This is a genomic window from Desulfonatronum zhilinae, from assembly GCF_900182865.1.
GTDB lineage: Bacteria > Desulfobacterota > Desulfovibrionia > Desulfovibrionales > Desulfonatronaceae > Desulfonatronum > Desulfonatronum lacustre.
Window position 1 is genome coordinate 110,768 of sequence record NZ_FXUJ01000004.1, and the last position, 55,196, is coordinate 165,963.

Sequence of the window (55,196 nt, forward strand, 5' to 3'; positions counted from 1 at the left end):
CCGACGGGAGCGGGTGGTTCTCTTTCATCAAGTGTAGACAGGTTTGAACCATCCCGGAGAAAGCATGCAGGAATTTCACGAACTGATGAATGATTTTTTGGAGATCGATTGGTGGGGGTTGGGAACGTCCGTGACCGTGGTCGTGGTGGCCCTGGCGTTCGGTTTGATGCTGCACGCGGTGCTGTTTCACGTCTTGCGCCGGGCCGCGCCCGACCAGTCGGATCAGTCAGGCCAGTCGGGCCAGCCGGACAGGGTGCTGGCCCTGATTCCCCGGCACATGGCCGCGCCCTCCCGACTGCTTTTCCCGCTGCTGATCCTAACGGTGGTCGCGCCGACCCTGGTCATGTCCGAGGAACTGCTGGAGACCTTTCGGCACTTCCTGAGCATGGCCTTTATCATGGCCGTGGCCTGGTCCCTGATCCGTTTCACGGCCTTGCTTCAGGACTTGGTGCTACGCCGGTTTCAGATCAACATCCGGGACAACCTGAAAGCCCGCAAGATGCACACGCAGCTGGGGATTTTGCGGCGGATTTTGATTTTCGTCATTTCCGTGATCGCCGTCTCCTCCATGCTGATGACCCTGGAAAACGTCCGCCAGATCGGGGTCAGCCTGCTGGCCTCGGCCGGGGTGATCGGCATCATCGCCGGTTTCGCGGCCCAGCGCAGCATAGCCACCCTGTTCGCCGGAATCCAGGTGGCCCTGACCCAACCCATCAGGCTGGACGACGTGGTCATCGTGGAAGGGGAATGGGGGCGAATCGAGGAGATCACCCTGACCTACGTGGTGATTCGGATCTGGGATCAGCGCCGGTTGATTGTGCCCATCACCTATTTCATGGAGCGGCCCTTCCAGAACTGGACACGGGTTTCAGCGGACATCCTGGGCACGGTGTTCCTGTATGTGGATTACACCGTGCCGGTGCAGGAGGTGCGCCGGGAGCTGCAACGGATTCTGGAGGACAGTCCGGGCTGGGACGGACGGGTGGCCGGACTGCAGGTCACCGACGCCAAGGAGCGCACCGTGGAACTGCGCGCCCTGATGAGCGCCGAGGACGCCGGCGTGGCCTGGGACCTGCGCTGCCATGTCCGGGAGAAACTGCTGGAGTTCATCCAGCGCGAATATCCTCAGGCCTTGCCGAAGGTCCGGGCTGAAGTCGAAACAGAGGGCAAAGCATGAACTTTTTTGACGTGCCGGGAATCACCTGCCTCGTGGCCTCACCCGGAGGCGATCTGTCCGTGACCCCGGCAGCGATGAACATCGTTCTGGATGGATGCGACCAGGGCACGACCTACGGCGACTATTTCGCGGCCATCACCCGGATGCTTGCCCGCGACGACAGGGCGGTACCACGGTTGTTGGCCGGGAGCCTGGATCGCCCGACCCCGCCGGACGAGATGGTGATCCGCGCGGAAAAGCATGGCGCGTTGTACCACCCCGCGAGTCTGGAGCTGGTTTGGCCCCAAGGGGCAGAGGGCAAGGCCGGGGACGGCTTCAGGGCCAGGTTCGCGGTGCTGACCGCGATGTCCCCGCGAGGACGAGACGCCCTGCGCCGGGAAGCCCTGGTTCTGGAAAGCCTGCAATGGACTCCTGGCGGGGCGTTCCTGCCCCGGCCCCTGGCCTTCCGGGATGACGAGGCGGTGACCTTTCTCACTGTTCCCTGGTTTGCGGGGTTTCACGAGTTTCATGTCGCCGGGGACGGTGGTTTTTCGCTCTGGGATCATGACCAGGGAATCCGGCGGCTGGGTGCCGAGCAGGCCCGTGAGGTGTTTTTCCAGGCCGGTCGGATTCTAACCCTGTGTCTCGACCCGGCCACCGGAGCCTGCGTCCACCCATGGAGCCATGCCGCCGGCGATTTCATCGTCCGCTGGGATGATAACGGCGTGCAGGTCCGGCTGACCACGGCCAGGAGCCATGATCCGTTGATCGAGACGGAAAATTCGCTTTCGGCTTTGCTGGCCTTTGTCCTGGATCTGGCCCTGCGAATGCGCCTGGACCGGGTGGAGGGCGTCGGGGAGTGGGCCTGGCTGGATCAGGAACTGATGCAGGCCGCGCTCTGCGGGTTTTATGCCGCGGTGGGAGATCGTGGAACGGACGCAGGGGCCTTGCGCGGCTTGGCCGATCTGCTGCCGTCGTTTTCCGCCGAGGAACTCTGGGAAGGACACGAGCCGCTGCTGGGCCTGTTCTCCCGCGCCGAACTGGAAATTATTCTGCCCCGGCTGGAGGCGCATTGCCGTGAGCTGGCAACGGCAATGCGTTTCGCCGACACATCTACACGTCCAGCAGCATCTCCAGATCATTGCGGGTGATGTTCTTCCAGACGTCCTGGCCGGGGATGATGGATTCGGCCACGTTGCGTTTCTGGTCCTGCAGTTTGAGGATCTTTTCCTCCACCGTGTTTTCGCAGATCATCTTGTAGGCAAAGACCTGCTTGGTCTGGCCGATGCGGTGGGTGCGGTCGATGGCCTGGCTTTCCACGGCCGGGTTCCACCACGGGTCGTAGTGGATGACGTAGTCCGCGGAGGTCAGGTTCAGGCCCGTGCCGCCGGCCTTGAGGGAGATCAGGAACAGGCGGATGGATTCGTCGTTGTTGAACTTATCCACCTGCTCGAAGCGGTCCTTGCTGGAGCCGTCCAGATAGGTGAAGGGGATGTCCGTGGTTTGCAGCCAGCCGCGAATGATGTGCAGCATTTGTACGAACTGGGAAAAGACCAGTACCTTGTGTCCGTCCTCCACGATGCCCGTGGTCAGATCCTTGAAGGCTTCGAACTTGCCGGAGCTGATGTTCGTGCTCACTCCGGGCATGTCCAGGCGCAGCAGCCGCGGATGGCAGCAGATCTGGCGCAGTTTGAGCAGGGCGTCCAGGATGGACATCTGGCTCTTGGCCATGCCCTGTTCGTCGATGTTTTTGAGCACCTGGTCCTTGAGCTTCCTGGCCACGGCCGAGTACAGTTCCATCTGTTCGTCTTCCAGGGCGCAGTAGTAGACGTTCTCCACCTTGGGCGGCAGATCCTTGGCCACGTCGGCCTTCTTGCGGCGCAGGATGAAGGGTTTGACCCGCATCCTGAGCTGTTCCAGGGACTCCTCGTCCCCGTCCTTGATCGGTCGGACGAATCCGCTGTGAAAGGCGTGCTGGGACCCAAGAAATCCGGGCATCAGGAATTCGAACAGGGACCACAGTTCCAGCAGGTTGTTCTCAATGGGCGTGCCGGAGAGACAGAGCCGGAACCGGGCGTTGAGCCGGCGCACGGACCGGGCGGTGATGGTGTTCGGGTTTTTGATGTTTTGGGCTTCATCCAGGATGACGCTGTTGAATTCGTGCTTCATCAACTCGTCCATGTCCCGGCGCAGCAGGGCGTAGGTGGTGATGACCAGGTCGGCTTCCGGGATCTGTTTGAACAAGGGTTCCCGGTTGATGCCGTAGATCAGCAGCCGTCGCAGATTAGGCAGGAACTTCTGGGCCTCCCGGTCCCAGTTGGGCAGCACCGAGGTGGGCACGACGATCAGGTTCGGGCCGTCGTGCTTATTGGAGATCATGTGCTGGATGAAGGCCAGGGTCTGCACGGTCTTGCCCAGCCCCATCTCGTCGGCCAGGATTCCGCCGAAGCCGTACTTGCGCAGAAAGTTCAGGTAGCTCAGTCCCTGGAGCTGGTAAGGCCGCAAGTCGGCCTGAAGTTCCTTGGGGGCCTCGATTTGTTCCACGGATTCGAAATCGTGGATCTTCAGCCGCAGATCCTGCCAGAAATCGTCCGTAGAGGCCCCCGGGATATCTTCCAGGATTTTGTCCAGGACCGGGGCCTCGAACTGCTTGAACTTGCGCTTGAGCGGCTTGTCCGGATCAATGCCCAGGGTTTCCAGGCGATGACCCAGGCTTTTCAGCCAGGACTCGGGCAGGCGGGTGTAGGAGCCGTCCTTGAGCTGAACATAGCGTTTGCCCTGGGTCCAGGCCTTCCAGATCTTCTCGATGGGCACCCGTTCGCCGTCGTAATCCACGGAGATGTCCAGGTTGAACCACTTGTCCTCGGCCTTGTCGTCCTGGGTTTCCAGAATGGCGACCACCTCCGGATCGGCCAGCCGGACTTTGTAGCGGTTCAGGCTCTGCTCTCCGAACATCCGGTATTCCTGAACCATTCCGGGATAGGCGTCCAGGAGAAAGGTGATGGCCTCTTCCGGCTCCAGAAACCAGATATCCGGACTGCGGGCCTGGAAATTCATGGAGGTCAGCTTGCTGATCAGCGCGGCTTCCTTTTCCTGGTCCCGACGCATGAGGTAGGCCTTGCCTCCGTGTTGGTAGCTTCCGGTCTGCAAGTCCGGGTTCGGGGCGTCCAGGGTGATTTCGCCGTGCTCCGTCATGTAGGTGTTCTGGATTTGTAAGGTCAGGAAGCTGCCCTCTTCGTCCAGGAAAAGCTTCGGGTCGTGGGTGGCCGGGACGAAGATCGGCTGCATCCGTTCCAAAAAGTCTTCCTGCCCGATGAGGTCCGAGGAAGGGATTTTGGTCCAGACCCGGTCCAGGAATTCGGCGATATCCCCATGCGGGACGATGGGCTGCTGTTCCACGAGATCCTGGACCAGTTGCGGGTCCAGGCCGGTCTGGACGGGCAAAAACTGCTGCCGCCAGCAGACCCAGAGGGGAAACTGACCGTAAAAGTAGAGTTCCTGACCGGTGATGGAGAACGGGATTTTTCCTTCCCGGCCCAGCAGGAGGTCGAAGTTCAGGCCGTCCTCGGAAAGTTGGGGCCGGACTTGCAGGCGCAGGGTCTTGCTTTCCACGCGCACCGGCTGGTCCGTGTCCTCCCAGCGCAGGTAGTATTCGTTTTTAATCCCCCAGAGAAACCAGGTCAGCAGGCCTTGGGGAATGTCGACCCGATGGCCGAAGTATTCCAGATGCTGTCCGATGCGTTCCGCGATTTGAGGCAGTTCCGGAGAGAGTTCGGACCATTCCGGGTTGCGGATCAGCTGTTCCAGGGTGACCGGGACAGTGACCTGGGAGATGCCGGATTTGTTTTGTCTGGCCCGGAAAAAGGCCACCTGCAGGCGCTTGGGTTCCGGATAGAAGCGCATGATGAAGTACTGCTTGCCCGGTTCGGGCTCCACCTCCATGGCGAAAAACTGGCGAAACGTCTTGCGCCACTCGGTCCGGGGCTTGGGCATGTCCTCTTGATTGTCGCTTTGCAAAGAGGCTACAAGATGCAAGGCCGTGGCGGCCACATGCCGACAAACGCCGGAAAACGAGTCCGGGCAGTTGCAGAAAAAACTGGCGTTGGGGTCGTTGAGGTTGATGCCCAGTTCCGCGTTGTAGACCTGGAAGTCGTCCGTCTGGAACTGACCGGAGACGTCCCAGTGGTCGTCGATTTTTTTCAAGGAAACCTTGTAGTCCCCTTCCTCCGCGATCAACGCCTGTGCGCCGGAGGCAATGTACTCAGGGACGTTTTCCTGGATAAACCGTTTCGCGGCTTGCAGCACCTCGGCTTCTTCTCCTTTAACCATATCAGATCCAAGCTCCTTCATGATCATACTTGAATAATTGATCAAGATCCTCGCCATTGAACGATGATCTGATCAGGGTTGGTCCATTTAATCAAAATGAGGGAATGTCGCAAGGGCGGCGAGAGAATTCCCTCCCAATGTGCATGGAGATACAGCGTCGCGACGCTGAACGAGCAGGAGGCTGCTCGGCTATTTTAACGAATCATCCATTCGGAATGAGGCAGTAGAATATTCTGCTTCTTTTTTCCGGGGCAGGCAGTCCATAATGATCCGTATTCACGAAATTCTGGATAAAGTCTCCGGGTACATGTCCCCGGAAGACATGAACCTGATCCAAAAAGCCTATGTCTTTTCCGCCGCGGCCCATGCCGGGCAGACCCGGCTCTCCGGCGAGCCGTATCTTTTCCATCCCCTGGAAGTGGCCAATTCCCTGGCCGAAATGAAGCTGGACAAGGCGTCCATCGCCGCCGGCCTGCTCCACGACACCGTGGAGGACACCAAAGTCACCATCAAGGAGGTCGCCGCGGAGTTCGGCAACGACGTGGCCAAAATCGTCGCCGGGACCACCAAGATCAGCAAGATGAGCTTTCATTCCAAGGAGGAGGCCCAGGCCGAGAATATTCGCAAGATGATCCTGGCCATGGCCGACGACATCCGGGTGCTGATGGTCAAGCTGGCGGACCGTCTGCACAACATGCGCACCCTGGAGTTTCAGAAAAACATCAAGCAGCGCCTAATCGCCAAAGAGACGTTGGACATTTACGCCCCTCTGGCCAATCGACTCGGGCTGTATCGGGTCAAGGTCCAGTTGGAGGATTTGAGTCTGCGCTATCTGAAGCCGGACATATACCAACAAATAGCCAGCGGCGTCCAGCAGCATCAAAGCGTCGGTCAGGAGTACATCGGCAAGGTCATCTCCATGATCGACGAATTGCTTACGGCCAACAAGATTTCCGGGCGGGTCAGGGGGCGGATCAAGCACATCTACAGCATCTATCATAAAATGCTGCAACAGGGACTGAACCTGGACCAGGTTTACGACCTGATCGCGTTTCGGACCATCGTCGGCTCCATCAAGGACTGCTACGCCGTGCTGGGGCTGGTCCACTCCTTGTGGAAGCCCGTGCCCGGACGGTTCAAAGACTACATCTCCATGCCCAAGAAGAACATGTACCAGAGCCTGCACACCACGGTGTTCGGGCCGGATGGAGAGCGCATCGAGATCCAGATCCGCACCGAGGACATGAATCGGCTGGCCGAGTACGGGGTAGCGGCTCATTGGCAGTATAAGGAGGGGGGAAAAGGCAAGGACAAGGACGCGGATCGTTTTTCCTGGCTGCGTCAAATCCTGGACTGGCAGCAGGATCTGGAAAATCCGCGTGAGTTCATGGCCTCCTTGCGTATCGACCTGTTCCAGGACGAGGTCTACGTGTTCACGCCCCGGGGTGATGTCAAGGAGCTTCCGGAAGGCGCGACACCGGTGGATTTCGCCTATCTGGTGCATACCGAAGTCGGCAATCACTGTACCGGGGCCCGGGTCAACGGGCGGCTGGTCCCGCTCTCCACTCCGCTGCACAACGGCGATACCGTGGAGATCATTACCGATCCCGGACGCCATCCCAGCAAGGATTGGTTGAAATTCGTCAAGACCGCCAAGGCCAAGGCCCGGATCAAGCATTGGGTGCGCACCGAGGAGCGGGACCGGAGCATCGCCTTTGCCCGCGAGGTTCTGGAGAAGGAAGGCCGCAAGGTCGGCGTGAACATGGCCAAGGCCATGAAGGACGGTCGGTTCGACAAGGTCATGGAGGAACTGTCCTTCAAGACCCCGGAAGACCTGCTGACGGCGGTGGGCTATGCCCGGATCACGCCCAGACAGGTGCTCAACCGGATGCTGCCCGCGGAGCAGAAAACGACCGAAGCGCTGGAGGAACGTCCCGCCTCGCGGGCGGAATCCGCCAAGTCGACCAAGTCCAGGGGGATCAGCATCAAGGGCGTGGACGACATCCTGGTCCAGTTCGCCAAGTGCTGCAACCCGTTGCCCGGCGATCCCATCGTGGGTTTCATCAGTCGGGGACGGGGCGCCATCGTACATACGATGGACTGTCCCAACGTGGGGCTCCTGGAGCCGGAGCGGATGCTGGACGTGTATTGGGAAGGGGACCAGAGCAAACCCTTCCCGGCCAAGATCCGGATCATCTGCAAGAACGTCCCCGGCGTCCTGGGCGAGATCAGCACCCTTATGGCCGGAGAGGGCGTGAACATTGATTCCGGCTCCTTCCATTCCAGGCCGGACGGCAAGACGGAGATGCTGTTCCAGGTCGAAGTGCGCGACTCTGCCCAGCTTTACGGCGTCATCGAGACGATCAGCAAGCTGGATTCCGTGGTCGAGGTGGTTCGCCTCACGGAAAAATGAGCCCGCTCATACGCTCATCCTTCCAGCTGATGGACGGCCACCCGCCCTTGGGGCAGGCTTTGTTTGGCGATGTCCACCAAATGTCCGTGATGCGTGAAGAAGATCACCTGGGTGGACGCGGCGATGTCGTGGAGGAGGTTGAGGGTGGCGGCGCAGCGGTGGTCGTCGAAGTTGACCAGGATGTCGTCGGCGATCAGGGGCAGGGGCGGATTGGTTTGCAGGTAACGGGTCAGGGCGCCCAGCCGCAGGGCCAGAAAGAGCTGGTCCCGCGTGCCTTCGCTGAGTTGGATCATCTCCAATAACTGCGCATCGTCCGCCGCGGAGCCGCGGGCGGCCTTGACCACCGGCTCCCCCTTTTCGTCGTAGTCGGCCAGGAGGCCGCTGAAGGATCCCAGGGTCATGTCCCGGAAAAAGCGGGCCGCGGCTTCCAGCACCGGCCCCTGGTTGGCCTCCCGATAGCGCTCGATTTCCGTGGACAGCACCCGTGAGGCCAGACGCAGTCGGACGTACTCCTGAACGTCGCCTTGGAGCCGGGCCTTTACGTAACACATCTGCTGATGCACGTCCGCGGCCTGAGAGGAGCCGTCCAGTCCGCGCAACTCGGCGTTGACCCGGCCGATCTCGGCCATGCACGCATCTCGCCGGGCGCCCAACTCCTCTTTGCGGGTTCGGATGCCTTCCAGTTCCGCGCTCAGTTCGTCGAATCGGTGCTCCCGGGCCGCTGCGATGAATTCGTCCAGGGAATCGCCTCCGGCCAATTCCGACAACCGCTCCTCGATTTTTCGCTCCTCGTCGATCATCCGGGCCTTGGTTCGAGAGGCGCTTTCCCGGGCTTGCAGGTCCTGGGGCGAAGCGATGCCGGCCTCGGCGCAGAGCGCGTCGAGTTCACGTTCGCTCTCCTGGATGGTCCTGGCGGCGTCGTGCAGCTCCTGCTCCAGGCGACGTTCCTCGTCCCGCAGGGCCTTTTGACGGTGGGCCTGATCCAGCTCTTGTTCCAGCCGTGCATGCAGCTGACCGATGATTTCCAGGGCTGACGGTTGATCGTCGTCGGGCGAAGCCGTGGCGAAACTCTCGTCGCCGACGCGTTCCGACAAGGGCGAGAGGGGCGCGACATGACGCAGAGCCAGGACCTGTCCCGCGAACAGGCGGTGGTCGTCGCGGATGTTTTGGATGCGTTGGCGGATGTCCGCGAGTCGGATTTGGGCCTGGGCGATTTCTTCCAGGGTCAGGGTCAGGGCCGTTGCCGCTTCCGGGTCGATCCCCTCCGGCAGGCCGGCGGCGCGAATTGTCTTCGTCCATTGCGCGGTCCACGCCTCCATGGCCAGGACCGCCTTTTCCCGAAGGCGGGCCGCCGTATCCAGGGAGCGATTCAGCTCCTGGAGGCGATCCTCCATCTCAGCGCGTTCCGTAATCTGTTTTTGCAGGTTTTTCAGCGTGTTTCGGGCTCTGGCCAGGACGGCGGCATAGTCCGTTTCGGCCGAAGTCGGATGGCCGAGGTGCTGGAGAGCGTGGACCAGTCCAGCGGTCACGGAGTTCATTTCCGCTTCCATGGCCGCATGGGCGGCCCGGCGTTCCCCAAGTTCCTCAAGCTGTCGGCGCAAACCGAGGACCTTGATCGACCAGGCCTGCATCTCCCGGGGGGAGAGAGGGGCGATGTTCAGAGGGCGCCACAGCTCGACCCACTGTTCCTGAAGATGCGCCCAGTCTTTTTGGAAATCTTCCAGCCGTTCAGCATTGACGCGCAGTTCCTCGTCCAAGCGGGCGGTTTCTCGGCGGAGTCCCATGGCCTGAGCCACGCCGGAGGCGTTGGCGTACAGTTTGTCCGCCAGGTCGTCGGCCATGTCCATGGCGGTTTCAAAACCTTGGGCCAGCGAGGCCGCCGAAGGAACCTGGTCGATGAACGCGGCTTCCCGATCCGGGTCAACGTCGCCCTGAAGCCAGGCGTTTTGGATCAGTTCCCAGCCAAAATCACGCGTTGTCCTGGCCTGGGTCAGGGCCGCGGGGGCCGGCAGCTCTCCGTGCAGCTCCAGACGCTCCAGCGCGGAGGTCTTTTCCCGGCGGGCCTTTTCCAGGCGGGAGCGGTCCTGTTGAAAAGTTTCGATCCGTTCACGCAGGGACTGGAACTGGTCCGCGAAGCGTTCCAAGGTTTCCGGCATGGGCAGGGTCAAATGTTCCAGATCGGTCAAAGGGCCTTGCCACGGTCCCAGGGACTTCGCTTCCTGGTCCACGCGGCGGGCCAGCTTTTCGACCTCGGACCAGGCTTCGCGCAGACGTTTGGTCGGGTTGCCCACTTCCGCGGCCCGATCCTGGGCCGCTTCCAGGGCCAAAAGGTCGGGTCGGGGCGGCAGGTTTTCCAGCCGCTGCCGCAGATCGGCCGCCGCGGCCTGGGCGTCCTGCTCACCCCGGGCCGTGGAGGCCATGTCCGCCCGCAGGGCCCCGTGTTCCCGGCTCAGAGCATCCATCCGAACCTTCAGTTGTCTGGAAATCGGGGCCGTCTGCTCCCCAGTCGTTGCCTCCGGCCCCAGGGAGTGAATTTTTTCCTGGGTCTGGGCGTGCAGGACGGCTTGGTCGGCTTCCAGTTGACGGGCCTCTTTCAAGGCTTTGCGCAGGGCCGTGGTTTCGCCGTACAGTCGCCGTACGTCCTCGGCCGCGCCCAGCAGTTCCCGGTTGACGTTCCGTTCTCCCAATTCTCGTCGCGCTTGCTGGAGACGAAAGTCCAGGGCGTCTCGGTCATGGCGGGCCTTGGTCAGGGTTTGCTGGACCCGGGTTCGGCGCTCGGTGAAGTCCTCGGCCAGTAAAGGCACGTCCGCGATCTCTCCCAGACGGCGGATCAGGGCTTCACGGGGATCAATATGGCGCAGGGCCTCCCGGTACCGTTCCAGGCGAGCCTTGGTCGTGTCCAGGCCAAAGAGTTCGGCTTGCAGTTCCCGTTGCTCGGCCTGGAGCTTTTTGAACTCGCTCTGGAGTTTTTTCCACTGCGACGGACGAACGGAGAGTTCCCGGAGGCGTTTGGTCAAAGCGGACAGTTCCCCGACCTGCTGGTGAATGGCGGAGGTCGGGGCGCGGGGCCGAAACAGCTTGTCCCGGCGGGCCTCCAATTCGGCCAGGATTCCTCGCAGGTCGGCGATTCCCGAGGCCGCGGCGAACAGGGCCTGGCCCAGGTTGCCCTCGGCCCGCAGCAGACCTTCGGCGCCGAGGCGCAGTTTATCCTGATCCAGCCCGAACATCCGGCCGAACATGTCCTGGGAGACCCCGCCCAGCAGCCGGGTCAGCCGGGCCTGGTCCACCGCCTGCCCCGCGGCGTCCAGCAGGTCGTTCTTGCGGCGCTTGAAGCGTGTCAGGTCCAGAATTTCGCCGTTGTCCAGCCGCAGGGTCGCGCCCACGCACAGGTTTTTGTTCGGATGCAGATGCGCGTCCGGACTCTGATGCGGAAAACCGAACAGCAGGCAGGTGATGGCCCGCAGGATGGTGCTCTTGCCCGCCTCGTTGGGACCATGGACCAGGTGCAGTCGGTGCTCCGGCCCGTCGAAGCGCAGTTCCTTGTCCGTGAACCCGCCAAAAGCCTTCAGTTTTAAGGTTTCAATGCGCATGAGGAATATCCGCTCGAGATGGGGAGGCGGAAATCGTCGTGAGCATGGGCAGGAGCAGATCCCGGGCATCCCGGATCAGGGTCGCGCGGACCCGAGGGTCGTCCATATCCGGCGGCTCCACGCCCGTGGTGACGAGTTTGGCCGTCAGATCGCGCAGATCGGCTTTGAAGTCGTCCAGCCCGGCGGGGTCCTCTTCCAGGTCTTTCAAGGCTTGAAGCAGGGCGGCTTGAGGGGTGTCGCCCTCGGCGATGTCCTCGATGTTCACGTCCGGAGTCGTGTCCAGAATCACCTTTTCAACCCAGACTCCGCGGCGGGAGACGTCGGTGGCGGTCAGTCGGATCTGGGCGACGAGCCGGTCCGGGTCGCGCACGGCCTGGGCGTGCAGCGGGGTTTGGCCGTAAAGGCGCAACCGGATGGCGGTCAGGCGGTCGTCCGGTCGGGCCGTGAGCGCGTCGCGCAGCCCGCTGGTCACGGCCAGGCGGAGGTCGTCCAGGTCGCGGGCCCCGGTCAGGTCCAGGTCCAGAAGCATCCAGCGCAGCACATCCAGGATCACTCGTTCGGTCCGGACCGAGCCGTCCGGATGGACGTCCACCCGGACGCAGCCTTTGGCCCCGGCTTCCCGAATGTGCCGACCCTGGATGCAGCCGCTGTAGACCACGTGCGGATCGCGGTGGACGATTTCGTGGTCGTGGACGTGGCCCAGAGCCCAATACTGGTAGCCTTTGGCCGTCAGGTCGTTCAGGGAGCAGGGGGCGTACCTGGCGTGACCGGCTCGTCCGGTCATGGCCGTGTGCAAGAGTCCGATATTGAACAGGTCGGGCAAGGGGGCGGGGTAGGTCGCGGCCAGGTTGTCCAGGATTTCCCGCCCGGCGTAGGAGCGGCCGTGCACGGCCACGGGGAGATACGGAGAACGCCAGGTGTCGGCTTTGGTCGAGGACAGAACGTGGACGTTTTCGGGCAGGCGCAAGGAAGCCGTCATGGGGTTGTCCGCGTCGTGGTTGCCCCGGATCATGACCACTTGAATGCCGTGCCCGCCCAGCCGGGACATCTGCTCGGCGAAATGGAGCAGGGTCTGGTAGTCCGGGCAATCGGCGTCGTACACGTCTCCGGCCAGGACGACCAAAGGAACGGCGTTGTCCACGGCGTAGTCCACCAGGTTGGCCAGGGCCTGACGGGTCGCTCCCCGGATTTCGTCCACGGGCGCGCCTTCATATCTGGACAATCCGTGCAACGGGCTGTCCAGATGGATGTCGGCGACGTGGAGGAAGGAAAACATGCGGCAGGGATATGGGTGAAGCTGCGAGTAAAGCGTCTCCGGAGCGGTAAAAACTCACCCCTTGACGCCGGGATCCGTCTTGGCTCTGGCCCACCAGGTCAGCAGGCCCAGGGTGAAGAAGGCTCCGGGGGGCATGATCATGATGGTCCAGGAGTGCCACCAGAGATCCCTGGCCGGGAGGGGAAAGCCGAGGATGGTTCCGAAGCCGAAGGGCTCGCGGATCAGGGCGATGGCGATGAGTACGAAGGAGTAGCCCAGGCCGGTGGCCAGGCCGTCCAGGAGCGAGGGCCAGGGGCGGTTCTGGCTGGCAAAGGCCTCGGCCCGGCCCATGATGATGCAGTTGGTGATGATCAGACCCACGTAGGGGCCGATGAAGCGGTGAATGTCCGGGGCCCCGGCCCGGATCATGATGTCCACCATCATCACGAAGCTGGCGATGATCAGCACCTGGACCATCATCCGGATGCGCTTGGGAATGTAGTTGCGCAGGATGGAGACGGTCAGGTTGGACATGGCGGTGGTGAAGATCACCCCGGCGCACATCAGCAGGGTGTTGGTCAGCAGGTTGGTCACGGCCAGGGCCGAGCAGATGCCCAGGACCTGGCGATAGACCGGATTTTCGGACCAGATGCCTTTCTCGAAAATGGTTTTGGATGTCTCGGCCATGGCTTAGCCCTCGGGGTCGGCGGCGTGGGAAGCGTCCTGGTAGGCCTGCCGAAACCGGTGCAGGTCGTTGTTCAGCATGTCCATCAGCGCCTGGGAAGTCCCCGTGGCGCCGGTGATGGCGTCAACACGGTTGGGAGCGTCGGGATCCAGGGCCTGGCCGATGATCACCCGACGGTCCCGGGGGCGGTCCCAGGCAATGCTCAGGCCCTGAAATTGTTCGAGAAACCAGTCCTCCTCAATCCGTCCTCCCAGTCCAGGCGTTTCCGCGTGCTGGAGAAAACGGATGTTGCGCACGGTGGTCAGGTCCGGGCTGAGCACGATAATGCCGCGAATCAGGTCCCAGACGCCCTGGCCCTGGAAGATGAAGCCCACGTCCGCGTCGTGGTCGCCCGCTTGGTCGCCCGCTTGGTCTCCGGTGTCCGTGATCCGTTCGAAAACCGTCCAGGTGCGTTGATCCGCGGGCAGGGTCTTTTCCCGGATATGTTCCTGTACAGCGGCGGCATAGGCTTCCGCGTCCCGTCCCTCGACGTTCAGGTCAAAGGCCTGGGCGATGGTCCGGTTGCGGTGGAGCTGTTCATTGCGGGCCAGCATGTCCTTGGTGCCGTGATGGACCAGGGATACTCCGGCACCGAAAAAGACGCTGATGGCCAACATGAAACCAAGCACATAGGGGAGGGAGTCCTTTTTCATGCCTTTCCCCCTCCTGACGCGACTTTCGGCTTGGGAGCGGGCGTCGTGAAGCGCTTGATCCACAGGTCCAGGGAAGGAGCGATCATGTTCCCCAGAAGGATGGAAAAGGCCACGGCCCCGTAAAATATGCCGTAGGAGCGGAAAAAGACGATCATCATCCCGATGAACAGGCCGTAGATCCACTGCGACTTGGGCAGCTTCGGGGCGCTGACCGGCTCGGTGACCATGAAGACGGCGGCAAAGAGCAGGGCCCCGGAGAACAGTGTGAAATGCAGGGGCGGGACAGTTTCCACGCCGAGCCCGTAGCGGAGGAAAAGGCACAACGCGCTCGCGCCAAGGATCGGCGGGATCATCAACCGCCACTGGGCCGTCTTGGTGTACAGCAGGTAGGCCGCGCCGAGCAAAATGGCCGCAGCGCTGACCTCGCCCATGGAGCCGGCCCCCAGGAGCAGGGTCTGCTCCCCGGCCTCGAAGAATCCGCCGATGGCGCCGGTGAACAGATCCAGGAAACCGACCTCGTAATCAAAACTCTTGCTTGCGACCATGGGCGTGGCCGAGGTCATGGCGTCCACGACATCTTGTCCGCTTTGGCGCAGATATTCCGGCAATTCGCCCGCCGCGGTCATGCTCCAGTGGACGAACCCGCCGGGAAAGTCCCGGAACACGGGAACGAACTGGTTGGTCATCTGCAGGGGAAAGCTCAGCCAGACAAAGGCCCGGCCGACAATGGCCGGATTGAAGACGTTCTTGCCGAACCCGCCGAACAACTCCTTGCCGAACAGGATGCCCACGACAATGCCCACGGCCGTGATCCAGAAGGGAATGCTCGGGGGCAGGGACAAGGCGTACAGCGCCCCGGTGACGAAACAGGCCTGGGTGACCTTGCCGCCCCGGCGCGAAGCCATGAACCATTCGGTGAGAAAGGCGAAAAGCATGGAAACGGCCAACACGGCCAACACGCGCAGACCGAAAAAATAGGTCGCGGTCACGATCACGGGCAAGAGCGCGTAGAGCACTTTGACCATGATTTTTTGTTTCTGGATATCAGGGAGTTTGATGGGCATTGGAGTAGCGGTTGGGGATCAGGGAAGGCGTCCGGGTTGGAAGGAATATCCGGAATGGCGCATCATCACATGTTGCTTCCCTTTGAGGGGTTTGCCTATCAAATCCACCCGGAAAAGAAAACCGTGAACAGCACGGCGAAGACCAGGGAGGGGAGCATGTTGGTGACGTTGATGGTCTTCAGTTCCAGCAGGTTGATGCCGATGCCCATGATCAGCAGGCCGCCGGTGGAGGTGAGCTGGGCGATGATCGGCTCGGTGAACAGGCCTTGGGCCTGCCCGGCCAGAAGGGTGATGGAGCCCTGGTAGAGTAGGATGGACAGAAAGGAGAACAGGACGCCGATGCCGTAGGTGGAGGCCAGGGGGATGCAGATGAAGCCGTCCAGGATGGATTTGGTCAGCAGGATGGTCCGGTCGCCGCGGATGCCTTCGTCGATGGAGCCGAGAATGGCCATGGACCCGATGCAGAAGAGCAGGGAGGCGGTGACGAAGCCGTCCGTGAACCGGGCGTCCTTGGAGCCGAGGCGGCGTTTCAGGGCGTTGCCCGCCGCGGTCAGGCGGTCGTCCAGGCGGATGAGCTGGCCGCAGAGCGCGCCGCAGAGCATGGAAAAGACCAGGATCAGGATATTGGTGAAGCTCAAAGCCATGTGCAGGCCGATGACCAGCACGCAGAGCCCGATGGAATGATAGACCAGGGTCCGATAGCGGTCCGAAAATCGGCCGCCGAGCATCAGGCCGAGCAGGCTGCCGAGGATGATGGCCCCGGCATTGATCAGGGTTCCGATGGGCATGGCCGCGTTGTCTACCGCGAAGGGCCGCGGAAAACAATCGGGAACTCTCCCGGATCACGCGAGGGTCGCTCCGGGTGAAAGCTATTTGTCGTCGGGTTGTTCAACGTTCTGGCCGATGGAGAATGCCGGTCCGAGATACTCGCCGAGCCCATGATAGGTGCGGATTACCGGGCCGAAGGCCACGGGGCGGAGCTTGTCCAGGTCCGGCAGACCGTCCGGGCCGAGGATCGCTTCGTCGGCCTTGATGTCCAGAATTTCGCCGATGAACATGGTGTGCAGCCCCAGTTCCACGGTCTGGAGCAGCCGACACTCGGCCGCCAGGGCGAATTCTTGGATGTACGGCGCGTCCACCAGGGTGCTTTTGACCGGGGTCAGGCCGGTGGCGGCGAACTTGTCCGCGGTTTTGCCCGAAGCGATGCCGCAGTAGTCGGCGAGCATGACGTCCTGTTCCGTGGAGACGTTAACAGTGAAGGCCTTGCGGGCGGTGATGCAACCGTAGGTATAGGTGGCCTTGCGCAACGAGATGGTCAGGCACGGCGGCTTGGAGCAGCAGACGCCCCCCCAGGCGATGGTCATGATGTTTGGTTTGTCCTGCTGATCATAGGACCCGACAACCCATACCGGGGTCGGGAAAACAAGGGGCTTTGCTCCGAGTGACTGCTTCATGGGGACCTCCAGGAAACGAATGTTGGCGAACGTTTCAGATAGCATGCTTACGTGCGTGATCGCACTTGATTAACGCATTCCGGCTGATCTGGAAAGGGCGCGAGGATTGACCCTTTGTGCGTATTTGTGGGAACATCCCGCTTTTGCTTCACTGGAGGATATTGGTGGAAAGGGTGGATGGCTCGATTCCTTCATCCTGCGCAGAGAAGCGCTTGAACGCTCTCATCACAAGGGTTGGATCATGGAAAAACACCTGCTTCTGGCTGTCGGCGATGATCAGAGTTCCTTGCAGGCCGTTCGGTTCGTGAATCATTTCTTTGGCCAAAAGCACGCCGTTCGATTGACCTTGTTGTATGTGGCACCTCAGCCGCCGGCGGTGTATCTGGACGACCGCGACGTCTATCACCGGAAACGATGGACCGAAGACTGGAAGCGGGGACACGAGCATCGCGCCGAGGAATTGCTTGCTCAGGGAAAGACCGCGCTGGTGGATTCCGGTTTTTCCGCCGACCGTGTCTCGACGAATTTTTTTTTCAGCCAGTACGGTTCGGCCAAGGACTTGATCCAGGAATCCGCCAAAGGTCATTTTGACGCCTTGGTCCTTGGACGTCGCGGGCTTTCCCGTTTCGAGGAGCTGTTCGTGGACAGCGTCACTAAGCGGATCATGAACGAGGAATTATCCTTTCCGATCTGGGTCTGCCAGCGCCCGGAACGGAGGCGGAAAAACGTGCTCGTAGCGGTGGACGGCTCCGAGCCCTGCGTCCAGATCGCCGACCATGTCGGCTTCATCGTGGCCGATCAACCCGAGCAGAACGTCGTTCTCGCGCACATCCCCAACAGCCAGATTCCGGAGTCCGAATACCAGGGCTTTTTTGAGCACGCCCTTGCTTCCCTCTTGGAGAACGGTGTTTCCAGGGAAAGAATTCAGACCAAGGTGCTGAGTGGGGCAAGCCCTGCTTTTGCCTTGCAGCAGGAAGCCGATACAGGACGATATGCGGTTGTCGCCGTGGGCCGCACGGGGGCTTCGGGGCCGGGTTATTTTTCCATGGGTTCGGTCAGCAGGACCCTTTTGGCCAAGCTTGAAGGGGCCGCTTTGTGGGTCAGTCCCTCGTTGTGTCGCCTCAAAAGCTGAATAGGTGATTCCGATAATTTTTAAGGGTCTTGAGAAATACTTCATGGCATCAGAAAAAGGCACGGTTAAGCAATCCTGGCACTCCTTGGATGTTTCGGAAGTGCTCCGGCGGCTGGAAAGCGACGAAAAAGGACTGAAAGGCTCTGAAGCAACCCAGCGGCTGGAGCGGTACGGGCCGAACGAACTGCCCATGGTCAAGGGGCGCGGCGCGCTGATGCGGTTTCTGGCCCAGTTCAACAACGTGCTGATCTATCTCCTGCTCGCCGCCGCGGTGATCACCGGTCTGCTCGGCGAGTGGCTGGATATGGGCGTGATCCTCGGCGTCGTCCTGATCAACGCCCTGATCGGGTTCGTTCAGGAGGGCAAGGCGGAAAAATCCCTGGACAGCATCCGCAACATGCTCGCCCCGTCGGCCGTGGTCTTGCGAGACGGCAAGAAGCAGGACATTCCGGCCACGAACTTGGTCCCTGGAGACGTGATCCTGCTCAGAGCCGGGGACAAGCTGCCGGCCGACGTCCGGCTTTTCAACGTCCGGGATCTGCAGATCGAAGAAGCGGCTTTGACCGGGGAATCTGTTCCAGTGGACAAGATCGCGGACCCGGTGGAGCAGGACAGCTCTCTGGGGGACCGTTCCGGGATGGGCTTCTCCGGAACCATGGTCACCTACGGTCAGGGACGAGGCGTGGTGGTCGGCACGGGCAAGGATACGGAGATCGGACGGATCAGCGAAATGCTCTCGGGCGTCCAGTCCTTGACCACTCCGCTGATCAAGCAATTGGCCCGCTTCGGTAACCTGCTCAGCGTGGCCATTATCGGCATGGCCGCGGTGACCTTCGCATTCGGCTACCTGTTTCAAGGGTTTGCTCCGGGCGAGATGTTCATGGCCGCCGTGGGTCTGGCCGTGGCGGCTATTCCCGAGGGGCTGCCGGCCATCGTGACCATCACCCTGGCCATCGGGGTGCAGCGCATGGCCCGGCGCAACGCCATCATCCGCAGCTTGCCCGCGGTGGAGACCTTGGGCTCGGTGACCGTGATCTGTACGGACAAGACCGGTACCCTGACCCGCAACGAAATGACCGTGCAGACCGTGCGCACAGCGGATCGCACCCTGACGGTTTCCGGTGTGGGGTATGCGCCGAAAGGTCATTTTCAGCAGGACGACGCCGAGATCGATCCGCACAAGGACGATCAGGACGTGTTGGCACTGCTGCGCTACGGGTTGCTCTGCAACGAGGCCGAGGTGGCGGAGGTCGAAGGGCAGTGGAAGGCCCAGGGCGCACCCACCGAAGCGGCTCTGGTAACCGCGGCGATGAAGGCCGGGCTTATCCAGAAGGAGGAAAACGACCGCTCCCCTCGCGTGGACGTGATCCCGTTCAGCTCGGAGCATAAGTTCATGGCCACCCTGCACCGTGATCCGGAGGGCGGGGGGCTGATCATTCTCAAGGGGGCTCCGGAAAAAGTCCTGGAAGTGTGCGACACCCAATGGACCGGGAGAGATCAGGCCAAGCTGGACCCCGAGTTTTGGGCGCAGGAAGAGGAACGGATCGCGTCCCGGGGGCAGCGTCTGCTGGCCCTGGCGGTGCGTCGGGTGGACGACGGCAAGGACCGATTGACCATGGACGACGTCCAGGACGGGTTCACCATGCTGGGGGTCTTCGGCATCATCGACCCACCGCGGGATGAGGCAGTGGAAGCCGCGGGCAAGCTGATCGGCGACTGTGAAACCAGGGTGAACTGCTACAGCGCAGGGATCAACGTAAAGATGATCACCGGCGACCACGTGGTCACTGCCAAGGCCATCGGTCTCAAGCTGGGCATCGGGGACGGCGAGACGGCCCTGACCGGCAAGGACCTCGACGCCATGAGCGGCGACGAGCTGCGTCAAAGGGTTACGGACGTGGACGTGTTCGCCCGGGTCACTCCGGAGCACAAGCTGCGCATCGTTACGGCGCTGCAGGCCAGAAACAAGATCGTGTCCATGACCGGCGACGGGGTCAACGACGCTCCGGCCCTGAAACGGGCGGACGTGGGCGTGGCCATGGGCCGGAGCGGCACGGAGGCGGCCAAAGAAGCTTCGGACATGGTCCTGGCGGACGACAATTTCGCCTCCATCGCCAATGCCGTGGAAGAGGGCCGTACGGTCTACGACAATATCAAGAAGGCGATTCTGTTCATCCTGCCCACCAACGGCGGCCAAGCCCTGGTGGTCATTGCCGCGATTTTTCTGGGCCTGGGCATGGCCGACACGGTGAACGGGTTCAGTCTGCCCATTTCGCCGCCCCAGATCCTCTGGATCAACATGGTCACCGCCGTTTCCCTGGCCCTGGCCCTGGCCTTCGAACCGGCGGAACGCAACGTGATGCGCCGACCGCCGCGCCAGCCGGATGAACCCCTGGTCTCCAGGTTCTTGCTGTGGCGGATCTCCTTCGTGTCCGTACTGTTGACCATCGGCGCCCTGGGCCACTATCTGTACATGCTGGACAGCGGCTCCTCCCAGGCACTCGCCGCCACCGCGGCCATCAACACCCTGGTTTTCGGGCAGATCTGCTACCTCTTCAACAGTCGGTTCATCCATGAAAGTTCCCTGAACTGGACTGCGTTTTTGGGCAGTTCCGCGGTGTTGTGGTCCATCCTGGTGCTGGTGATGTTGCAACTTGCCTTTACCTACGCCCCTCCGATGCAGTTTCTCTTCCGTACCGAGGGACTGGGTTTCGGGACATGGCTGCGAATTTTCGTATTCGGCAGCATTCTTTTTTTGCTGGTCGAGGGGGAGAAGTTCCTGTGGCGACGCTCCGGGGCCGTCCATTGACCGCATCAATTGGAACAGTCGTCCGGCTTTTTGAAGACATTTTTTGTTTCAAGGCGGAAGCTGCGCGTGTACGGCCCACAGGCACGTCTTTCTTCCGCTCGCCATATCAACCCAAGGAGTACGCATTATGACTCGCTACCTGCTTACGTTGGCAACGGCTGTCGTTCTCGGCGCGGCCTCTCCCGCCTGGGCCGCCGATCCCATCAAGATCGGCGCGATCCTTTCCGCCACCGGCCCCGCTTCCTTTCTCGGCGAACCGGAGCGCAACACCCTGCACATGCTTCAGGATCAAATCAACGAGCAGGGAGGGCTGCTGGGTCGGCCCCTGGAAGTGATCATCTATGACGATGAAACCGAGGTGAACAAGGCCGTGTCCGCGGCCAACAGACTGCTCAGCCGGGACCGGGTCGTGGCGGCCATCGGCGCGACCACCTCCGGCAACACCCTGGCCGTCATGCCCCGATTCTCCTCGGCCCGGATTCCGCTGGTCTCCATGGCCGCGGCGGAGCGGATCGTCAAACCCATCAACCCCTGGGTCTTCAAAACACCCCAGTCCGACCGCCATGCCGTGATCAAGATTCTTGAGCACGCCAAGCTCGAAGAGTTCGGCAATATCGCCATCCTCACGGTCTCGGACGGCTTTGGTCAGGCCGGGCGGGAGGTCTTGCAGGAACTGCTGCCCGCGTACGGAATGAATCTGGTGGCCGATGAGATTTACGGCCCTCGGGATACGGACATGACCCCGCAGCTGACCAAGGTTCGCGGCCTGAATCCGGACGCGATCATTGTCTGGGGCACGAATCCCGGTCCGGCGGTCATCGCCCGCAATCGCGTCCAACTGGGCATGCAGACGCCCATGTACATGAGCCACGGCGTGGCTTCCAAGCGGTTCATCGAGCTGGCCGGAGAGGCGGCGGAAGGGTTGATCCTGCCCGCGGGACGGCTGGCCGTGGCGGATCAACTGCCCGAGGACCATCCCCAGAAGGCCTTGCTCCTGGAGTACATCCAGGCCTATGAGGCCCGGTTCAACGCCGAGGTTTCCACCTTCGGCGGCTACGCCTACGACGCGTTGATGCTCATCGTCGAGGCCGTCAACCGAGCCGGGGAGGCCACACCGCAGGCCATTCGGGACAATCTGGAACAGGTCAGCGGGTTCGTCGGCACCGGCGGCATTTTTGAAATGTCCCCCGAAGATCATAACGGTCTGGACGAACGGGCCTTCGTGATGGTCCGGATCACGAACGGAGACTGGGAGCTGCTGGTCGAATAATGGATCTGGGAACGTTTCTTCAATTCTTGGCGGCGGGCCTGACCGTGGGCAGCACCTACGGTCTGGCCGCCCTGGGATTCACGATTATCTTCAACACCACGGGCATCATCAATTTCGCCCAGGGCGAGTTCGTGATGCTGGGCGGTCTGTTGGCCGTGGTCTTCATGCACTGGCTGGACCCCGGCCTACCCGCGGCGGTGGTTTTGGCCGTGCTGGCCACTACCCTGGTCGGGCTGGTCATGGAGCGCCTGACCATCCGGCCGGTCCAGCACACCTCGGTGATCAACCTGATCATCGTGACCATCGGCGTGTCCATCACCATCCGCGGGCTGATGATGCTGCTCTGGGGCAAGGACACCTACGTGCTCCCGGCCTTTTCCGGCACCACGCCCATTCCACTCCTGGGCGCGACCATCGCGCCGCAGAGCCTGTGGATCCTGGGCATCACCCTGCTGGTTCTGGCCGCAATGCGCTACTTTTTCAGTCAAACCATTTTCGGCCGGGCCATGCTGGCCTGCTCCTTCGAGCCCAAGGCGGCCCGGCTGATGGGCATCAGCGTGGAGCGGATGGTCATGGCCTCGTTCATGCTTTCGGCCTTCGTGGGCGCGGTGGGCGGGGTCATCCTCACCCCCCTGACCATGACCTCCTACGACGTGGGCGTGCTCCTGGGGCTGAAGGGCTTTGCCGCCTGCATCCTGGGCGGCCTGGGCAACCCCTTCGGCGCCGCGGCGGGCGGACTGCTCCTGGGCGTGCTGGAAGCCTTCGGCGCGGGCCTGATCTCCTCGGCCTACAAGGACGCCATCGCCTTCGTGGTCATCCTGGCCATCCTGCTCTGGCGGCCTTCCGGGTTGTTCGGGGCCCCGGACACGGAGCGGGTGTAGGGCCATGAAGTCTTCAACCCTTCGCCAACTGGCCCCGGTGGCCGCGTTCTACGTCCTGGTTCTAGCCACGCCGACCCTTTTGTCCCATGATTATTACTATCTGAGCATCCTGAACATGGCCGGGATCATCGCGATCATCGTCATGGGGCTGAATCTGCTGTTGGGCTTTGCCGGGCAGATTTCCCTGGGCCATGCGGCCTTGTTCGGGATTTCCGCCTATACCTCGGCGGTGATGACCGCCACCTACGGATTGCCCCTGGCCGTGGGCATGCTCTCCGGGGTGGGGCTGGCCGCCGTGGTGGCCCTGGTGGTGGGCATGCCCGTGCTCAAGCTCAAGGGCTACTATCTGGCCATGGCCACCCTGGGCTTCGGGCTGATCGTCTACATCTTCTTCAACGAAGCCATTGCCCTGACCGGCGGGCCCTCGGGTTTCGTGGGCATTCCCCAGCTTCAGGTCGGCTCGTTCGTCTTTGATTCGGATTTGTCCTACTTTTTTCTGGTCTGGACCACGGTCACCCTGGTGCTGCTGATCTCCCTGAACCTGATCCACTCCCGGGTCGGTCGGGCCCTGATGGCCCTGCACGCCAGCGACAAGGCGGCCCAGTCCATGGGCATCAACGTGGCCCGCTACAAGCTGTTCATCTTCGTGCTTTCCGCCGTGTTCGCCGGAATTGCCGGGGTGCTCTACGCGCACTACCTCAGCTTCGTGGCCCCGTCCTCCTTTGGGTTCCATTTTTCCGTGCAGCTGATCACCATGGTCGTGCTGGGCGGCATGGCCAGCTTGTGGGGCGGCATCGCCGGGACGGTCTTCCTGACCGCCATGCCGGAGTTTTTGCGGGCCTACGAAAACATGGAAGTGATCATCTACGGGCTGATCCTGATCCTGTGCATGATGTATCTGCCCCAGGGCATGGCCGGCGGCGTCTCCAAGCTGATTGCCCTGATTCGCGGGAGGTTCGGGCATGCCCGGTAGCAATGGAGCTGAGCGGATCTCCGCGGGCGACGTGATTCTGAACTGCCGGGAAGTCCATGTCCGTTTCGGCGGGGTGATGGCCTTGACCGACGTGGATTTTCAGGTCCGCGAAGGAACGATCACCGCCTTGATCGGTCCCAACGGCGCGGGCAAGACGACGTTGCTGAACGTGGTCAGCGGGATGGTACCTTGCTCGGAAGGCACGGTAAAACTCCTGGGCCGGGACATGACCCGAAGCCCGGCCTGGGAACGGGCCAAGGCCGGAGCGGTGCGCACCTTCCAGAACCTGGAAGTCTTCACCACCATGAACGTTCTGGAAAACGTGATGACCGGAGCGCATCGGGTGGTCCGCTACGGAGCGCTCAGCGCCCTGTTCAAGACCCCCGGTTTTTTTCAGGGTGAGCGTCGGTGCCGGGAATTGGCCGAGGAAAAACTGGCCTTCGTCGGCCTGGGGGACGACTGGACTCTGCCCGCCGGGGAATTGCCCTATGGTCGACAGCGCCTCCTGGAACTGGCCCGAGCCCTGGCCGCCCAGCCGCGCATCCTGCTCCTGGACGAACCCGCAGCCGGCCTGAACACCACCGAAACCCGCGCCCTGGCCGAGCTGATTCGCCGTATCCGCGACGAACTGGGCATCACCGTGGCCATCGTGGAGCACGACATGGACCTGATCATGGGCGTCAGCGACGCCATCACCGTCCTCCACTTCGGCCGGGTCATCGCCTCCGGCACCCCGGCGGAGATCCAGAAGAATCCGGAAGTTGTCGCGGCGTATCTGGGCGAGGAGGCGGAGTGAGTTCAAAGAGCCATTGGAACCGGAAGCCAGGAGCCATGCTGATTTTTTCTTCCAACGCGAACAGTTTGTTCTTTGTCTAAGGAGCGCTGGTATGATGAATTTGGATATCGCTAAAATGACCGTTCCGGAGAGAATCCAGGCCATGGAACAACTTTGGGATTCTTTGTCACCTCAGGAGAGCGAGATCGAATCACCGCAATGGCATTGGGATATTCTCGACGAAAGAGTGCGGAAAATTGAAAACGGTACCGCCGAGTTTATTACCCTTGACGAGCTTGCAAGCCTCAAAAAATGAAAAAGATTCAGCAAGTCATTGCGTTACGGGAAGTCAGTGGAGATCTTGTTGATGGGAAACATTTTTATGATTTCATTGAGCCGGGGGTCGGAGATTATTTCTGGGACAGTATCATGGCTGATATGAAATCTCTTCTTCTGTATGGTGGCATTCATCAACGCATGCACGGCCTTTATCGCATGCCCGCCAAGCGCTTCCCCTATTCGATATATTATACGATGGAACAGTCGAATGTTTATGTAGTCGCCGTTTTGCCGATGCGCCGGAGTCCGCACGGGATCGTGCAAACACTGACGGGTAGAACAAAGAAATAAGGCCACGTAATCCATGCTCGTTCTGAAAAACGTCGACGTCTTTTACGGCAGGGTGCATGCCATCCGGCGGGTTTCCCTGCATGTGAACCAGGGGGAGATCGTGGCCTTGATCGGTGGCAACGGGGCCGGGAAGACCACCTTGTTGACCACCATTTCCGGATTGCTCCGGGCCAAGGGGGGCAGTCTGGCCTTCGAGGGCCGGGAGATTACCCGGGAGCGTCCGGAACGGATCGTGGTCGCGGGAATTTCCCAGGTGCCGGAGCGGCGTCTGGTGTTCAAGCCCATGAGCGTGGAGGACAACCTGCTCCTGGGCGCGTACCACCGTTACAGCCTGAAGAACAAGGCCGCGATCCGCAAGGACATCCAGGGGATCTACGAGATGTTTCCGGTCCTGGGGCAACGCAAGGATCAGCCCGCCGGGAACCTTTCCGGCGGGGAGCAGCAGATGCTGGCCATTGGCCGGGCCCTGATGGCCAAGCCTCGGATGCTGCTTCTGGACGAGCCGGGCATGGGGTTGGCCCCGGCTCTGTCCCAGATGATTTTCCGCCATGTGGCCGAGTTGCGCGATGCCTTCGGTCTGACCGTGCTGTTGGTGGAACAGAACGCCAAGAGCGCCTTGAAGATCGCGGATCGGGGCTATGTGTTGGAAACCGGGCGGATCATCCTGCAGGGGCCGTCCGAGGAATTGCTGCTGAATCGGGACGTGCAACGCGCCTATCTGGGGCGGGATGTGGAGGTGCAATGATGTTTGAGCCGGAACTGGAGAGCATGGGGCGGGAGGAACTGGAGCAGCTTCAGCTGGAACGGTTGCAGTCCACGTTGACCAGGGTTTCGCGCAACGTGCCGTTCTACCGTAAGAAGTTCGAGGAACTGGGGCTGGACCCCTACGACTTTACCTCCCTGGACGATGTCCGCCAGCTGCCGCTGACCACCCGCCAGGACCTGCGGGACAACGCTCCTTACGGCCTTTTCGCCGTGCCCTTGCGCGAGGTCGTGCGCTTGCAGACGTCCTCCGGCTTTTCCGGAGGGACCACGGTTTTCGGTTACACCCTGAGCGACATCCGGAAGTGGTCGCGGCTCACGGCCCGGGTCCTGGCCTCCGGCGGGGCGAACAAGGAAGACGTGGTCCATGTGGCCCATACCTACGGCTTGTCTACCATGGCCTTTGGCATGCATTACGGCGCGGAGACCCTGGGGGCCACCGTGGTTCCGGTCTCCAGCGGCAACGCCCGCAGGCAGGTGGGGATCATCCTGGACTACCGGGCCACGGCTCTGGCCTGCATCCCCAGTTACGCCCTGTTTTTGGCCGATGTGATGGACGAGATGGGCGTGAACCGCAACGCCCTGCCCCTGCGTTGGGGCTTGTTCAGCGGGGAGGTCTGGTCCGAGGCCACGCGGCAAGCCATCCAGGAGCGGCTGAACATCACGGCCACGGACAACTACGGGGTCAGCGAGGTCATGGGGCCGGGCGTGGCCGGAGAATGTCTGGAGCGGCGGGGTATGCACATCCAGGAGGATCATTTCCTGGCCGAGATCATCGACCCGCAAACCCTCCACCCGGTCCCGGCGGGGCAGGTGGGCGAGCTGGTGTTGACCACCTTGACCAAGGAAGCCCTGCCCATGATCCGCTTCCGCACCGGAGACCTGACCCGGCTGATCCCGGATCCCTGCTCCTGCGGGCGAACCTTCACGCGCATGGAGCGCATCCAAGGCCGCAGCGACGACATGCTGATCATCCAGGGGATCAACGTCTATCCGGAACGGATCATGGCCATCCTGGCCGAAACCCACCATGTCCAGCCGAACCATCTGATCGTGGTGGACCGCCATGGCGGACTGGACAAGGTCATGCTCCTGGTGGAGGCGGACATGGTCGAGCCGGATCAGATCAAGACCCAGCAACGTTTCATTGAGCTGACCCGGCAGCAGCTGGCCATGGAATTGGGGCTGGTCTTCGAAGTGAAGCTGGTGGAACGCCAAACCATCGCCGAACTGGAAACCGGTACGGGGCGGGTGGTGGATCGGCGACACCCGTAGTCAATTACCCGAAGGCAATTACCCGTAGTCAATTACCCGAAGGCAATTAACAGATACGCGGCAGTTGCTCGCCTTCGAGCATGTCCAGCAGACGTCGGCCTCCCAGCGGGGTTTGCAGGACCACCCGGCCGGGGTGGTCGGGCTGGATGTCGCCGATGTGGGCGGCGTTGGCGCCGAACTCGTCCTGGCGCATGATCTCCAGGGCCTGTTCGGCGTATTGGGCCGGAAGGATGCAGATTAGTTTGCCCTCGTTGGCCAGGTAGAGCGGGTCCAGGCCGAGGAAGGAGCAGCCCGCGGCCACTACGGGGTTCACGGGCACGGTCTCCTCGCGGATCAGGCACTGCACCCCGGACTGCCCGGCGATTTCGTTGAGCGTGGTGGCCAGGCCGCCCCGGGTGGGGTCGCGCAGGACGTGGATATCCGGGATGGCGCTCAGCAGCTTGGCGATGAGGTGATTCAACCCGGCGCAGTCGCTCTGGATCGGGGCTTCGAAGCTCAATCCTTCCCGGGTGGCCAGAATGGTCAGGCCGTGATCGCCCATGGTGCCGCTGATCAGGATCGCGTCGCCCGGCGCGGCCCGGTGGCCCTGGGGGCAGGGCTGCACCAATATTTCACCGATTCCCGTGGTGTTGATGAACATCCTGTCCACCGCGCCCTTGGGCACCACCTTGGTGTCGCCGGTAACGATCTTCACCCCGGCCCGGTTCGCGGCCTCGGCCGTGGACCGGACCACCTGCTCCAGCACGTCCAGCTCCAACCCTTCCTCCAGAATAAATGCGCAACTCAAATAGAGCGGTCGCGCCCCGAGCATGGCCACGTCGTTGACCGTGCCGTTCACGGCCAGTGAGCCGATGTCCCCGCCGGGAAAGATCAGCGGGGTGACGGTGAAGCTGTCCGTGCTCATGGCCAAAGGGCCCGTGGCCTGAATCAAGGCCGCGTCGTCCAGGCGGTCCAGGACGTCGTTGCTGAAATGCTTCAAAAACACGTCCTTGATCAAACGATGCGAAGCCTTGCCGCCACTGCCGGTGTCGAGGAGGAGTCGTGGTGTGGTCATGATTTGATGGGATGAGGTGGTGTAGTATTTCTGTGCTTCCAGTAATCGGGATCTCGGTGGAGGTGCATGACCGCTACGACGATGATTTCATCGGGACGTTCCCGGAAAAGGACGCCAAAGGGAAATGTCTTGGTGAGACATCGGCGGACATCAAGCTCCACGACGGGGTAAAGACGAGGATTGACAACGACACGGTTGACTGCGTCCTGAACGGCCGTCAGGAATCGCTTGCCGAGATCGGGTTGCTGCGTTTCGTAATATGCAGCCGCTTCGGTCATCTCGATTTCCGCATCGGGGTAGAACCTGACTTTTTTCATGTTAACGAAGAGTAAGCTTTGGCGAAGACCTTTTCCGCATCGCGAAGGTCTAGTGTTTCGCGATCCATATGGGCGCAACGCCGTCGAACCTCTTCCTTCCATGTGGCGGACAAAGGTGGAGTGTCGGGCACATCAAGACTCTCGATCAGTTTCTCGGCCACAAAGGCGCGTTGTGCCGGGGGGAGGGTCATTGCTTCGGTTACGACTCTTTCAGCGGTGGTAGCCATGATGTGTTATGTCTCTTGTTGGAGAAAAGTAAATGGATAGTGATAATTATGTTGCTTCCGCGAGCTTCTGCAAGATGCCTCAGTTATAAGACAGGCAGGCTCGATATGCGGTGGGGATAGAGAGCTCCTGTTTTCATTCGGCCAGAAATTTTTTTTGACAGAGGACATGGTCCGTAGGCTTTAGCGCTTTCGTGTAACATTACGGCTAAGCTGTGGAGCGCAAGCCGCAACGCGGCGTAGCGTCCCCGCACGAGCGCATTGTTAGCAGAATTTTTAAGCAAGAGTTACCTTAAATGAGCCTTTTGGATATTCTGATGGCTTCACAGGGAATGAGGCACCACATCCAGTACAGTCATACGTACCAGACGCAACCCGCCTGTCTTGTAGTGGGTGTATCTGTCTCCTAGTTACACAGCTTGGACAAATGAAATGGTGAGTACCTTCTTTCGACTGATAAACAATAGCTCCACCTACTGTTGCTACTAACTGATAATTACTAATTTTTTCTTCCCAATTAGCATTTTCTGATAATTTTTGCTTTAAGTTATTGTTTTCTTCTTGAAGTCTAAACATCTGTTCTCTTAATTCATAGAGAGCATCTTGAGCTTCACCAACTTTTTTTACAGCTTCGTTTACTTTGCCGAGTGCATCAGCTTCGTTCTTTAACTCGTTGTAAGAAGAAAAGACGTCTTTTGCGATTTTTAAACCATCGTAGGCCGACTTAATTGTTGCCAAGTCCATCGATGTCTCCTCTTAACCAGCTAACAGTATGATCTTTTTAGCCCCACGACATCCCACACACGTTTCAGAAAAGGTATGAGTACCCCCTTCCAATTCAAAGGCTGCCTGCCCGCAAAGTTCAGCGTTTAAAAAACATCATTATGCGAGTACTTCACAATACGCAGGGTAAGAGCGGGGAGGGGGGGCTAGAAAGCCGTCTTCCTTTAACCCTTCAAGGTGGAATTGTATTGCATCTTTCATAGTGTTCTCGACATCTTCACGCGTTTTACCTGTTGCAATACAACCATCCAAGTCCGGAGAGAAAGCTGAGAAACCTGTTTCCGTTTCCTCAACAACTATCAAATATTTTTTCATTTTACCCCCGATTGCTTGTAGATACTGCCAAGAGTCCCAACTGCCACATCATCACCCGGCTTTCCTGAAATTGTCACTCGTCCAGGTTTGACCGGGTGTTTAAACTGACGATGGCTGCCTTTGGTCGCAACGAGAAACCAGCCATCACCTTCTATCAACTTGATTACATCCCTGACTTTCATTGTAAATTTCAGGTTTTAAGCCTTGTCATTACAGCGCATACTTATAATACGCCGCACAACTTCCTTCCGTGGACACCATACAGGGGCCGACGGGGGTGGCGGGGGTGCAGGATTTGTTGAAGAGGGGGCAGTGGTTGGGTTGCATTTTGCCTTTGAGCACGTCGCCGCAGCGGCAGCCGGGCAGGGGGGGGAGGTCGTGGACCTCTACGCCCAGGGTCGTGAGGGCGTCGAAGCGTTGGTATTCACCGGCCAGGGCCAGGCCGCTGTCCGGGATGCGGCCCAGGCCGCGCCAGAGGGCGTCGGATACGGTGAAGACCTCGGACATGACTTCCCGGGCCTTGGGGTTGCCGTCGTCGGCCACGGCTCGGGAGTATTGGTTGACCACCTGGGGCCGGCCGGTCTTGCGTTGGTCGATGACCAGCAGCAGGGCTTGCAGGATGTCCAGGGGCTCGAAGCCGGTGACTATCGAGGGAACGCCGTGCTGTTCGGCCAGGAAACGGTAGGGCTCGACGCCGATGATCGTGGAGACGTGGCCGGGGAGGATCAGGGCGTCCAGGTTGACCTCGGGATCCTGGAGCAGGGCGGCCAGGGCCGGGGGGACGAGCTTGTGCATGGCGAAGACGAGGAAATTGTCCAGGCCTTGCTCTTTGGCGACCTTGATGGTGGCGGCCACCGTGGGGGCGGTGGTTTCAAAGCCGACTCCCAGAAAGACGATCCGGGACTCGGGGTGCTTGCGGGCCAGGGCCAGGGCGTCGAAGGCGGAATAGACGATCTCGATCCGGCAGCCTTCGGCCTGGGCCTGCTTCAGGCTGGTTCCCTTGGGGCCGGGCACGCGCATCAGGTCGCCGAAGGTGGCGATGATTACGCCGTCCTTGCGGGCCAGTTCGAGAAAGGCCGCCACCTCGCCTTCATGGGTCACGCAGACCGGACAGCCGGGGCCGGAAAGGTGGCGGATCTCATCCGGGAGCAGGGAGCGCAGGCCGCTTTGAAAGATGGCCACGGTATGCGTGCCGCAGACTTCCATGAAGGCCAGGGGGCCGGGCAGCTCGGCCCGAATCCTGTCCAACAGGTTGCGGCACAGGGCCGGGTCCTTGAACTTGGCCAGCATGTCCGATGCTGTATTCGAGGCCATTGTCTCGTCCCCCTCAATGGACTTGAAGGTTTAACCCTTCCTGAAACAGCTTCAGGGTCTCCAGGGCGTCTTCCCGGTCCAGGCGGCGCAGGGCGAATCCGGCATGGACGATCACGTAGTCGCCGACCGAAGCCGGGTAGTCGATGATGTCCAGGCGCACCTGGCGCTTCACTCCGGAGATCTCCACGTCCGCGACGTTCAGTTCAGTATTGATGCTTTTTACTTCCATGGGTACGGCTAAACACATGAGGTGTCTCCTTTTGCATTTTCATTGCGCTGTTGATAAGCTCGATAACTTGGCCTGTCAAACCAATAGCGGGTCGGTAGAGGTCCGTAAGGGAGCGCCATGAGCTTGGACGTCGTCAACAAAACTGAGGGTGCCCTTGTTCCGTTTCCGGACGGCTCCGAATGGACGGAGCGGGCCCGGACGCCCTCTGTTGAACAGTGCCGGGAAATGTGGGCGCTTTGGGAGATGCCGGAGCACATCCAGACGCACAGTTTGCTGGTGACCCGGGTCGCCCTGGGCATCGCCGAAATGGTCAGGGAGAAACTCATCACGTTGTTGGATATCGATCAGGTCCTGGCCGCGGCGATGCTCCATGACGTGGCGAAGCTCTACACCATCCGCCACGGCGGCAGCCACAGCCAGATCGGGGCCGCGTGGGTCCAGGAACGGACCGGAAACCCGGTGGTGGCCAGGGCGGTGCTGCATCACGTGGACTGGCCCTTTGCCATGGATGTGCACCGCTATCCGGTTTCCCTGATCGTCTGCTACAGCGACAAGCGGGTCCGGCACACGGAAATCGTCACCCTGGACGAGCGGTTCGCCGATCTTCAGGAGCGCTACGGCGTGAACGCCAAGGCGCGGCAACATATTCAACAGTCCCTGGAGCAGGGGCGGGCCATTGAGCGCCTGCTCGGCGAGGGATTGAAGGTGGAACTCGATGCGTATTCTTTTGATTGCCGGCGGATGGTCTGACGAACGCGAGGTTTCCCTGAGCGGGGCTGTGGGGATAGAGGCCTCGTTGCGCCGCCAGGGCCATGCGGTGACGCTCTTTGATCCGCGTGACGGCCTGACCAGGCTGCCACAACTGGTGGAGGATTTCGACTTCGTTTTTTTGAATCTGCACGGGGCCCCCGGAGAGGACGGCCTGGTGCAGGCCATGCTGGACCGCCTGGGCAAGCCTTACCAGGGCAGCGGGCCGGCCGGCTCGATCCTGGCCCTGGACAAGGCAGCCTCCAAGGCTTTGTTCGTCCAGAACAATCTGGCCACTCCTCCGTGGTTTTTCGTGCCCGTGCGCTTTGGATCGAACCATGGCGATCGCCCGGGTTCCGGCCTGCTTGCCGATATGCCGTGTCCATTCGGTCCGCCCTACGTGGTCAAGCCCAATCTCGGCGGGTCCAGCCTGGGAATCGAGGTGGTGCGCGAGCACGGCGGTCTGGCGCCTGCCGTGGAAAAGATTTTGAGGGAGGGACGCGACGTGCTGGTGGAGCAATACCAGCCCGGAGTGGAGGTCACCTGTTCGGTCCTGGGGGACGAGGCCTTGCCGCTGATCCTGATCCGTCCCGGCGAGGGGGCGACGTTTTTCGACTACGACAGCAAGTACGTTCCCGGCCGGGCCGAGGAAATCTGCCCGGCTCCCTTGCCCGGAGACGTCAGCCGGGCCATCCAGGCCGTGGCCCTGCACGCGCACCGGGCTCTCGGCCTGCGCGGGTACAGCCGGGCGGATTTCATTTTGCACGAGGGGCAGGCCCATCTTCTTGAAGTGAATACCCTGCCGGGAATGACCGCCACCAGCCTACTGCCCCAGGCCGCGGCGGTGCATGGCCTGGACTTCGACCACCTGCTGGCCCGGTTGATTGAGCTGGGGGTGCGGGGGTGTTGAGCGCTGGAAACGACAAGGAAAGAGAAGAAGGCATGAACGCGAGAAAAACCGTTTTTTTGATCGCCGACGGCATGGGTGACTGGCCCGTGGACGAATTGGGCGGCAAGACGCCCATGGAGGCCGCGGACACCCCGCACATGGACGCCCTGGCCCGGGAAGGCATGGTCGGCCTGTGCCGGACCATTCCTGAAGGCATGCCGCCGGGATCGGACATCGCGAACATGGCCCTGTTGGGCTGCGATCCGGCCATGCACCATACCGGGAGAGGACCCATCGAGGCCGCGGCTCAAGGCTTGGTGCTGGAGGCGGAGGATCTGGTCTGGCGCTGCAATCTGGTCCGGGTCAGCTCCCTGGAGCCGGACGGCGTCATGCAAGACTACTCCGCCGGGCACATCGACACGCCCACGGCCACGGCCCTGGTGGAAATGCTGCAACGCGAGCTGGGCGGGACGGACGCGGTTTTTCATCCAGGCGTCCAGTACCGTCATCTGGTGGTGCAACCGGGTCGGGTCAGGGCCGCGGAAGCCGCGTTGGCCATCCGTCCGCCCCACGACATCCTGGACCAGACCCTGGGGCCGGATCTGGCCGCGTACCAGCACTGCCCGGAACTCTGGCGCGTGGTGCGCGAGGCCGCGGTTCTCCTGGGCAATGCCGAACGCAACTCCTCCCAGGCCAATGCCGTTTGGCTGTGGGGCCAGGGACGCCCGCTGCATCTGCCGGACTTTCAGGACCGATTCGGACTGACCGGAGCGGTGATTTCCGCCGTGGATCTGGTCAAGGGCCTGGGCCGGGCCATGGGTATGGCGGTTCTGGACGTACCCGGCGCCACCGGGTACCTGGACACGAACTACGCCGGGAAGGTGGCCGCGGCCCTGGATTTTTTAAAGCAGGGCGACTTCGTCTTCCTGCATGTGGAGGCTCCGGACGAGTGCGGACACCAGGGCGGCCTGGACAACAAGGTCCGGGCCATCGCGGACTTCGACGCGCAGGTGGTCGGGCCGATCCGGGACGGGCTGCGAGGTCTGGACGCCGCGATCCTGGTGGCCTGCGACCACTTCACGCCGCTGATCAAGCGGACCCATGTTTCCGATCCCGTGCCCTTCCTGTTCTGGCACGCGGACGCCAAGGCCTCGGGCGTCCCGAGTTTCAGCGAAGCCCGGGCCGCGTCATCCGGGTTGATGCTGGAACGGGGCGAGGATCTGCTGCCCTGGGCGCTGCAACGATCCGCACTCTAATCCGTTCTTTTCGCCTCTTTCCTTGCTATGCTCCTTGACCAACTTCCGCAATTCCTGCTGTCCGGCCTGACCTCCGGCAGCATTTACGCCCTGGTGGCCGTGGGGTTCTGCATCATCTACAACGCCACGGGTTTGGTGAATTTCGCTCAGGGTGAGTTCGTGATGCTTGGGGGCATGCTGATGATCGGGCTGACCCAGGACATGGGCTTGGCCATGCCGGCGGCTTTTGTGACGAGCATCGCGGCGGCCATGCTGCTGGGCGTCTTTCTGGAGCGGGTTCCGTTGGGCTTGGCCAGATCCCGGCACATCCTGATCCTGGTGCTGGTCACCGTGGGTTTTTCCATTGCCGCACGCGGGGCGGCTTCGTTGATTTGGGGCAAGACCGCCCGGGCCTTGCCCGCGTTTTCCACCGAGGCCCCGCTCTTACTGGCCGGTGCGGTGATCTCTCGTCAGGCCCTCTGGATATTGGCCGTGACCATGACCTGCGTGGCCCTGCTGCATCTCTTTTTTCAGCGTACCTCCGTGGGACAGGCCATCCGGGCCGTTTCCGACAATCGTCACGGCGCGGTCCTGGTGGGCATCCCCGTGGCCCGGATGGTAATGGTTTCCTTCGCCCTGAGCGCGGGTTTGGGGGCCACGGCCGGGATGCTCATCGCGCCGATCACGGGCATGCACTACAGCGCCGGGGTGATGCTCGGGCTGAAGGGCTTTGCCGCGGCCATTCTCGGCGGATACGGCCATGTCTGGGGCGCGGTGGCCGGCGGGCTGCTGCTGGGCGTCCTGGAATCCCTGGCGGCCGGATTCATTTCCTCGGCCTACAAGGACGCCTTGGCGTTTCTGATCCTCCTTTGCGTCCTGTGGGTTCGACCAGCGGGATTGTTCGGCCAGGCCGCGACGAGACGGGTGTGAGGGGGAAGGATGAGCGAAGCGAAACCAGGACATTGCGGATGAACAGGAACGAGAGGGGGCGTCGAGAGGGAGGCAGGGCGCGGTTGGCGTCCTGGACGCCGTATGCGGCCCTGGCGGTGGCCGTGCTGGTTACGCCCTGGGTGGTCACGGACACCTATTTGCTCTCTTTGGGCAGCCTGATCGGGATTTTCGCCCTGGCCGTGACCGGCCTGAACCTGCTCATCGGCATGGCCGGGCAGGTTTCCCTGGGCCAGGCCGCTTTCTTCGGTCTGGGGGCGTACGGTTCGGGCGTTCTCAGCGTCCATTTCGGGCTCCCGGTGGGAGCGGCCATGCTCGTCGCCGTGGCCGTCGCCTGCCTCGTGGCCCTGGTTTTGGCCGTGCCCACGCTCAAACTGGAAGGCCATTATCTGGTCATGGCCACCCTGGGCTTCAACATCATTTTTACGATCGTTTGCATCCAGTGGGAAGCCGTGACCGGAGGCACTTCCGGGCTGTTCGGCATTCCCGGCATGGAACTGGCCGGATTGAACCTCAGCGACGACCGCAATTTCTTCTATCTGGTCTGGGCCGTGCTGCTCCTGGTGCTCTGGCTGTGCGCCAACTTTCTGCGCACCCGCCCGGGCCGGGCCTTGCGCAGCCTACACCAGGGCGATCTGCTGCCGGCTTCGCTGGGCGTGCCGGTGACCCGCTACAAGGTCGGCCTGTTCGTGGCCGCGGCCCTGCTCACCGCCCTTGCAGGAGCCCTGTACGCCCACTATTTCCAGTTCATCAGTCCGCACAGCTTCGACATGTTCGTCTCTCTCCAACTGGTGACCATGACCGCCCTGGGCGGCCTGGGCAACCTTTGGGGCGGCATCTTCGGCGCGGCCTTCCTGCTCCTGCTCCCGGAATGGCTCCACGCCTGGCCCGACCTGATGATCCTGCTCCACGGCCTGATCCTGATGCTTGTCCTGATGTTTTGCCCCAAGGGACTCTTGCCGGCGGTGAGCGCAGCAATGGGGAAAGTAGTTCATGGCACCCGGAGGACTCGGAGATAATTATGAATATTTGTATTGTTTCGCCTGGAACAATTCCCCGTAAGTTTTATGGAGGAACTGAAAGAGTCATTTCTTGGTTGGCGACCGCCCTCAGCAAGGCAGGCAATCGTGTTACTCTTGTCGCTCCAAAAGGCTCATCTCATCAGCATGTGTATTCTCTCCTGGAATATGATCTTCCTTCTGGAAATATCAATTCCAATCCACCAGAAATATTGTCATTGATTCCGAAAGATACTGATATTGTCCATATCCACTTTGCTTTCGGAAAAACCATTCCTTGGCCGACGTTAAAAACAGTACACGGCTATCCGTTTCATTATACTGGAAGAGAGGTTTATGCTTCTCCTGATGAATTCGATCAACTGACAAGTTTTGTCAGTGATTCGCACCGCAATGTCTGCGGTTTGCCGAATAATCCTTTTGTTTATAACGGCCTCGAACCGGGTGAGTACATTTTTCGTGATAAGAAGCAGAATTATTTTCTTTTCTTGGGTAAAGTTGATTGGAACGTAAAAGGACTTTATCCTGCCCTGGATATTGTAAATAAGACGGGAATTGAGCTTGTAATTGCTGGCGATTTTCTTGATCCGGATTTCTACAAAAAAGAGCTTCGCTCACGTTTGACTACAAAAATTCAATACATTGGTCCTGTTGGAGGTAAGGAAAAGGCTGAATTGCTAGCAGATGCAAAAGCTTTGCTTTTCCCTACACTTTGGCCAGAACCTTTTGGCCTTGTTAGCATCGAAGCTATGATCAGTGGAACACCTGTCCTTGGCACACAGAATGGAGCGCTGCCTGAAGTTATCGTGCATGGGAAGACTGGGTTTCTAGCCGATAGAATTTTAGAATCCATTGAACATATTTATAATATAGATAGAATTGTGCCTAGTGATTGCCGATCGCATGTTCTTAAAAATTTTACAAGTTCACGAATGGCAAAAAATTATGTCTCTTTGTATAAAAAAATACTTTCACTATATGTGAAGTAGTTGTAAGAATTTTTCCAAAATAATTTATCCGCATATCATATTTTATAATTAGAGATGCAAAGAATGAAAAGAAATAAAAAGCATTTTTTTCGTTGCCTGGTAGTCAAAAAAGATTATGTTGACTATTTGTATTCCCATAAGTGGAGATGTAAGTTTTTCTCGAATACCCCTGCTGAGATATGTTTGAAATGCGGCATGATTTACTATGATGCTGAAATTTTGAAGGCCATTGAAAATCATTTTTTTTCTGTCTATCCAAAACAATCCAATATATATGAAGATCCAGTAGAATTTCTTGGGTATGGCAAGAAGTTCGGAATGTCAGGCTCTACAGATGGATGGATGCGTGAAATGCGTGATGGTGAAGAAAATGATACGGTGTCCACAGGGAATACGTCTTGATCTATATCTCAGCACTACTATATCAAGATAGAGTTCCATGAGCGCCAACGAATCCTTTCTCCTCTCCCTGCGCGACATCTCCCTGCGTTTCGGCGGCTTACAGGCGCTTTCGAACATTACCGTGGGCGTGTCCTCGGGGTTGTGGACGGCGTTGATCGGGCCTAATGGGGCTGGGAAGACGTCGCTTTTGAACGTGATCTGCGGGCTGTACGCGGCTCAGCGCGGGGAGGTGGTTCTGGGCGGGCGGCCTTTGGACGGGTTGGGCGTGCATCAACGGGCCGCGCTGGGGTTGGCCCGGACGTTTCAAGCCGTGCAACTCGTGCTGGAGATGCACGTTCTGGACAACCTACTCCTGGGGCTGCATTGTCGCGGTCAGGTTGGATTGTTTGGCCATTTACTGGGCAGCCCTGGCAGTCGGCGGGAGGAGCGGGCCTTGCGGGAGACGGGCTTGGCCGTGCTGGAACGCTACGATTTGGCCGACGTTTGGGACCGGCCGGTGAGCGAGCTGTCCTTGTGGCAGCGCAAGCTTCTGGAGCTGGCCAGGGCCGTGGTGGGCGAGCCTCGATTGCTGCTTCTGGACGAGCCCATGGGCGGACTGACCATGGCCGAACGGGAAGCCATGGCCGAGCTGCTGCACGATCTGCGCGGCCGGGGGCTGAGTATGGTCATGGTGGAGCACGACATGGATATGGTTATGACCCATACGGATCATGTCCTGGTGCTGCATCATGGCCGGTTGCTGGCCCAGGGGCCGCCGCGAGAGATTCAGGCTGATCCGGACGTGATCGCGGCCTACCTTGGGGAGTAGAGGGGAGTAGGGGAACATGCTGCGTATTCGCAATGTGAGCGCCGGATATGCCGGGATCGCCGTGCTGCACGGGGTCAGTCTGCACGTGGCCCAGGGCGAGACGGTTTGCCTGGTGGGGGCCAACGGGGCGGGGAAAAGCACCCTGTTGCAGGTGGTCAGCGGGTTGATCCGGCCCTTTTCCGGCGAACTGCGGTTCGAGGACGTTGATCTGTCGACCCTGCCGCCCCACCGGATCGTGGCCGCTGGACTGGTCCAGGTTCCGGAAGCCCGGGAGCTGTTTCCGTCCATGACCGTGCGGGAGAATCTGGATCTGGGAGCCTTCGCCCTGCGCCGGGCGGCCCAGGCGGAGATTCGGGCTAATCGTTCCAGATTGCTGGAACTGTTTCCGGTTCTGGGGCAGCGTCTGGAACAGAAGGCCGGCACCTTGAGCGGCGGCGAGCAGCAAATGCTGGCCATTGCCCGGGCCCTGATGGCCAAGCCCCGGCTGCTGATTTTGGACGAACCGTCCCTGGGGCTGGCGCCCCTGGTGATCAAGGAGATTTTCCGGACCTTGCGGGATCTGCGGACTGAAGGCCTGACCATCCTGCTGGTGGAGCAGAACGCCCTGGCGGCCATGCGCATCAGCGACCGGGCCTACGTCCTGCAGGCCGGAAGGATGCTGCTCAGCGGCACGTCCGAGGAACTGCAGGGCAACGATGATTTTCGCCGGGCGTACCTGGGCCGGGACTACAAGGCAAAATGGGAGCGCTGATCATGGAGCACGCCATCTGGAATCCGCAAGCGGAATGCATGGATCGGGAGAGCCTGGGGCAGATCCAGTTGGAACGCTTGCAGATGACCCTCAATCTGGTTGTCCGCAACGTGGATTTTTACGCCAAAAAATTTCGGGAGATCGGGCTGCTGCCCGAGGATGTCCGGGACGTGAGCGACCTGGCCGGGCTTCCGTTCACGACCCGGGACGACCTGATCCGGGCCTATCCCTACGGCCTGTTCGCCGTGCCGCTGCGCAACGTGGTCCAGTTGCGGCTGGCCGCTTCCAGCGTCGAACCCATCGTGGTGGGCTATACGCGGCAGGACCTGCGGATGTGGACCGAGCTGATGTGCCGGGCCATGACCGCGGCCGGAGCGGGGCGCACGGACATCATCCAGGTGGCCTTTCACTACAGCCAGTTTCCCGGAGCCTTCACCTTCAATCAGGGCGCGGAATCCCTGGGTGCGGTGCTTACCCCGGCGGCCACGGTGTCCGGGGCCTTGCAAATCAAGATGATGCGGGACTTCCGCTCCACCGTGCTGGCCGGCACCCCGGCCTTTGCCCTGAGCCTGATCAAGACGCTTCAAGATGTGGAAAGCCGGACATCGGCTGAAGGCTCAGGCCAAGGGGAAAGCGGCTCCGGGCTGCATCTGCGGGTGGGCCTGTTCGGGCCGGAGGCGCTGCAACCCCAGGTGCGCGGGCTGCTGGAGCGCGGCCTGGGGCTACGGGCGTATTCGGTCTACGGCGTGGCGGAAATGGTCGAGCCAGCCCTGGCCGCGGAATGCGTCCAGCAAAGCGGCATGCATCTGGCCGAGGACCATTTTTACGTGGAGATCGTGGACCCGGAAACCGGCCGGCCACGCGCCCCCGGCGAGGAAGGCGAGGTGGTGGTGACCAGCCTGACCACCCAGGGCTATCCGCTGATCCGTTTCCGGACCGGGGACATCAGTAGGCTGCATTTGGCGGCCTGTCCCTGCGGCAGAACCTCGGCCCGGCTGTCCCCGGTTTTCCGGCGCAGCGACGACGCTGTTTCGGTTCGCGGCATCCGGGTCCATCCCGGGGTGGTGGAGCAGGTGATCCGGGAAGTCGCCCCCCAGTCCCCGGATTTTCGGCTGGTGATTCAGACGGTGCACGGGCTGGGTGACCAGGTGGAACTGGTCCTGGGCCATCCCGAGGACGGCCCACTGCCCGGGGCGACCCTGGAGACCCTGCGCGCTCAACTTCGCCGCGTCCTCGGCCTCGGCCTGCGCCTACGTCAAGTTCCGGCCAATCGCCTGCCGCTGGCCGGATTGACCTACAAAACCACGTTTCAGGAGCGCGAAACTCCGGCTTCGGATCTCCCGTTTTGAGGGGTGGGTTCAGGATTCAGATTCAGGTTGCATAGCTACGCATTTTGTAACTACTCAGTACATTTTTTGTCCGCTCTTGCTCCGGCAATCGGTATCGGGGTCGGCGCTTCGCTATCGGAGTCGGAATCGAAACAGGAAGATTTAGAACGCATCCCAGCGTTTTCGATCCCGATCCCGATCCCGATACCGACCCCGGCAACAGAATTACTCTGTGCTGAGTAGTTACCGCATTTTTTTAAGTATTTCGAGAGGAACATACATGTCGCGGAGTCCGGTTTATTTCTCCCTGGTGCTGCATTTTCATCAGCCCGTGGGCAATTTCGACCATGTTTTCGCCAATGCCTACGATTTGGCCTACAAGCCGCTGTTGGAGCACCTGTGGGACTATCCGGATATCCGGGTCGGGCTGCACTTTTCCGGTTGTTTGTTGGACTGGCTGCTGGAGCATCGGCCCGCGGTGCATGAACAGGTGGGCCGACTGGTACGCCGCGGGCAGGTGGAGATTCTGGCCGGCGGGTATTACGAGCCCGTGCTGCCCATGCTTCGGCCCGAGGACGCCCAGGGGCAGGTGCGGATGCACATCCGGGCCATGGAAGACTTCTGGTCCGTCACGCCCACCGGGCTTTGGCTGACCGAACGGGTCTGGGAGCCGCACCTGCCGTCCTGGCTGGCGCCCTTGGGCCTCCGCTACAGTCTGGTGGACGACAACCATCTGCATCGGGCCGGAGTGCGATGCCTGCTCGGAACCTGGCTGACCGAGGACTGCGGCCATCCCTTGCGCCTGTTGGTCAACCTCAAGCCGCTGCGCCGATTGATTCCCTGGCAGCCTCTGGACGCGGTCTGGGCCATGCTGGGCGATTTGGCCGCCTTGGGCCGGGACGTCGGCATAGCCCCGCTGGCCTGTCTGGGGGACGACGCCGAGCGATTCGGACTGTGGCCCAGAACCCACGAGCATTGCTGGGAACAGGGCTACATGCGCCGCTTTTTCGACGGGTTGCTGGAGCGGCGGGACTGGATCAAGACGGTCACTCCGACCGAGTACATGGAGCGTCACGCGGACCAGGGCCGGGTCTACCTGCCCACGGCCTCTTATCTGGAAATGATGGACTGGGCCATGCCCACCCAGGAGGCCGCGACCCTGGGGACCTATCGCCGGGCCTGCGAGACCCAGGATATTTCCCGGTTTCTGTCCGGCGGGTTCTGGCGCAACTTTCTGGTCAAATATCCAGAAGTGAACTGGCTGCAGAAGCGAGGGCAGGATCTTTCCCGGGCCCTGGACGGGCTAGCCGTGGAACGGGGCGGGGACGCAGCCGTGGAGTCGGGTCGCAAGCGGGTTTGGGCCAGCCAGTGCAACTGCGCCTACTGGCACGGGGTCTTCGGCGGGGTCTACCTGACCCATCTGCGTCAAACCAATGCCGCCAATCTCCTGGCGGCCCAGGAAGAGTCCGGCCTGTGGCCATCTCCCCACTGGTCCGTTCGGGACGTGGACGTGGACGGACGTGAGGAACTGCATGCGCGGTTCGGTCCCTGGCAGCTCTTTCTGAGCCCGGCCAACGGGGCCGCGGCCAAGGAACTGGACTACCTGCCCAAGCGCCTGAATCTGGCCACGGCCTTTGCCCGCCATCCCGAACCGTATCATCAGGCCCTGCGGGAAGCCGCGGAAAAAGGCGAGGTGATCACGCCGGACCATCCGCAATGGAAGGAGTTCTTCCATATCCACTCCGCGGAAGTGCGGGCCAAGGAGCCGGGGCTGGAACGATTCCTGGACTATGACCGGTTCGACCATATGCCCTTCGCGGATTATCTCCTGCCGGACGAGACCAGTCTTGATGATCTGACCCACGGACGCTTCCAGCCCTTAGCCAGCTCCTGGCAAACGGCCATGACCTGGGAGGTTCGGGAACTGAAGGAGGGGATGGAGGCGGCGTTTGCGGGCCGGATGGCTTTTACTGAAAAGTCTTCCGAGAAGTTTTTTGGGGTGCCTTCCGAGAAGCCTTTGGGAAAAACTTCGCGATGGCTGGATGTGGAGAAGTCCTTTCGGTTGTTCACGGATCGGGTGGAGGTGGATTACCGGATCACGGCATGCGGGGGGGATGTCCGAAACGCGATCTGGGTCACCGAGCTGGCCTTGGGCCTGACTTCGCGGTGTACCGGACGATCTCATGGCAATGGCGGCGAGGAAGAAGAGAAAGACCTCGAACAGTCCTGGAGTTTCGCTGCTCTCGCGGACGTGACCTTTGCCTGTCCCTATTCCCAGGGCCGGTTTCTGGTGGAGGTCAGCCCGGAGGCCACGTTGCGCCATGTTCCGCTGTGGGCCGTGACCAAGTCCGAAAGCGGCTTCGAGCGCACCCCTCAGGGCTCGGCGTTTTATTTCTGTCGTCCTCTGCGACTGCTCTCCGGCGAACAGGAACGGTTTCGTCTGAGGTTGCGGTTCGTCGAGTAGGGGCAGGTCACGGACCTGCCTCTACGGAACGCGAAGTGCCGAGATTATCGAAATGTTGCTCCCCGAGCCTTTGATCACTGGTGTTCTGATCCGGCGCTATAAGCGCTTCCTGGCGGATGTCCGCCTGGAGAGCGGCGACGTGGTCACGGCGCACACCCCGAACACCGGGTCCATGCTCGGGTGTTCGAGTCCGGGCAGCCGGGTCTGGTTGAGCCGGGCGGAGAATCCCAAGCGCAAGTATCCCTGGACCTGGGAGCTGACCGAGTCCGAGTCCGGCATGCTGGTGGGCATCCATACCGGACGGAGCAACGGCTTGGTCTGGGAGGCCCTGGCCGCGGCAAAGGCGCCTGAACTGGCCGGATATCGCCCCGTGCGCCGGGAGGTCGTGGTGGAACACGGACGGATCGACATGCTTCTGGAAAACGCCGAGGGTCGCTCTTGCTACGTGGAGGTCAAGAACGTCACCGCGGTGGACGAACAGAAGGCCGCGATCTTTCCGGACGCCGTGAGCGTCAGGGCGTCCCGGCATCTGGAAGCTCTGGCCGAACTGGTCGCCAAGGGACACCGGGCCGTGATTTTTTTCTGCGTTCAGCGCGGGGACGCGCGAAAGCTGTCCCCGGCGGACGCCATTGATCCGGTTTATGGTCGGACCTTGCGCCGGGTGTTGGCCCAGGGCGTGGAGGCGTTGGCTTGGCGGGCGGAGGTTTCGCAACGGGCCATTGTCCTGGAAACACCGTTACCCGTGGTTTGTTGAAGAGGATGACGGAGGAAGAATGACGACGAGAACGCCCTTGACGCACCGAGGCTCCATGATGGACGAATACTTTTTCGAGGAGCGCTGTTTCATCAGCGAATGGTGGAACTCCGTACAGGACGCAGACGTGTCCGTGGCCAGGGCCCGCGTCCTGCCCGGCGTCACGACCCGCTTGCACCGTCTGCGCGGCATCATGGAGCGGTACATCATTCTCGAAGGCCAGGGCCTGGTGGAAATCGATGGGCGGCCTGCCGGAACCGTGACGCCTGGAGACGTGGTCCTGATTCCCCCAGACGTTTCTCAACGCATCAGCAATCCCGGGATTTCAGACCTGCTTTTTCTGGTCGTGTGCACCCCTCGATTCGTCCCCGAGGCCTACGAGGATTTGGAAAGCCCGGACGGCATCAAAACGGATCAATGATCCCGTGACCATTTTTTTTTGTAACATCTCAAGTCATAGCGACCACGGCTCCCAAGCCAAGAACCCAAAAGGAATCCTGACCATGACAATTGAACGCTTTGAAGAACTGAATCTATCCGAGGAAACACTGAAGGCCATTCAGGAAATGGGTTTTGAGGAGCCGTCGCCCATCCAGTCCCTGGCCATTCCCATGCTGATGCAGGGCCGGGACGTCATCGGCCAGGCCCAGACCGGAACGGGGAAAACCGTGGCCTTCGGCATTCCGGTCCTGGAAAAGGTCGACCCCGCAAGCCGGGACATCCAGGCCATCGTGCTCTGTCCGACCCGAGAATTGGCCATCCAGGTGGCCGAGGAGCTGAATACTCTGGCCAAATTCCGCAAGGGAATCACCGTGCTTCCGGTTTACGGCGGGCAACCCATCGACCGGCAGATCCGAGTGCTGCGCCAGGGGGCGCAGGTGATCATCGGAACCCCGGGCCGGGTCATGGACCACATGGATCGCGGGACCATCAAGCTGGACAAGATTCGGGTCGCGGTCCTGGACGAGGCGGACGAGATGCTGGACATGGGGTTTCGCGAGGACATCGAGAAGATTCTCCAGGCCGCGCCCACCAATCGACAGACCGTGCTCTTCTCCGCGACCATGCCTCCTGAGATTCTGCGCCTGGCGGACACGTACCAGACGGACCGGCTGCTGGCCAAGGTGTCCCAGAAGGTGCTCACCGTGCCGAACGTCGAGCAGTTTTTCTACGAGGTGCCCCGTGGCTCGCGGCTGGAGGCCATGTGCCGGATCATCGACGTGTTCAACCCCAAGCTGAGCATCGTTTTTTCCAACACCAAGCGGAGCGTGGACCAGATCGTGGAGCACCTCCAGGCCCGAGGGTACATGTCCGAGGGGCTGCACGGGGACATGAACCAAGTCCAGCGCGACCGGGTGATGGGCAAGTTTCGCTCCGGCAATGTGGAGATTCTGGTGGCCACGGACGTGGCCGCCCGGGGCATCGACGTGGATGATGTGGAGGCGGTCTTCAATTTCGATATTCCCAGCGACGTGGAGTACTATGTGCACCGTATCGGACGCACGGGCCGGGCCGGGCGAACCGGACGGGCCTTCACCTTTGCCTCGGGCCGGGAATTCTACAAGCTGCGGGACATCCAGCGGTTCACCAAGGCCAAGATGGTCCAGCGCAGCGTGCCCAGCGTGGGCGACGTGGAGCAGGCCAAAACAGAAAAGTTCCTCAGCGGGATCCGGGAGAGTATGGTTCAGGGTGGTCTGGAAAATCAGGTTCGAGTGGTGGAGCACTTTTTGGAGAACGAACAGGTCTCTTCCCTGGATATGGCCGCGGCCATGCTGAAGATGCTCATGGGCCCGCCCAGGGAAGAGCAGAATGACGCGCTGCTGTTCAACGAGCAGTCCCGCGGTCGGCCCGGAGACCGGGATCGGGACCGGGATCGCCCTAGTGGCCCTCGCTTTCGGGAGAGCGGACCGCAACAGGGCATGACCCGGCTGATGCTCAATGTCGGCCGCAATCAACAGGTGGAAGTGCGGGACGTGGTCGGGGCCATTGCCGGAGAAACCGGTCTCTCGGGCAGGCAGATCGGCAAGATCGTGATGCAGGACAACCGCTGCTTCGTGGAAGTGCCCACGGAATTCGCCAAGGACGTGGTCCGGGTGATGGACGGAAACCAGATCCGGGGGCAACGGGTCGAGGCCAAGGAAGTCTCCGATGGCGGACGAGCCGACGACGACCAACGCCCCATGCGCAAGCGACCGGCCACGGTTCGTCCGTTTCGGGCCAAGCGACCTAACTCGCAAGGCTGGGACAGGTAGGCGCGGCGGGCGCGTTTACACCAGGGCTCGCCAAAGACGCTCGGCCAAGCTCGCTTGACGCTGATCCAGACGGGTGATCCCGGCTTGGGCCGCGGCATTCAGAGCCTGGGCGAACTCCTCGCCGGTGAGCGGACAGCTCAGTTCCGGGAATGCGTTCGCGTTCCCGCACGGTCGGTATTGGTCCATGATGTTCACGTAGGTGTTCTGGGAGATTTTCCGGGCCAGGAATTCCATCCACTGTGCGGTTCCGGCCAGATCTTCCGGCATTATCAGATGCCGGACAAGCAGGCCGCGGACGGCGACGCCCCGATCGTCCAGCTCCAGGTCGCCCACTTGGCGGTGCATTTCTTTGGTGGCTTCCCGGGCCCGTCCCGGGTAGTCCTCGGCCCGGCAGTACCGGGCGGCGGCTTCCGGGGCAAAGAATTTGGCGTCGGGCATGTAAATGTCCACCACGCCGTCAAGTCGGCGCAACGTCTCCAGGCTGTCGTATCCGCTGGAATTGTAGACCAGGGGCAAACGCAGCCCCTGGTCCGCGGCAATGACCAGGGCTTCGAGGATCTGGGGCACGATGTGGGATGGGGTGACGAAATTGATGTTGTGGACGCCTTGAGCCTGCAATTCCAGCATGACGGCGGCCAGCTGTTCCGGAGTCGCCTCCGGAGCGTTCTCCCCGTGGTGGCTGATGTCGTGGTTCTGGCAAAACACGCAGGCTAGGTTGCACTGGGCGAAAAAGATCGTTCCGGACCCACCGCTGCCCACCAACGGCTCTTCCTCCCCAAAGTGCGGGCTGTAGCTGGCAACCTTGGCCCAGCGACCGATCCGGCAAAAGCCCGATTCCCCTTCGAGCCGGTTCACCCGGCACTGCCTGGGACACATGGCGCAGTCCCGTAGCGCCTCCACCGCCTCGGCGGCACGGGCGCACAGTTCTCCGGCGGCGTGGAGTTGGAGATAGCCGGCTTCCGGCGTCTTGGTCATGCCGTCCTCCTTGGTTTGCGATCACGCTCCTTTCCCAAAAAACTACCCAGGGACAAGGCGAATGTCACGGGCTCGGATCGCGTTCACAATTCCGAACCCTGGTTGCGGGAACGAAAGCAACGAAGCCAGGACTTGACGGCGTGGCCAAAGGCAGGGAAAAGAAGAGAAGGCATGAGGCTCTGATTTAGAATCCATTCCAAGAGGTTTCCCGCCATGTTCATTTTCAGAAAATTCGCTCTCTCCGTCGAAGCATGGATAATCGGCATCGGCCTTTTCGCGTTGTTTGGAGTGATGGATATTTACGCGGCGTTGGTCTTATGATGGGACTTGGTCTCCGCGAAACGTTTTTGACGAGCAATTTCGCCGGCTGGATTTCACCGGAAACGGCGACATAACTTGTCGTGGTCCATGCGGTAAAAATGCCCGCGCCCTGGAACGGTATCCGTTCCAGGGCGCGGGCATTTTTTCGTGATGGAGGGAAGAGTGCGTGAATGGAGCCAGGCGGTTACAGGCCGTTGTCCCGGGAGAGCGCGTCCGCGTTGCGATACGCGTTGTAGACATCTTCGTTCAGAGGATAGTCCCAGGAGCCGCTACGCAGTTCGATGGTCCCGCCGAATCCGGTCTTGAAGCGGAACAGTCCGTAAAAAGGATGGTCCGGCGCGGCCCCGGGCGAGACCGCTCCCATATCGTAGCGGGTGCAACCCCGGCTTCTGGCCAGCCGCATGGCGGCCCAGTGCAGGGCGTAGGAACCCATGAACGTTCTGTTGGCCGTGGAGGAGGCACCGTGCAGGAAAACGGCGTTGCTCCCGGAAAGAGCGACGATCGCTCCGGCCAGCAGGTCGCTTTCATGCCCGGCCAACAGGAAATGCAACTCCGAAGTGTTGGATTTTTGGGCGTGGGCCTGGAACAGAGCCGCGAAGTGGCGATAATCGCAGGAGGGAAAGCCGTTACGTTTGGCGGTCTGGCGGTACAGGTCATAAAATGAGGGCAGCTTGTCCATGGAGGCCGGGGTTACGACGACGCCCTTGCGCCGGGCCAGCCCGATATTGTAGCGGGTCTTCGCCTTCATCCCGGCCAGAATCTCCTCTTCCGGACGACTGATGTCCACGACCAGGGAACTGGCCACGGTCATGTCCATTTCCGCCTTGCGCAGGTTCCAGTGCCTGGTGCCGATGTTCATGCGCATTTCACGGATGCGCGGTTCCGGAAAGGCGCTCCAGCTTTTGGCGTGCATTTCCCCGGCGTACCGGGACTCCCAGGGCAGGTCGTAACGGATGAAGGCCACGGAAGGGTCCAGATGGCGGATCAGCGCTTCGGAAAGTTCTTCGAGGTACTGGCCACGATGATCCCCGGGCGGAGCGTGCTCCGGCCCCTGGGGCACGAAGGCTCCCAGGCTATCCCGACCCACGGGCTGGAGCAGGACCAGGACGTCGCCGCGATTGTCTTGGGCCGGGTTGGAAGTCGGCTCCGGGGCAAGGATGTCGAAAGCCACGGGCCTGCATCCCAGGCGGGATTTGACGTGGGCCCAGTAGTCGGACTGGAACAGAATGTCCGTGGGCAAAAGGGACTGGGTCTTTTTGGGAGCGAGGCGGACAGACATGATGGTGATGGATTCCGTATGAACGGTTGAACGAAAACGGGCAAGGGCCGTGGAAACAAACAAAAAGGGTTTCGGCCTTGCGGTCGAAACCCTTAGTTTTGCCATGATAGGGAGAAAACCAGGTGGCCTTGCGATGCAAGGCTTTTCTCAAGGATCCTCCAGGGGCAACGGAACGGAGACGCTCTTATCTGATTTCAAAGCTGTTGGCAACTATTGATTATTTCTTGAGTTTCTTGGCCAGGAAAACACGCAGTGGGCAGCGGCAGAAGTAGTCGTGCCCGAAGGACAGGGCGAACGCGCAATCCAGGGGAGTATCCTCACGGCACTTGATATAGCCGTCCAGCCCGAAATCTCGGGCTTCGCAGAGATCTTCGAAATCTTGCTGCTTGCATCGGAATTCTTTTGGACACTCAATTTCGGACATGATCCGCTCGATGGTTTCAAGGTCTTGTTCATTCATACGACTGGGCTCTCTCTGTCGTTACGGCGTGTTTTCAAAAGCGGGTCGGCAACGACCTGGGCGATAGCTTGGGCGAATTCCTCTGCAGCTGGAAGGTGTTCGCGCAGCCAAAGTTCGGGTTCGATGAGTTCCAGTTCCATGACCGCCAGCTTTCCGTGTTCGTCCCGGACCATGTCCACTCGTCCGTAGCTCGGGGCCGGTTCGCAGGCGGCCATGGCGCGTTGGGCCAGTTCCACGTGCTCTCGTGTCGGTTCGAGGTGGTGGACCGTGCCGCCGTGGTCGTCCTGGACCCGGAAGTCTCCGGCCTTGGGAACCTTGCGCACGGCGTGGGTGACGCGGCCGTTGACGACCATCACCGTGTCCTCCCCGGTTTGGATCACGTCGTGGATGAACGGCTGGAGCAGGAAGGCCTCGGCGACGAGGAGCGGACGGACCTGCTCCTGAAGCGCGTCGGCGTCGTCGCGATGGACCCGGTAGGTGTGGCGGGCGCCGCCGGAAACGCAGGGTTTGAGCACGGCCTCCTCCCATCCGGCGACTTCGAGCAATTCGCGCAGACTCTGGGGGGCGTCGGGTTCGAGAAGCCGGAACGGGACCACCGGAACGCCTCGGGCCTGCAAGTCCGCGAGATAGTGTTTGTCCAGGTTCCACCAGATGGTTTCCGGGGCGTTGCACAGCCGGGTCTGGGTTTGGATGCGGCGCAACCATGCACTGAATTCGACTATCCGATCAAAGTAGTCCCAAGTGGTCCGGAAGACGGCGCAGCGAAAAGCCGACCAATCCACGTCCGAAGCGGCCCAGTCCAGGCGGACCGAGGAAAGTCCGAGTGCCGCGAGGGCGTTTTGCAGCAACTCGTCGTCACGCAGGATGTTGCGCAGATACCAGTCGTCCGGGGCCGCGTCATTGTATGCGTAGCGGCTCTCGGTCAGGAGGGCCACGTCGGCTGTGGGGTGGTGGGGTGCGGGGGGCATTTTCTCGTCGTCAGGGATAGAGGGTTTTGGTTTCAGAGGGATGAGTCACGGCTGTTTCGGAAGAAGAGGCCGCGTGTCGCGGCGTTTTAACAGCATTGAGGAGCGCTGCTCTTCGGAAGCCATGTCTGGATGATGTAGGCGGCGCAGCCGACGCCGGGCGTCACGCTCATGGCTTCGGTGGGGCAGTTCAGGGCGCAGGCCCCGCACTCCATGCAGGCTTCGCGGTCCTGGACGTGGGCTTTGTCGTTTTTCAGCGTAAAGACGCGGTGCGGGCAGACTGCGACGCAGAGGCCGCATCCCACGCACTTTTCCTGATCATAGGCCAAGGTGGCCACGTTTTGCAGATGACGGAATTGTTTCATGGCATGCGTCCTCACTGAAGGTTTCCCCAGATAAAGCAGATCACGGACACCACAGTGGACCCGGCGAGGATGGGGATGGCCGCCCGCATTTCCTTTTCCACGCCGGAGGGCGACGTGTAGGGCGTGGAGCCGGTGAAGTTCAGGGCCGTCCAGGCAGACAGGGTCATGGTCCACAACCCCGCTCCCGCCAGGACGGGCCAGGCCGGAGTCGGGAAGAGCAACGGCAGGGCCAGGGCCGGGATCAGTCCCAGGCCGGCTCCGGCCAGGGAAAAGAGGCGGGTGGGCAGCCGGGGCAGCAGCAACGGAAAGGCCACCGTTCCGCCCAGCAGGCCGAAAAGGGTGGCCGTCGCGGCTACGGCCCAGCGCTGGAAAACGGCCCCAGGGGCAAACTCCGTCCCAATGAGGCCCAGCACCGCCGCCGCGGCCAGGACCGCGAGAATCATTTTCCAGCCCAGGACCAGCTCAACGGGTACCACGGCAAGCCGTTCCCTAAAGGTAAAGGTGACTTCCCGCATGGCCTCGTCAGGGCCCTGGTCCAGAAACCGCGGCAGATCCTCGGCCCGAATCGGCCCCAAAACGGTTTCGAAGCCCGTGGCCTTGCGCACGTCCCGGAGCCGGACGCCGTTGGCGGCCAGTTGGGGCAGAATCAGGCGGCGATGGGCCACGACGCGGTCCAGGTCGGCCTTGCGCACCTGGAGGGCGACGGCTTCGGCGTTGAAGGACCCTTTGCCGCCGGCGCACCAGACGTTGATGCCCCGGGTATCCGTCACCAGCAACCAGACGTTCCGACCGCGCAGGGCGAAACGGACCGTGTCGAAGGTCAGCTTGTAGTTGGCCGTGACCACGACCGGGTCGTCTGGGGACGGGTCGCCGACGGCGTAGAGCCCCGGATTGACGGTATAGTTGTTGCGATCCAGTCCCAACCGGGCCCGGCAGTCGCCGAGGCGGTCCCACAATGTTGGACACGTTCTGACGCGGGGAACGCGCCCCGGCGGGGTGGTGATGAACCCGTCCACATAGGGTTCGATGCGATAGCCCGGCAGATCGTCGGCCCCCGCACCGGGGGCCGGAGGCGGGCCTCAGCACGGTGCGGCGCCTGAATCGGGGCTTGGCCCGGTGGCGGGGGAAAGACCCGGAGTCGGGGTAGCGGGCAAGGGCGGGGCCATGGGAAAGGGATGTAATGGTTTCATGACGCTTCCAGCTTGGCGATGAGGTTCTTGAACAGAGTCAGGCGTGATTTGTCCACGCAGTAGCAAATGCGTGGCCCGTCGATTTCCCCCTGGATCAGCCCGGCGTCCTTAAGCAGCTTCAGGTGCTGGCTTACCGTGGATTGAGCCAAGGGGAGGATGTTCACGAGTTCGCCGCAAACGCACCGGTCTGCTTGCAACAGGTGGAGCAGGATGGTCACTCGGGCCGGGTGGCCCAGGGCTTTGCAACATTGGGCAATGATCTGAACGTCGGTCATGAGGCTCCCCGAATTGCTTTATCGTTAATAAACGATAAGGCGGGGGAACGTCAATTCATCATCGTGAGAGGGTCGATGCACTGCTGCGAGCGTCGGCCTTGTAAGTTTGACGGGTTGGGGTTCAACCGCTATCTTTTCTAGTTTGTTGACGACTTGCCCGCCCCTGGGCGGAGAAAAGGAGAGCGTGATGCGGGAAAAGGTCCAGGCGGTGCTGGAGACGATCAGACCGCATTTGCAACGAGACGGGGGAGACGTGGAGCTTGTGGACGTCTCGACGGACGGCGTGGTCACGGTGCGCCTTACGGGGGCCTGCAAAGGGTGCCCCATGTCGCAGGTAACGCTGAAAAATGCGGTTGAAAAGACTATCCTGAAGGAACTGCCTGAGATCACGTCGGTTCAGGCGGCTTAACGGGCTACCGGAAGAACCGGATTTTCGGCGGGCTTCGGCCCGCTTTTACTTTCACAAGGAGCAGGCAATGACCCAGATTATCACGCGATTTCCGCCCAGCCCCACCGGGCATCTCCATGTGGGCGGGGCCCGCACGGCTTTGTTCAACTGGCTTTGGGCGCGCAAGAACGGCGGGAAGTTCATTTTGCGGATCGAGGACACGGACGTGGCCAGATCCGCCGAAGAGATGACCCAGGGCATTCTGGACGGGATGCGCTGGTTGGGGCTGGATTGGGACGAAGGGCCGTACTTTCAGAGCCAACGGGTGGATTTGTACAACCAGCATATTGACCAGTTGTTGGAGGCCGGGCACGCTTATTTCTGTTCCTGTACTCCGGAAGAGGTGGAGGCCATGCGCGTCGCGGCCCGGGCCGTCGGGGCGGTGCCCAAGTACGACGGTCGGTGTCGGAATAAGGGATTGGAGGCCGGGCCGGGTCGGGTGGTCCGGTTCAAGACGCCCACGGACGGGGAAACCCGGTTTCGGGACTTGGTCAAGGGGCCGGTGGCGGTGCCCAACACCCAGTTGGACGACATGGTCCTGCGTCGGGTTGACGGCATGCCGACCTACAACCTGGCCGTGGTGGTGGACGACGTGACCATGGGCATGACCCACATCATCCGCGGCGACGACCACTTAAGCAACACGCCCAAGCAGGTCCTGCTGTACGAAGCCCTGGGCCGTGACCTGCCGCTGTTCGCCCATGTGCCCATGATCCTGGGGCCGGACAAGAAAAAGCTGAGCAAACGCCACGGAGCCACGTCGGTGACGGCCTACCGGGACATGGGCTATCTGCCCGAGGCCATGGTCAACTACCTGGTCCGGCTGGGCTGGTCCCACGGGGATCAGGAAATTTTCAGCCTGGAAGAGCTGCTGGAGCACTTCAGCCTGGATCATCTGGGGTCCGCGGCCTGCGTCTTTGATCAGAGCAAGCTGCTCTGGCTGAACAACCACTACATCAAGAGCGAACCGGAGGACCGGGTGGCGGCTCTTTTGGCCGACCATCTGACCGACCATCTGGCAGGGCGCGGCCTGGATGGAGCGGACGAAGCGTATTTGCGCTCCATTGTTCCGTTGTTGCGGCCCCGGGCCGGGACCATGGTCGAAATGGCGGAAATGGCGGAATTTTTCGTGGTGGAGGACGAGGCCTTGCCCATGGATCAGGCCGCTGTGAACAAGTTTTTGACGCCCGAGGCCAGGGAGCATTTCGGTCGATTGCGCGAGTTGTTGTCCGGGGCGTCGAGCTTCGGGCAACAGGAGTTGGAGGCGCTGTTCAAGAACTATCTAGAAGACCAGGGCGTGGCGTTCAAGGTTTTGGCTCAGCCCTTGCGGGTGGCGCTGACCGGAAAGACGAAAAGTCCGGGGATTTATGAAATTATGGAAGTCCTGGGGAAGGACCGCGTGCTTCGGAGATTGGCCAGGGCGGAGCAAGAGGGAGCTGGTTTGTAATCAGGCCGCGGATGTGGCCTTGAAAAAACGCTACGCGACGTAAAAGGGCGACCCTCAGGGTCGCCCTTTTACGTCTTAGTGTTCGTCGATTAGATTACGCTTCGGCTGCTTGCCGCGCAACGGGCTTGACCACTGCATCGGAACGGATGCACCGGGTGCAGACCTTCAGGCGACGGGTTTCGCCGCTGGGCATTTGCGTCCGGACCTGCTGCAGGTTGGGCATAAAACGCCGCTTGGTTTTGTTGTTGGCGTGGCTGACACTGTTTCCGGTGTGGGGACGTTTCCCGCAGATGTCGCATACTTGGGACATATTCGTACTCCTCAAAAGGTTGACATGTGCTCGTCTCCATGTGCTCGGTGCGGAGCTGAAGCGCATGATGGACGTTGAATCGAAGGAAGGGCGACATGCGGCGCCGCGGCTTCCGTTCCTGTCGCTCTTCTCTTATTTGAATGGGGCGCTCGGTGGCTCCCTTGCTGTGTGCAGGGGAGCATGCCGCGGACGCTGCGCATTCGCGAAAACGGAATCGAACGTATTAGCCGGACTTGGTTTCTTTGGCAAGAGATTTCTTGACATGCGGACCAGGGAAGAGATACGAAGCCCCTTTTGGGAGAGAGAGATGATTGAACTGCTTGTCGAGACCACGAATCTCCCGGTCGACGGCCGGGAGTTTTCTTTTGATGGACAACGCATTTGGGCCGACCCCATCGCGGAGTTTCATCTGCCGTATCGGATTGCCGAACCGTTTTCAGCGGTGATCCGCGTCGTCCCGCACGCTGACGGTTGCACGGTGGAAGGAACACTGCGCGGTTCGCTGCTTCTGTCTTGTGATCGATGCGTCGAGGAATTCACCTATCCCGTGACGGCCGAGTTTCACGAATTCGAGGCCTATCCCGGCGGCGTCTCCCGGAGCGATGCCCCAAACGACGTTTGGTGGGTGGTGGCCAAGGATGGCCTGCACTACCTGGACGTGGCCGGATTCCTTTGGGAGCAGTTCCAGTTGGCCCTGCCGGAGAAGCCGTTGTGTACGGTTTTGTGTCGCGGGATCTGCGCCGAATGCGGGGCGAACAGGAATCTCGACGAATGTCGGTGCGCCGCCTCTGGGAGCGACCCTCGCCTTGCCGCGTTTCGCTCCATGAAACTTTCGTAAACCCTTAGTTCATAAACCATAACCCCCTAATTCATTTCAAGGATACCCTCCATGGCACTTCCCAAGAAGAAAACTTCTCGTTCCAAGCGCGGCATGCGTCGGTCCCACGACGTCGTCGCCATCCCCAATCCCATTTACTGCGAGTGCGGCGAGTTGGCGCTGTCCCATCGGATCTGTTCCGCTTGCGGCTCCTATAAGGGTGTGAAACGTATCGCCGTCCAAGAGCCGGATGCCGCAAAATAAGCCCTGCATCGCCGTGGACGCCATGGGGGGCGATTTCGGTCCCTCGGTCGTGATCCGCGGTGCGCTGGACGCGCTGCGTACGCAAGACATCCGGGTGATCCTGGTGGGTCGTG

Annotated in this window: 56 protein-coding genes (1 of these 56 cut by a window edge); 32 read left to right on the forward strand and 24 right to left on the reverse strand. The window is 61.1% G+C overall.

Going from position 1 to position 55,196, the window contains the following annotated elements; all coding sequences use genetic code 11:
• Window positions 1–64 precede the first annotated feature (64 nt).
• Window positions 65–1,177: a mechanosensitive ion channel family protein gene (locus AC559A_RS05405; protein WP_498816651.1), complete on the forward strand. Its 1,113-nt coding sequence runs from the start codon at window positions 65–67 to the stop codon at window positions 1,175–1,177.
• Window positions 1,174–2,307: a hypothetical protein gene (locus tag AC559A_RS05410; RefSeq protein WP_498816653.1), complete on the forward strand. Its 1,134-nt coding sequence runs from the start codon at window positions 1,174–1,176 to the stop codon at window positions 2,305–2,307. Before AC559A_RS05405 ends, AC559A_RS05410 begins: the two co-directional genes overlap by 4 nt.
• Here the strand turns inward: AC559A_RS05410 and AC559A_RS05415 are convergent.
• Window positions 2,270–5,485, reverse strand: coding sequence for a DEAD/DEAH box helicase (locus AC559A_RS05415; protein ID WP_498816654.1), 3,216 nt, complete (start codon window positions 5,483–5,485; stop codon window positions 2,270–2,272). The genes AC559A_RS05410 and AC559A_RS05415 overlap by 38 nt on opposite strands.
• Window positions 5,486–5,750: 265 nt before the next feature.
• Between AC559A_RS05415 and AC559A_RS05420 the strand changes: the two genes are divergently transcribed.
• A complete protein-coding gene (locus AC559A_RS05420) occupies window positions 5,751–7,898 on the forward strand; it encodes a RelA/SpoT family protein (RefSeq protein WP_498816656.1) in 2,148 nt (715 codons plus the stop codon).
• A gap of 14 nt (window positions 7,899–7,912) precedes the next feature.
• Here the strand turns inward: AC559A_RS05420 and AC559A_RS05425 are convergent, their stop codons facing one another.
• The 7 genes from AC559A_RS05425 to AC559A_RS05455 form a co-directional block, all read right to left on the reverse strand.
• Window positions 7,913–11,488, reverse strand: coding sequence for an ATP-binding protein (locus AC559A_RS05425; protein ID WP_498816657.1), 3,576 nt, complete (start codon window positions 11,486–11,488; stop codon window positions 7,913–7,915).
• On the reverse strand, window positions 11,478–12,764 hold the full coding sequence (locus tag AC559A_RS05430; RefSeq protein ID WP_498816658.1) for a metallophosphoesterase family protein: 1,287 nt from the start codon (window positions 12,762–12,764) through the stop codon (window positions 11,478–11,480). The genes AC559A_RS05425 and AC559A_RS05430 overlap by 11 nt, the downstream gene beginning before the upstream one ends.
• A 54-nt stretch (window positions 12,765–12,818) precedes the next feature.
• On the reverse strand, window positions 12,819–13,430 hold the full coding sequence (rsxE, locus tag AC559A_RS05435) for an electron transport complex subunit RsxE (RefSeq protein WP_028570934.1): 612 nt from the start codon (window positions 13,428–13,430) through the stop codon (window positions 12,819–12,821).
• 3 nt (window positions 13,431–13,433) lie between these two features.
• Window positions 13,434–14,120, reverse strand: a complete 687-nt coding sequence (locus AC559A_RS05440; protein ID WP_498816659.1) for an FMN-binding protein — start codon at window positions 14,118–14,120, stop codon at window positions 13,434–13,436.
• The gene (locus AC559A_RS05445; protein ID WP_498816660.1) at window positions 14,117–15,184 is read right to left on the reverse strand and encodes an RnfABCDGE type electron transport complex subunit D; all 1,068 of its coding nucleotides are present in this window, start codon (window positions 15,182–15,184) and stop codon (window positions 14,117–14,119) included. Before AC559A_RS05445 ends, AC559A_RS05440 begins: the two co-directional genes overlap by 4 nt.
• 98 nt (window positions 15,185–15,282) lie before the next feature.
• Window positions 15,283–15,972 carry a DUF554 domain-containing protein gene (locus AC559A_RS05450; protein ID WP_028570936.1) on the reverse strand — a complete coding sequence of 230 codons (690 nt, stop codon included), beginning with the start codon at window positions 15,970–15,972 and terminating at the stop codon, window positions 15,283–15,285.
• A gap of 81 nt (window positions 15,973–16,053) precedes the next feature.
• Window positions 16,054–16,638 carry a flavin reductase family protein gene (locus tag AC559A_RS05455; protein WP_498816661.1) on the reverse strand — a complete coding sequence of 195 codons (585 nt, stop codon included), beginning with the start codon at window positions 16,636–16,638 and terminating at the stop codon, window positions 16,054–16,056.
• Window positions 16,639–16,879: 241 nt separating this feature from the next.
• On the opposite strand from AC559A_RS05455, the gene AC559A_RS05460 reads away from it, so the two are divergent.
• From AC559A_RS05460 to AC559A_RS05505, 10 genes are all read left to right on the forward strand, one after another.
• On the forward strand, window positions 16,880–17,770 hold the full coding sequence (locus AC559A_RS05460; RefSeq protein ID WP_498816662.1) for a universal stress protein: 891 nt from the start codon (window positions 16,880–16,882) through the stop codon (window positions 17,768–17,770).
• Window positions 17,771–17,813: 43 nt separating this feature from the next.
• Window positions 17,814–20,579, forward strand: coding sequence for a cation-transporting P-type ATPase (locus tag AC559A_RS05465; protein WP_498816664.1), 2,766 nt, complete (start codon window positions 17,814–17,816; stop codon window positions 20,577–20,579).
• 127 nt (window positions 20,580–20,706) lie between these two features.
• Window positions 20,707–21,849: an ABC transporter substrate-binding protein gene (locus AC559A_RS05470; RefSeq protein WP_498816665.1), complete on the forward strand. Its 1,143-nt coding sequence runs from the start codon at window positions 20,707–20,709 to the stop codon at window positions 21,847–21,849.
• Window positions 21,849–22,730: a branched-chain amino acid ABC transporter permease gene (locus AC559A_RS05475; RefSeq protein ID WP_028570942.1), complete on the forward strand. Its 882-nt coding sequence runs from the start codon at window positions 21,849–21,851 to the stop codon at window positions 22,728–22,730. The genes AC559A_RS05470 and AC559A_RS05475 overlap by 1 nt, the downstream gene beginning before the upstream one ends.
• 4 nt (window positions 22,731–22,734) lie before the next feature.
• Window positions 22,735–23,703, forward strand: a complete 969-nt coding sequence (locus tag AC559A_RS05480; RefSeq protein ID WP_498816667.1) for a branched-chain amino acid ABC transporter permease — start codon at window positions 22,735–22,737, stop codon at window positions 23,701–23,703.
• Complete coding sequence (locus AC559A_RS05485) at window positions 23,693–24,499, forward strand: ABC transporter ATP-binding protein (RefSeq protein ID WP_498816668.1); 807 nt, start codon at window positions 23,693–23,695, stop codon at window positions 24,497–24,499. Before AC559A_RS05480 ends, AC559A_RS05485 begins: the two co-directional genes overlap by 11 nt.
• Window positions 24,500–24,590: 91 nt before the next feature.
• Window positions 24,591–24,794, forward strand: a complete 204-nt coding sequence (locus tag AC559A_RS05490) for an addiction module protein (protein ID WP_028570945.1) — start codon at window positions 24,591–24,593, stop codon at window positions 24,792–24,794.
• Entirely contained in the window at window positions 24,791–25,108 is a 318-nt protein-coding gene (locus AC559A_RS05495) for a hypothetical protein (protein WP_051434246.1), read from the forward strand. The genes AC559A_RS05490 and AC559A_RS05495 overlap by 4 nt, the downstream gene beginning before the upstream one ends.
• Window positions 25,109–25,121: 13 nt before the next feature.
• A complete protein-coding gene (locus AC559A_RS05500) occupies window positions 25,122–25,853 on the forward strand; it encodes an ABC transporter ATP-binding protein (RefSeq protein WP_028570947.1) in 732 nt (243 codons plus the stop codon).
• Window positions 25,850–27,145 (forward strand): phenylacetate--CoA ligase family protein, encoded by a 1,296-nt coding sequence (locus AC559A_RS05505; protein WP_498816671.1) that lies wholly within the window; start codon window positions 25,850–25,852, stop codon window positions 27,143–27,145. Before AC559A_RS05500 ends, AC559A_RS05505 begins: the two co-directional genes overlap by 4 nt.
• 46 nt (window positions 27,146–27,191) lie before the next feature.
• Here the strand turns inward: AC559A_RS05505 and hypE are convergent, their stop codons facing one another.
• From hypE to AC559A_RS05545, 8 genes are all read right to left on the reverse strand, one after another.
• A complete protein-coding gene (gene hypE / locus AC559A_RS05510; protein ID WP_498816673.1) occupies window positions 27,192–28,199 on the reverse strand; it encodes a hydrogenase expression/formation protein HypE in 1,008 nt (335 codons plus the stop codon).
• A complete protein-coding gene (locus AC559A_RS05515; RefSeq protein ID WP_498816675.1) occupies window positions 28,196–28,618 on the reverse strand; it encodes a type II toxin-antitoxin system RelE/ParE family toxin in 423 nt (140 codons plus the stop codon). Before AC559A_RS05515 ends, hypE begins: the two co-directional genes overlap by 4 nt.
• Entirely contained in the window at window positions 28,513–28,743 is a 231-nt protein-coding gene (locus AC559A_RS05520; RefSeq protein ID WP_498816676.1) for an addiction module protein, read from the reverse strand. Before AC559A_RS05520 ends, AC559A_RS05515 begins: the two co-directional genes overlap by 106 nt.
• 273 nt (window positions 28,744–29,016) lie before the next feature.
• Window positions 29,017–29,484: a hypothetical protein gene (locus tag AC559A_RS05525; RefSeq protein WP_498816678.1), complete on the reverse strand. Its 468-nt coding sequence runs from the start codon at window positions 29,482–29,484 to the stop codon at window positions 29,017–29,019.
• Window positions 29,485–29,622: 138 nt separating this feature from the next.
• Complete coding sequence (locus AC559A_RS05530; protein ID WP_498816680.1) at window positions 29,623–29,838, reverse strand: type II toxin-antitoxin system HicB family antitoxin; 216 nt, start codon at window positions 29,836–29,838, stop codon at window positions 29,623–29,625.
• A complete protein-coding gene (locus AC559A_RS05535) occupies window positions 29,835–30,020 on the reverse strand; it encodes a type II toxin-antitoxin system HicA family toxin (RefSeq protein ID WP_498816681.1) in 186 nt (61 codons plus the stop codon). The genes AC559A_RS05530 and AC559A_RS05535 overlap by 4 nt, the downstream gene beginning before the upstream one ends.
• Before the next feature lie 28 nt (window positions 30,021–30,048).
• Window positions 30,049–31,152 carry a hydrogenase formation protein HypD gene (gene hypD, locus AC559A_RS05540; RefSeq protein ID WP_498816683.1) on the reverse strand — a complete coding sequence of 368 codons (1,104 nt, stop codon included), beginning with the start codon at window positions 31,150–31,152 and terminating at the stop codon, window positions 30,049–30,051.
• A 13-nt stretch (window positions 31,153–31,165) separates the two neighbouring features.
• Window positions 31,166–31,399 carry a HypC/HybG/HupF family hydrogenase formation chaperone gene (locus AC559A_RS05545; RefSeq protein WP_498816685.1) on the reverse strand — a complete coding sequence of 78 codons (234 nt, stop codon included), beginning with the start codon at window positions 31,397–31,399 and terminating at the stop codon, window positions 31,166–31,168.
• A gap of 99 nt (window positions 31,400–31,498) precedes the next feature.
• On the opposite strand from AC559A_RS05545, the gene AC559A_RS05550 reads away from it, so the two are divergent.
• The 14 genes from AC559A_RS05550 to AC559A_RS05615 all read left to right on the forward strand — a co-directional run bounded on the left by AC559A_RS05550 (window position 31,499) and on the right by AC559A_RS05615 (window position 45,967).
• Complete coding sequence (locus AC559A_RS05550) at window positions 31,499–32,131, forward strand: HD domain-containing protein (protein WP_498816687.1); 633 nt, start codon at window positions 31,499–31,501, stop codon at window positions 32,129–32,131.
• A complete protein-coding gene (locus AC559A_RS05555) occupies window positions 32,097–33,038 on the forward strand; it encodes a D-alanine--D-alanine ligase family protein (protein WP_028570959.1) in 942 nt (313 codons plus the stop codon). The genes AC559A_RS05550 and AC559A_RS05555 overlap by 35 nt, the downstream gene beginning before the upstream one ends.
• A 32-nt stretch (window positions 33,039–33,070) precedes the next feature.
• The gene (locus AC559A_RS05560; RefSeq protein WP_498816689.1) at window positions 33,071–34,273 is read left to right on the forward strand and encodes a cofactor-independent phosphoglycerate mutase; all 1,203 of its coding nucleotides are present in this window, start codon (window positions 33,071–33,073) and stop codon (window positions 34,271–34,273) included.
• Window positions 34,274–34,300: 27 nt separating this feature from the next.
• Window positions 34,301–35,182: a branched-chain amino acid ABC transporter permease gene (locus AC559A_RS05565; RefSeq protein ID WP_498816691.1), complete on the forward strand. Its 882-nt coding sequence runs from the start codon at window positions 34,301–34,303 to the stop codon at window positions 35,180–35,182.
• 38 nt (window positions 35,183–35,220) lie between these two features.
• Window positions 35,221–36,219: a branched-chain amino acid ABC transporter permease gene (locus AC559A_RS05570; protein WP_498816693.1), complete on the forward strand. Its 999-nt coding sequence runs from the start codon at window positions 35,221–35,223 to the stop codon at window positions 36,217–36,219.
• A gap of 2 nt (window positions 36,220–36,221) precedes the next feature.
• The gene (locus AC559A_RS05575) at window positions 36,222–37,208 is read left to right on the forward strand and encodes a glycosyltransferase family 4 protein (RefSeq protein WP_498816694.1); all 987 of its coding nucleotides are present in this window, start codon (window positions 36,222–36,224) and stop codon (window positions 37,206–37,208) included.
• Between the two features lie 63 nt (window positions 37,209–37,271).
• On the forward strand, window positions 37,272–37,610 hold the full coding sequence (locus AC559A_RS05580; protein WP_498816696.1) for a YgiT-type zinc finger protein: 339 nt from the start codon (window positions 37,272–37,274) through the stop codon (window positions 37,608–37,610).
• Between the two features lie 37 nt (window positions 37,611–37,647).
• The gene (locus AC559A_RS05585) at window positions 37,648–38,418 is read left to right on the forward strand and encodes an ABC transporter ATP-binding protein (protein ID WP_498816697.1); all 771 of its coding nucleotides are present in this window, start codon (window positions 37,648–37,650) and stop codon (window positions 38,416–38,418) included.
• Between the two features lie 16 nt (window positions 38,419–38,434).
• Window positions 38,435–39,169 carry an ABC transporter ATP-binding protein gene (locus tag AC559A_RS05590; protein ID WP_498816699.1) on the forward strand — a complete coding sequence of 245 codons (735 nt, stop codon included), beginning with the start codon at window positions 38,435–38,437 and terminating at the stop codon, window positions 39,167–39,169.
• A 2-nt stretch (window positions 39,170–39,171) separates the two neighbouring features.
• Window positions 39,172–40,518 (forward strand): phenylacetate--CoA ligase family protein, encoded by a 1,347-nt coding sequence (locus AC559A_RS05595; protein WP_498816700.1) that lies wholly within the window; start codon window positions 39,172–39,174, stop codon window positions 40,516–40,518.
• 259 nt (window positions 40,519–40,777) lie between these two features.
• On the forward strand, window positions 40,778–42,961 hold the full coding sequence (locus AC559A_RS05600) for an alpha-amylase/4-alpha-glucanotransferase domain-containing protein (RefSeq protein WP_498816701.1): 2,184 nt from the start codon (window positions 40,778–40,780) through the stop codon (window positions 42,959–42,961).
• A 52-nt stretch (window positions 42,962–43,013) separates the two neighbouring features.
• A complete protein-coding gene (sfsA, locus tag AC559A_RS05605; RefSeq protein WP_498816703.1) occupies window positions 43,014–43,715 on the forward strand; it encodes a DNA/RNA nuclease SfsA in 702 nt (233 codons plus the stop codon).
• Between the two features lie 19 nt (window positions 43,716–43,734).
• Window positions 43,735–44,136: a cupin domain-containing protein gene (locus AC559A_RS05610; protein WP_051434251.1), complete on the forward strand. Its 402-nt coding sequence runs from the start codon at window positions 43,735–43,737 to the stop codon at window positions 44,134–44,136.
• Window positions 44,137–44,218: 82 nt separating this feature from the next.
• Entirely contained in the window at window positions 44,219–45,967 is a 1,749-nt protein-coding gene (locus tag AC559A_RS05615; protein ID WP_498816704.1) for a DEAD/DEAH box helicase, read from the forward strand.
• Window positions 45,968–45,982: 15 nt separating this feature from the next.
• On the opposite strand, the gene AC559A_RS05620 is transcribed toward AC559A_RS05615, so the two are convergent.
• From AC559A_RS05620 to AC559A_RS05650, 7 genes are all read right to left on the reverse strand, one after another.
• Window positions 45,983–46,942 (reverse strand): radical SAM protein, encoded by a 960-nt coding sequence (locus tag AC559A_RS05620; protein ID WP_498816705.1) that lies wholly within the window; start codon window positions 46,940–46,942, stop codon window positions 45,983–45,985.
• A 505-nt stretch (window positions 46,943–47,447) separates the two neighbouring features.
• Window positions 47,448–48,542, reverse strand: coding sequence for a lipid II:glycine glycyltransferase FemX (locus AC559A_RS05625; protein ID WP_498816706.1), 1,095 nt, complete (start codon window positions 48,540–48,542; stop codon window positions 47,448–47,450).
• A 217-nt stretch (window positions 48,543–48,759) separates the two neighbouring features.
• Complete coding sequence (locus AC559A_RS05630) at window positions 48,760–49,002, reverse strand: hypothetical protein (protein WP_028570970.1); 243 nt, start codon at window positions 49,000–49,002, stop codon at window positions 48,760–48,762.
• Window positions 48,999–49,970, reverse strand: coding sequence for an ATP-grasp domain-containing protein (locus tag AC559A_RS05635; RefSeq protein WP_498816708.1), 972 nt, complete (start codon window positions 49,968–49,970; stop codon window positions 48,999–49,001). The genes AC559A_RS05630 and AC559A_RS05635 overlap by 4 nt, the downstream gene beginning before the upstream one ends.
• A gap of 86 nt (window positions 49,971–50,056) precedes the next feature.
• A complete protein-coding gene (hgcB, locus tag AC559A_RS05640; protein ID WP_028570972.1) occupies window positions 50,057–50,332 on the reverse strand; it encodes a mercury methylation ferredoxin HgcB in 276 nt (91 codons plus the stop codon).
• Between the two features lie 11 nt (window positions 50,333–50,343).
• Window positions 50,344–51,522, reverse strand: a complete 1,179-nt coding sequence (hgcA, locus tag AC559A_RS05645) for a mercury methylation corrinoid protein HgcA (RefSeq protein ID WP_498816709.1) — start codon at window positions 51,520–51,522, stop codon at window positions 50,344–50,346.
• The gene (locus AC559A_RS05650; protein ID WP_498816710.1) at window positions 51,519–51,797 is read right to left on the reverse strand and encodes an ArsR/SmtB family transcription factor; all 279 of its coding nucleotides are present in this window, start codon (window positions 51,795–51,797) and stop codon (window positions 51,519–51,521) included. Before AC559A_RS05650 ends, hgcA begins: the two co-directional genes overlap by 4 nt.
• Window positions 51,798–51,984: 187 nt before the next feature.
• Between AC559A_RS05650 and AC559A_RS05655 the strand changes: the two genes are divergently transcribed.
• Window positions 51,985–52,206, forward strand: a complete 222-nt coding sequence (locus AC559A_RS05655) for a NifU family protein (protein WP_028570975.1) — start codon at window positions 51,985–51,987, stop codon at window positions 52,204–52,206.
• A 67-nt stretch (window positions 52,207–52,273) separates the two neighbouring features.
• Window positions 52,274–53,692, forward strand: a complete 1,419-nt coding sequence (gene gltX, locus AC559A_RS05660) for a glutamate--tRNA ligase (RefSeq protein ID WP_498816711.1) — start codon at window positions 52,274–52,276, stop codon at window positions 53,690–53,692.
• A gap of 94 nt (window positions 53,693–53,786) precedes the next feature.
• On the opposite strand, the gene rpmB is transcribed toward gltX, so the two are convergent.
• Entirely contained in the window at window positions 53,787–54,002 is a 216-nt protein-coding gene (rpmB, locus tag AC559A_RS05665) for a 50S ribosomal protein L28 (RefSeq protein ID WP_028570977.1), read from the reverse strand.
• Window positions 54,003–54,309: 307 nt separating this feature from the next.
• Here rpmB and AC559A_RS05670 point away from each other — a divergent pair, with 307 nt between their 5' ends.
• The 3 genes in view from AC559A_RS05670 to plsX are tightly spaced (at most 51 nt apart) and all read left to right on the forward strand, a layout consistent with a single transcriptional unit that may run on beyond the window.
• Window positions 54,310–54,840 carry a YceD family protein gene (locus AC559A_RS05670; protein ID WP_498816713.1) on the forward strand — a complete coding sequence of 177 codons (531 nt, stop codon included), beginning with the start codon at window positions 54,310–54,312 and terminating at the stop codon, window positions 54,838–54,840.
• A gap of 51 nt (window positions 54,841–54,891) precedes the next feature.
• Entirely contained in the window at window positions 54,892–55,083 is a 192-nt protein-coding gene (gene rpmF, locus AC559A_RS05675; protein ID WP_028570979.1) for a 50S ribosomal protein L32, read from the forward strand.
• A protein-coding gene (gene plsX, locus AC559A_RS05680; RefSeq protein ID WP_498816715.1) for a phosphate acyltransferase PlsX crosses the window boundary here: on the forward strand, window positions 55,070–55,196 show its beginning. Its footprint extends 1,082 nt past the window's final position; 127 of the gene's 1,209 nt are visible here — the first part of the coding sequence; its start codon is at window positions 55,070–55,072; its stop codon lies beyond the right edge, outside the window. Before rpmF ends, plsX begins: the two co-directional genes overlap by 14 nt.

Excerpts from the sequence above, each read along its gene's own strand:
- AC559A_RS05405 (WP_498816651.1), top strand. The coding sequence starts at position 65 with ATGCAGGAATTTCACGAACTGATGAATGATTTTTTGGAGATCGATTGG.
- AC559A_RS05410 (WP_498816653.1), top strand. The coding sequence starts at position 1,174 with ATGAACTTTTTTGACGTGCCGGGAATCACCTGCCTCGTGGCCTCACCC.
- AC559A_RS05415 (WP_498816654.1), bottom strand. The coding sequence starts at position 5,485 with ATGGTTAAAGGAGAAGAAGCCGAGGTGCTGCAAGCCGCGAAACGGTTT.
- AC559A_RS05420 (WP_498816656.1), top strand. The coding sequence starts at position 5,751 with ATGATCCGTATTCACGAAATTCTGGATAAAGTCTCCGGGTACATGTCC.
- AC559A_RS05425 (WP_498816657.1), bottom strand. The coding sequence starts at position 11,488 with ATGCGCATTGAAACCTTAAAACTGAAGGCTTTTGGCGGGTTCACGGAC.
- AC559A_RS05430 (WP_498816658.1), bottom strand. The coding sequence starts at position 12,764 with ATGTTTTCCTTCCTCCACGTCGCCGACATCCATCTGGACAGCCCGTTG.
- rsxE (WP_028570934.1), bottom strand. The coding sequence starts at position 13,430 with ATGGCCGAGACATCCAAAACCATTTTCGAGAAAGGCATCTGGTCCGAA.
- AC559A_RS05440 (WP_498816659.1), bottom strand. The coding sequence starts at position 14,120 with ATGAAAAAGGACTCCCTCCCCTATGTGCTTGGTTTCATGTTGGCCATC.
- AC559A_RS05445 (WP_498816660.1), bottom strand. The coding sequence starts at position 15,184 with ATGCCCATCAAACTCCCTGATATCCAGAAACAAAAAATCATGGTCAAA.
- AC559A_RS05450 (WP_028570936.1), bottom strand. The coding sequence starts at position 15,972 with ATGCCCATCGGAACCCTGATCAATGCCGGGGCCATCATCCTCGGCAGC.
- AC559A_RS05455 (WP_498816661.1), bottom strand. The coding sequence starts at position 16,638 with ATGAAGCAGTCACTCGGAGCAAAGCCCCTTGTTTTCCCGACCCCGGTA.
- AC559A_RS05460 (WP_498816662.1), top strand. The coding sequence starts at position 16,880 with ATGGAAAAACACCTGCTTCTGGCTGTCGGCGATGATCAGAGTTCCTTG.
- AC559A_RS05465 (WP_498816664.1), top strand. The coding sequence starts at position 17,814 with ATGGCATCAGAAAAAGGCACGGTTAAGCAATCCTGGCACTCCTTGGAT.
- AC559A_RS05470 (WP_498816665.1), top strand. The coding sequence starts at position 20,707 with ATGACTCGCTACCTGCTTACGTTGGCAACGGCTGTCGTTCTCGGCGCG.
- AC559A_RS05475 (WP_028570942.1), top strand. The coding sequence starts at position 21,849 with ATGGATCTGGGAACGTTTCTTCAATTCTTGGCGGCGGGCCTGACCGTG.
- AC559A_RS05480 (WP_498816667.1), top strand. The coding sequence starts at position 22,735 with ATGAAGTCTTCAACCCTTCGCCAACTGGCCCCGGTGGCCGCGTTCTAC.
- AC559A_RS05485 (WP_498816668.1), top strand. The coding sequence starts at position 23,693 with ATGCCCGGTAGCAATGGAGCTGAGCGGATCTCCGCGGGCGACGTGATT.
- AC559A_RS05490 (WP_028570945.1), top strand. The coding sequence starts at position 24,591 with ATGATGAATTTGGATATCGCTAAAATGACCGTTCCGGAGAGAATCCAG.
- AC559A_RS05495 (WP_051434246.1), top strand. The coding sequence starts at position 24,791 with ATGAAAAAGATTCAGCAAGTCATTGCGTTACGGGAAGTCAGTGGAGAT.
- AC559A_RS05500 (WP_028570947.1), top strand. The coding sequence starts at position 25,122 with ATGCTCGTTCTGAAAAACGTCGACGTCTTTTACGGCAGGGTGCATGCC.
- AC559A_RS05505 (WP_498816671.1), top strand. The coding sequence starts at position 25,850 with ATGATGTTTGAGCCGGAACTGGAGAGCATGGGGCGGGAGGAACTGGAG.
- hypE (WP_498816673.1), bottom strand. The coding sequence starts at position 28,199 with ATGACCACACCACGACTCCTCCTCGACACCGGCAGTGGCGGCAAGGCT.
- AC559A_RS05515 (WP_498816675.1), bottom strand. The coding sequence starts at position 28,618 with ATGGAAGGAAGAGGTTCGACGGCGTTGCGCCCATATGGATCGCGAAAC.
- AC559A_RS05520 (WP_498816676.1), bottom strand. The coding sequence starts at position 28,743 with ATGGCTACCACCGCTGAAAGAGTCGTAACCGAAGCAATGACCCTCCCC.
- AC559A_RS05525 (WP_498816678.1), bottom strand. The coding sequence starts at position 29,484 with ATGGACTTGGCAACAATTAAGTCGGCCTACGATGGTTTAAAAATCGCA.
- AC559A_RS05530 (WP_498816680.1), bottom strand. The coding sequence starts at position 29,838 with ATGAAAAAATATTTGATAGTTGTTGAGGAAACGGAAACAGGTTTCTCA.
- AC559A_RS05535 (WP_498816681.1), bottom strand. The coding sequence starts at position 30,020 with ATGAAAGTCAGGGATGTAATCAAGTTGATAGAAGGTGATGGCTGGTTT.
- hypD (WP_498816683.1), bottom strand. The coding sequence starts at position 31,152 with ATGGCCTCGAATACAGCATCGGACATGCTGGCCAAGTTCAAGGACCCG.
- AC559A_RS05545 (WP_498816685.1), bottom strand. The coding sequence starts at position 31,399 with ATGTGTTTAGCCGTACCCATGGAAGTAAAAAGCATCAATACTGAACTG.
- AC559A_RS05550 (WP_498816687.1), top strand. The coding sequence starts at position 31,499 with ATGAGCTTGGACGTCGTCAACAAAACTGAGGGTGCCCTTGTTCCGTTT.
- AC559A_RS05555 (WP_028570959.1), top strand. The coding sequence starts at position 32,097 with ATGCGTATTCTTTTGATTGCCGGCGGATGGTCTGACGAACGCGAGGTT.
- AC559A_RS05560 (WP_498816689.1), top strand. The coding sequence starts at position 33,071 with ATGAACGCGAGAAAAACCGTTTTTTTGATCGCCGACGGCATGGGTGAC.
- AC559A_RS05565 (WP_498816691.1), top strand. The coding sequence starts at position 34,301 with ATGCTCCTTGACCAACTTCCGCAATTCCTGCTGTCCGGCCTGACCTCC.
- AC559A_RS05570 (WP_498816693.1), top strand. The coding sequence starts at position 35,221 with ATGAACAGGAACGAGAGGGGGCGTCGAGAGGGAGGCAGGGCGCGGTTG.
- AC559A_RS05575 (WP_498816694.1), top strand. The coding sequence starts at position 36,222 with ATGAATATTTGTATTGTTTCGCCTGGAACAATTCCCCGTAAGTTTTAT.
- AC559A_RS05580 (WP_498816696.1), top strand. The coding sequence starts at position 37,272 with ATGAAAAGAAATAAAAAGCATTTTTTTCGTTGCCTGGTAGTCAAAAAA.
- AC559A_RS05585 (WP_498816697.1), top strand. The coding sequence starts at position 37,648 with ATGAGCGCCAACGAATCCTTTCTCCTCTCCCTGCGCGACATCTCCCTG.
- AC559A_RS05590 (WP_498816699.1), top strand. The coding sequence starts at position 38,435 with ATGCTGCGTATTCGCAATGTGAGCGCCGGATATGCCGGGATCGCCGTG.
- AC559A_RS05595 (WP_498816700.1), top strand. The coding sequence starts at position 39,172 with ATGGAGCACGCCATCTGGAATCCGCAAGCGGAATGCATGGATCGGGAG.
- AC559A_RS05600 (WP_498816701.1), top strand. The coding sequence starts at position 40,778 with ATGTCGCGGAGTCCGGTTTATTTCTCCCTGGTGCTGCATTTTCATCAG.
- sfsA (WP_498816703.1), top strand. The coding sequence starts at position 43,014 with ATGTTGCTCCCCGAGCCTTTGATCACTGGTGTTCTGATCCGGCGCTAT.
- AC559A_RS05610 (WP_051434251.1), top strand. The coding sequence starts at position 43,735 with ATGACGACGAGAACGCCCTTGACGCACCGAGGCTCCATGATGGACGAA.
- AC559A_RS05615 (WP_498816704.1), top strand. The coding sequence starts at position 44,219 with ATGACAATTGAACGCTTTGAAGAACTGAATCTATCCGAGGAAACACTG.
- AC559A_RS05620 (WP_498816705.1), bottom strand. The coding sequence starts at position 46,942 with ATGACCAAGACGCCGGAAGCCGGCTATCTCCAACTCCACGCCGCCGGA.
- AC559A_RS05625 (WP_498816706.1), bottom strand. The coding sequence starts at position 48,542 with ATGTCTGTCCGCCTCGCTCCCAAAAAGACCCAGTCCCTTTTGCCCACG.
- AC559A_RS05630 (WP_028570970.1), bottom strand. The coding sequence starts at position 49,002 with ATGAATGAACAAGACCTTGAAACCATCGAGCGGATCATGTCCGAAATT.
- AC559A_RS05635 (WP_498816708.1), bottom strand. The coding sequence starts at position 49,970 with ATGCCCCCCGCACCCCACCACCCCACAGCCGACGTGGCCCTCCTGACC.
- hgcB (WP_028570972.1), bottom strand. The coding sequence starts at position 50,332 with ATGAAACAATTCCGTCATCTGCAAAACGTGGCCACCTTGGCCTATGAT.
- AC559A_RS05650 (WP_498816710.1), bottom strand. The coding sequence starts at position 51,797 with ATGACCGACGTTCAGATCATTGCCCAATGTTGCAAAGCCCTGGGCCAC.
- AC559A_RS05655 (WP_028570975.1), top strand. The coding sequence starts at position 51,985 with ATGCGGGAAAAGGTCCAGGCGGTGCTGGAGACGATCAGACCGCATTTG.
- gltX (WP_498816711.1), top strand. The coding sequence starts at position 52,274 with ATGACCCAGATTATCACGCGATTTCCGCCCAGCCCCACCGGGCATCTC.
- rpmB (WP_028570977.1), bottom strand. The coding sequence starts at position 54,002 with ATGTCCCAAGTATGCGACATCTGCGGGAAACGTCCCCACACCGGAAAC.
- AC559A_RS05670 (WP_498816713.1), top strand. The coding sequence starts at position 54,310 with ATGATTGAACTGCTTGTCGAGACCACGAATCTCCCGGTCGACGGCCGG.
- rpmF (WP_028570979.1), top strand. The coding sequence starts at position 54,892 with ATGGCACTTCCCAAGAAGAAAACTTCTCGTTCCAAGCGCGGCATGCGT.